The organism is Alloiococcus otitis ATCC 51267 (genome assembly GCF_000315445.1).
Taxonomy (GTDB): domain Bacteria; phylum Bacillota; class Bacilli; order Lactobacillales; family Carnobacteriaceae_A; genus Alloiococcus; species Alloiococcus otitis.
This window is the reverse complement of the sequence record NZ_JH992957.1, coordinates 1-57671: the sequence shown is the minus strand read 5'-3', so window position 1 is coordinate 57671 and position 57671 is coordinate 1. Positions and strand designations below refer to the sequence as shown.

Annotated in this window: 47 protein-coding genes, 16 tRNA genes, 2 rRNA genes and 1 riboswitch (1 of these 66 running past the window's edge); of the genes, 3 read left to right on the top strand and 62 right to left on the bottom strand. The window is 45.6% G+C overall.

Annotated features, from left to right (window positions below; genetic code table 11):
* From polA to pepA, 5 genes are all read right to left on the bottom strand, one after another.
* Positions 1 to 1818, bottom strand: partial view of a DNA polymerase I gene (gene polA, locus HMPREF9698_RS00320; RefSeq protein ID WP_003776124.1) — the 5' portion only. It extends 846 nt beyond the left edge of the window; 1818 of the gene's 2664 nt are visible here — the first part of the coding sequence; the start codon lies at positions 1816 to 1818; its stop codon lies beyond the left edge, outside the window.
* Positions 1819 to 2023: 205 nt separating this feature from the next.
* Entirely contained in the window at positions 2024 to 3355 is a 1332-nt protein-coding gene (murC, locus tag HMPREF9698_RS00315) for a UDP-N-acetylmuramate--L-alanine ligase (protein ID WP_003776122.1), read from the bottom strand.
* A 71-nt stretch (positions 3356 to 3426) separates the two neighbouring features.
* Entirely contained in the window at positions 3427 to 3927 is a 501-nt protein-coding gene (locus HMPREF9698_RS00310; RefSeq protein ID WP_003776120.1) for a hypothetical protein, read from the bottom strand.
* 14 nt (positions 3928 to 3941) lie between these two features.
* Positions 3942 to 4550: a YtpR family tRNA-binding protein gene (gene ytpR / locus HMPREF9698_RS00305; RefSeq protein ID WP_003776118.1), complete on the bottom strand. Its 609-nt coding sequence runs from the start codon at positions 4548 to 4550 to the stop codon at positions 3942 to 3944.
* 11 nt (positions 4551 to 4561) lie between these two features.
* The gene (gene pepA, locus HMPREF9698_RS00300) at positions 4562 to 5635 is read right to left on the bottom strand and encodes a glutamyl aminopeptidase (protein ID WP_003776116.1); all 1074 of its coding nucleotides are present in this window, start codon (positions 5633 to 5635) and stop codon (positions 4562 to 4564) included.
* A gap of 163 nt (positions 5636 to 5798) precedes the next feature.
* Here pepA and HMPREF9698_RS00295 point away from each other — a divergent pair, with 163 nt between their 5' ends.
* On the top strand, positions 5799 to 6131 hold the full coding sequence (locus tag HMPREF9698_RS00295) for a PepSY domain-containing protein (RefSeq protein ID WP_003776114.1): 333 nt from the start codon (positions 5799 to 5801) through the stop codon (positions 6129 to 6131).
* A 107-nt stretch (positions 6132 to 6238) separates the two neighbouring features.
* On the opposite strand, the gene trmB is transcribed toward HMPREF9698_RS00295, so the two are convergent.
* The 4 genes from trmB to HMPREF9698_RS00275 form a co-directional block, all read right to left on the bottom strand.
* The gene (trmB, locus tag HMPREF9698_RS00290) at positions 6239 to 6883 is read right to left on the bottom strand and encodes a tRNA (guanosine(46)-N7)-methyltransferase TrmB (RefSeq protein WP_003776112.1); all 645 of its coding nucleotides are present in this window, start codon (positions 6881 to 6883) and stop codon (positions 6239 to 6241) included.
* A gap of 67 nt (positions 6884 to 6950) precedes the next feature.
* Positions 6951 to 7748 (bottom strand): phosphotransferase family protein, encoded by a 798-nt coding sequence (locus tag HMPREF9698_RS00285; RefSeq protein WP_003776110.1) that lies wholly within the window; start codon positions 7746 to 7748, stop codon positions 6951 to 6953.
* 92 nt (positions 7749 to 7840) lie between these two features.
* Complete coding sequence (locus HMPREF9698_RS00280; protein WP_003776108.1) at positions 7841 to 9049, bottom strand: ABC transporter permease; 1209 nt, start codon at positions 9047 to 9049, stop codon at positions 7841 to 7843.
* A complete protein-coding gene (locus HMPREF9698_RS00275; RefSeq protein ID WP_003776105.1) occupies positions 9036 to 9797 on the bottom strand; it encodes an ABC transporter ATP-binding protein in 762 nt (253 codons plus the stop codon). Before HMPREF9698_RS00275 ends, HMPREF9698_RS00280 begins: the two co-directional genes overlap by 14 nt.
* 148 nt (positions 9798 to 9945) lie before the next feature.
* Between HMPREF9698_RS00275 and HMPREF9698_RS00270 the strand changes: the two genes are divergently transcribed.
* Positions 9946 to 10383: an HIT family protein gene (locus tag HMPREF9698_RS00270; RefSeq protein WP_003776103.1), complete on the top strand. Its 438-nt coding sequence runs from the start codon at positions 9946 to 9948 to the stop codon at positions 10381 to 10383.
* 1 nt (position 10384) lies between these two features.
* On the top strand, positions 10385 to 10717 hold the full coding sequence (locus tag HMPREF9698_RS00265) for a YtxH domain-containing protein (protein ID WP_003776101.1): 333 nt from the start codon (positions 10385 to 10387) through the stop codon (positions 10715 to 10717).
* A 136-nt stretch (positions 10718 to 10853) separates the two neighbouring features.
* Here HMPREF9698_RS00265 and HMPREF9698_RS00260 read toward each other — a convergent pair whose 3' ends face one another.
* The 53 genes from HMPREF9698_RS00260 to HMPREF9698_RS00005 all read right to left on the bottom strand — a co-directional run.
* A complete protein-coding gene (locus HMPREF9698_RS00260; protein WP_003776100.1) occupies positions 10854 to 11969 on the bottom strand; it encodes a peptidylprolyl isomerase in 1116 nt (371 codons plus the stop codon).
* A gap of 119 nt (positions 11970 to 12088) precedes the next feature.
* Positions 12089 to 13060: a 3'-5' exoribonuclease YhaM family protein gene (locus HMPREF9698_RS00255; RefSeq protein WP_003776098.1), complete on the bottom strand. Its 972-nt coding sequence runs from the start codon at positions 13058 to 13060 to the stop codon at positions 12089 to 12091.
* Between the two features lie 14 nt (positions 13061 to 13074).
* Positions 13075 to 15768: an ATP-binding protein gene (locus HMPREF9698_RS00250; RefSeq protein ID WP_003776096.1), complete on the bottom strand. Its 2694-nt coding sequence runs from the start codon at positions 15766 to 15768 to the stop codon at positions 13075 to 13077.
* 10 nt (positions 15769 to 15778) lie between these two features.
* Positions 15779 to 16957, bottom strand: a complete 1179-nt coding sequence (locus HMPREF9698_RS00245; RefSeq protein ID WP_003776095.1) for a metallophosphoesterase family protein — start codon at positions 16955 to 16957, stop codon at positions 15779 to 15781.
* Positions 16958 to 17037: 80 nt separating this feature from the next.
* Positions 17038 to 17412 (bottom strand): YlbF/YmcA family competence regulator, encoded by a 375-nt coding sequence (locus HMPREF9698_RS00240; protein ID WP_003776093.1) that lies wholly within the window; start codon positions 17410 to 17412, stop codon positions 17038 to 17040.
* A gap of 122 nt (positions 17413 to 17534) precedes the next feature.
* The gene (locus tag HMPREF9698_RS00235) at positions 17535 to 18443 is read right to left on the bottom strand and encodes a glycine betaine ABC transporter substrate-binding protein (protein WP_003776091.1); all 909 of its coding nucleotides are present in this window, start codon (positions 18441 to 18443) and stop codon (positions 17535 to 17537) included.
* Between the two features lie 180 nt (positions 18444 to 18623).
* Positions 18624 to 20498 (bottom strand): oligopeptide ABC transporter substrate-binding protein, encoded by a 1875-nt coding sequence (locus HMPREF9698_RS00230; RefSeq protein WP_003776089.1) that lies wholly within the window; start codon positions 20496 to 20498, stop codon positions 18624 to 18626.
* A gap of 375 nt (positions 20499 to 20873) precedes the next feature.
* On the bottom strand, positions 20874 to 22730 hold the full coding sequence (locus HMPREF9698_RS00225) for an oligopeptide ABC transporter substrate-binding protein (protein WP_003776087.1): 1857 nt from the start codon (positions 22728 to 22730) through the stop codon (positions 20874 to 20876).
* Between the two features lie 404 nt (positions 22731 to 23134).
* Positions 23135 to 25285 carry a PBP1A family penicillin-binding protein gene (locus HMPREF9698_RS00220; protein WP_003776085.1) on the bottom strand — a complete coding sequence of 717 codons (2151 nt, stop codon included), beginning with the start codon at positions 25283 to 25285 and terminating at the stop codon, positions 23135 to 23137.
* A gap of 228 nt (positions 25286 to 25513) precedes the next feature.
* A complete protein-coding gene (locus HMPREF9698_RS00215; protein WP_003776083.1) occupies positions 25514 to 26530 on the bottom strand; it encodes a lipid II:glycine glycyltransferase FemX in 1017 nt (338 codons plus the stop codon).
* A gap of 38 nt (positions 26531 to 26568) precedes the next feature.
* The gene (locus HMPREF9698_RS00210; protein WP_003776082.1) at positions 26569 to 27537 is read right to left on the bottom strand and encodes a DHH family phosphoesterase; all 969 of its coding nucleotides are present in this window, start codon (positions 27535 to 27537) and stop codon (positions 26569 to 26571) included.
* Positions 27538 to 27548: 11 nt separating this feature from the next.
* The gene (locus HMPREF9698_RS00205) at positions 27549 to 28850 is read right to left on the bottom strand and encodes a DRTGG domain-containing protein (RefSeq protein ID WP_003776080.1); all 1302 of its coding nucleotides are present in this window, start codon (positions 28848 to 28850) and stop codon (positions 27549 to 27551) included.
* The gene (dinB, locus tag HMPREF9698_RS00200; RefSeq protein WP_003776078.1) at positions 28851 to 29975 is read right to left on the bottom strand and encodes a DNA polymerase IV; all 1125 of its coding nucleotides are present in this window, start codon (positions 29973 to 29975) and stop codon (positions 28851 to 28853) included.
* Positions 29976 to 30069: 94 nt separating this feature from the next.
* Entirely contained in the window at positions 30070 to 30420 is a 351-nt protein-coding gene (gene yajC / locus HMPREF9698_RS00195) for a preprotein translocase subunit YajC (RefSeq protein WP_003776076.1), read from the bottom strand.
* A 100-nt stretch (positions 30421 to 30520) separates the two neighbouring features.
* Positions 30521 to 31534 (bottom strand): Holliday junction branch migration DNA helicase RuvB, encoded by a 1014-nt coding sequence (ruvB, locus tag HMPREF9698_RS00190; protein WP_003776074.1) that lies wholly within the window; start codon positions 31532 to 31534, stop codon positions 30521 to 30523.
* A 26-nt stretch (positions 31535 to 31560) separates the two neighbouring features.
* The gene (ruvA, locus tag HMPREF9698_RS00185) at positions 31561 to 32166 is read right to left on the bottom strand and encodes a Holliday junction branch migration protein RuvA (protein WP_003776073.1); all 606 of its coding nucleotides are present in this window, start codon (positions 32164 to 32166) and stop codon (positions 31561 to 31563) included.
* A gap of 148 nt (positions 32167 to 32314) precedes the next feature.
* Positions 32315 to 33685: a hemolysin family protein gene (locus tag HMPREF9698_RS00180; RefSeq protein WP_003776071.1), complete on the bottom strand. Its 1371-nt coding sequence runs from the start codon at positions 33683 to 33685 to the stop codon at positions 32315 to 32317.
* A gap of 36 nt (positions 33686 to 33721) precedes the next feature.
* Positions 33722 to 34153, bottom strand: a complete 432-nt coding sequence (gene msrB / locus HMPREF9698_RS00175; RefSeq protein ID WP_003776068.1) for a peptide-methionine (R)-S-oxide reductase MsrB — start codon at positions 34151 to 34153, stop codon at positions 33722 to 33724.
* Between the two features lie 11 nt (positions 34154 to 34164).
* Entirely contained in the window at positions 34165 to 36138 is a 1974-nt protein-coding gene (gene mutL / locus HMPREF9698_RS00170; protein ID WP_003776067.1) for a DNA mismatch repair endonuclease MutL, read from the bottom strand.
* 14 nt (positions 36139 to 36152) lie between these two features.
* A complete protein-coding gene (gene mutS, locus HMPREF9698_RS00165; protein ID WP_003776065.1) occupies positions 36153 to 38750 on the bottom strand; it encodes a DNA mismatch repair protein MutS in 2598 nt (865 codons plus the stop codon).
* A gap of 15 nt (positions 38751 to 38765) precedes the next feature.
* On the bottom strand, positions 38766 to 39566 hold the full coding sequence (locus HMPREF9698_RS00160; protein WP_003776063.1) for a TIGR00282 family metallophosphoesterase: 801 nt from the start codon (positions 39564 to 39566) through the stop codon (positions 38766 to 38768).
* A 146-nt stretch (positions 39567 to 39712) separates the two neighbouring features.
* On the bottom strand, positions 39713 to 40411 hold the full coding sequence (locus tag HMPREF9698_RS09260; protein ID WP_420535007.1) for a DUF5633 domain-containing protein: 699 nt from the start codon (positions 40409 to 40411) through the stop codon (positions 39713 to 39715).
* Between the two features lie 457 nt (positions 40412 to 40868).
* Entirely contained in the window at positions 40869 to 42377 is a 1509-nt protein-coding gene (locus HMPREF9698_RS00150; protein ID WP_003776062.1) for a carbon starvation CstA family protein, read from the bottom strand.
* Positions 42378 to 42508: 131 nt separating this feature from the next.
* Positions 42509 to 43246, bottom strand: a complete 738-nt coding sequence (locus HMPREF9698_RS00145; RefSeq protein WP_003776060.1) for a LytR/AlgR family response regulator transcription factor — start codon at positions 43244 to 43246, stop codon at positions 42509 to 42511.
* Between the two features lie 5 nt (positions 43247 to 43251).
* On the bottom strand, positions 43252 to 43803 hold the full coding sequence (locus HMPREF9698_RS09225; protein WP_003776059.1) for a sensor histidine kinase: 552 nt from the start codon (positions 43801 to 43803) through the stop codon (positions 43252 to 43254).
* Positions 43764 to 43955 carry a hypothetical protein gene (locus HMPREF9698_RS09220; protein WP_309544217.1) on the bottom strand — a complete coding sequence of 64 codons (192 nt, stop codon included), beginning with the start codon at positions 43953 to 43955 and terminating at the stop codon, positions 43764 to 43766. The genes HMPREF9698_RS09225 and HMPREF9698_RS09220 overlap by 40 nt, the downstream gene beginning before the upstream one ends.
* Positions 43936 to 45006: a LytS/YhcK type 5TM receptor domain-containing protein gene (locus tag HMPREF9698_RS09215; protein ID WP_309544222.1), complete on the bottom strand. Its 1071-nt coding sequence runs from the start codon at positions 45004 to 45006 to the stop codon at positions 43936 to 43938. Before HMPREF9698_RS09215 ends, HMPREF9698_RS09220 begins: the two co-directional genes overlap by 20 nt.
* Before the next feature lie 248 nt (positions 45007 to 45254).
* Entirely contained in the window at positions 45255 to 46814 is a 1560-nt protein-coding gene (rny, locus tag HMPREF9698_RS00135) for a ribonuclease Y (RefSeq protein WP_003776055.1), read from the bottom strand.
* Between the two features lie 255 nt (positions 46815 to 47069).
* Positions 47070 to 48140, bottom strand: coding sequence for a recombinase RecA (gene recA / locus HMPREF9698_RS00130; protein WP_003776053.1), 1071 nt, complete (start codon positions 48138 to 48140; stop codon positions 47070 to 47072).
* Positions 48141 to 48231: 91 nt separating this feature from the next.
* Positions 48232 to 49431: a CinA family nicotinamide mononucleotide deamidase-related protein gene (locus HMPREF9698_RS00125; protein ID WP_003776051.1), complete on the bottom strand. Its 1200-nt coding sequence runs from the start codon at positions 49429 to 49431 to the stop codon at positions 48232 to 48234.
* Between the two features lie 191 nt (positions 49432 to 49622).
* Positions 49623 to 50204: a CDP-diacylglycerol--glycerol-3-phosphate 3-phosphatidyltransferase gene (pgsA, locus tag HMPREF9698_RS00120; RefSeq protein WP_003776049.1), complete on the bottom strand. Its 582-nt coding sequence runs from the start codon at positions 50202 to 50204 to the stop codon at positions 49623 to 49625.
* Positions 50205 to 50253: 49 nt separating this feature from the next.
* On the bottom strand, positions 50254 to 50865 hold the full coding sequence (locus tag HMPREF9698_RS08340; protein WP_003776047.1) for a helix-turn-helix domain-containing protein: 612 nt from the start codon (positions 50863 to 50865) through the stop codon (positions 50254 to 50256).
* A 72-nt stretch (positions 50866 to 50937) separates the two neighbouring features.
* Complete coding sequence (gene yfmH / locus HMPREF9698_RS00110; protein WP_003776045.1) at positions 50938 to 52224, bottom strand: EF-P 5-aminopentanol modification-associated protein YfmH; 1287 nt, start codon at positions 52222 to 52224, stop codon at positions 50938 to 50940.
* The gene (gene yfmF / locus HMPREF9698_RS00105) at positions 52221 to 53468 is read right to left on the bottom strand and encodes an EF-P 5-aminopentanol modification-associated protein YfmF (protein ID WP_003776042.1); all 1248 of its coding nucleotides are present in this window, start codon (positions 53466 to 53468) and stop codon (positions 52221 to 52223) included. Before yfmF ends, yfmH begins: the two co-directional genes overlap by 4 nt.
* 16 nt (positions 53469 to 53484) lie before the next feature.
* A complete protein-coding gene (gene metK, locus HMPREF9698_RS00100) occupies positions 53485 to 54684 on the bottom strand; it encodes a methionine adenosyltransferase (protein ID WP_003776039.1) in 1200 nt (399 codons plus the stop codon).
* Positions 54682 to 54766, bottom strand: a riboswitch (SMK box riboswitch). Its footprint overlaps the gene before it by 3 nt.
* 924 nt (positions 54767 to 55690) lie before the next feature.
* Positions 55691 to 55763, bottom strand: a tRNA-Phe gene (locus tag HMPREF9698_RS00090).
* A 7-nt stretch (positions 55764 to 55770) separates the two neighbouring features.
* Positions 55771 to 55843, bottom strand: a tRNA-Asp gene (locus tag HMPREF9698_RS00085).
* Between the two features lie 8 nt (positions 55844 to 55851).
* A tRNA-Ser gene (locus tag HMPREF9698_RS00080) sits at positions 55852 to 55941 on the bottom strand.
* A 9-nt stretch (positions 55942 to 55950) separates the two neighbouring features.
* A tRNA-Glu gene (locus HMPREF9698_RS00075) sits at positions 55951 to 56022 on the bottom strand.
* A 17-nt stretch (positions 56023 to 56039) separates the two neighbouring features.
* A tRNA-Ser gene (locus HMPREF9698_RS00070) sits at positions 56040 to 56129 on the bottom strand.
* Between the two features lie 21 nt (positions 56130 to 56150).
* Positions 56151 to 56224, bottom strand: a tRNA-Ile gene (locus HMPREF9698_RS00065).
* 44 nt (positions 56225 to 56268) lie between these two features.
* A tRNA-Gly gene (locus HMPREF9698_RS00060) sits at positions 56269 to 56339 on the bottom strand.
* A gap of 14 nt (positions 56340 to 56353) precedes the next feature.
* Positions 56354 to 56426: transfer RNA gene (locus HMPREF9698_RS00055), tRNA-Asp, on the bottom strand.
* A gap of 14 nt (positions 56427 to 56440) precedes the next feature.
* Positions 56441 to 56513, bottom strand: a tRNA-Met gene (locus HMPREF9698_RS00050).
* Positions 56514 to 56522: 9 nt separating this feature from the next.
* A tRNA-Pro gene (locus HMPREF9698_RS00045) sits at positions 56523 to 56596 on the bottom strand.
* Between the two features lie 22 nt (positions 56597 to 56618).
* Positions 56619 to 56692 (bottom strand) — tRNA-Arg (locus HMPREF9698_RS00040).
* Between the two features lie 78 nt (positions 56693 to 56770).
* Positions 56771 to 56842: transfer RNA gene (locus tag HMPREF9698_RS00035), tRNA-Gly, on the bottom strand.
* 9 nt (positions 56843 to 56851) lie between these two features.
* A tRNA-Thr gene (locus tag HMPREF9698_RS00030) sits at positions 56852 to 56924 on the bottom strand.
* Between the two features lie 15 nt (positions 56925 to 56939).
* Positions 56940 to 57021 (bottom strand) — tRNA-Leu (locus HMPREF9698_RS00025).
* Between the two features lie 10 nt (positions 57022 to 57031).
* Positions 57032 to 57104: transfer RNA gene (locus HMPREF9698_RS00020), tRNA-Lys, on the bottom strand.
* A 7-nt stretch (positions 57105 to 57111) separates the two neighbouring features.
* Positions 57112 to 57184, bottom strand: a tRNA-Val gene (locus HMPREF9698_RS00015).
* Between the two features lie 8 nt (positions 57185 to 57192).
* Positions 57193 to 57308: ribosomal RNA gene (rrf, locus tag HMPREF9698_RS00010) — 5S ribosomal RNA — on the bottom strand.
* 72 nt (positions 57309 to 57380) lie between these two features.
* Positions 57381 to 57671 (bottom strand): 23S ribosomal RNA (locus HMPREF9698_RS00005); the annotation flags it as partial.

The window sequence follows — 57671 nt, the reverse complement described above, 5'->3', positions numbered from 1 at the left end:
GTCCGCATCGTTGATCAAGCCTTGAACATAAGTGGACTGGATTTTAGCAATAGTCCGGTACTGGAGAATGTATTCCACAATTGGGGCCTGGCTTCTAAGTTTTTCTAAAACATCCTGGGCAGTAGAGTAGCCGGTCTTGGTTTTTTTGATAACCGGGTAACCCATCTTTTCAAAAAGGATATGGGAGAGTTGCTTGGGTGAATTAATGTTAAATTCTTCCCCAGCCTCGTCAAAAATTTTAGCCTCAATTTCTTTTAACCGGTCTGAGAATTCTTCCTTCATCGCTTCCAGCCGGTCAATATCCAACTTAATGCCTTGGATCTCCATATCAGCCAGGACCTTGGCCAAGGGAAGTTCAATTTCATAATAAAGCTTGTCTTGGTCTTTGTCGTGGAGCTCTTCGGTCAATTGGTCAGTCAAGTCCATAATAGCTTTGACCTTGCTGGCTAAGTGGGCATACATCTGGTCCAAGTCATCCGGGATCCCCTTGCTTTTACCCTTGCCATAGACCACCACATCAGACAGGACACCGGTGTAGTTGTGCTTGCTGGCAAGATCATAGAGGTTGCCCCCGCTGGCATCTTCAGAGGTTAAGAGGTAGGAGGCTAGCATAATGTCAAAGGCAATATGGCCTACCTGGATGCCCGACCGGTTTAAGAGGGCAATAAGGGCCTTGGCATCATAGGTATTCAAGCTGACATCAGGATTCTCAAGCCAGTCTCTAAACATATCTGACTGGAGGGCCGTGTCTGGGTCTGTCACGTAAATTCCTGCCTCACTCCCCCAGGCAATGGCTTGGAGGTCGGCTCGGAGATAGTCTTCTTCTAAAATCTCCAAGTAAATCGAAGCAGACTGACTAAGCATGTCTTGGTTGATCTCGGTGACATAAGTAAAGTCTACCTGGTCTTCTTGGTCTTTCAGGTCTGGCAAGTCCCCTTCCAAGTTCAGTTTATCCAGCTGGCTATTAAAGTCCATCTCCCTGTAAAAGGGAACCAGCTTTTCCAAGTCCTTGCCGGAATAGGCCAAATCAGCCAGGTCTACTTCGATGGGGGAGTGAACATCAATGGTGGCCAGCTTTTTACTCAAGTAGGCTGTCTCTTTTTCGTCTATTAGGTAGTCTTTCCGCTTGGACTTGTTCATCTCGTCGATCCGGTCGTAAAGTTCTTCAACCGAATGGTATTTTTTTAGTAATTTAATGGCTGTTTTTTCCCCAATCCGGGTGACACCTGGGATATTATCTGAGCTGTCACCAGCCAAGCCCTTCATGTCAATAATTTGTTTGGGTTCAATTCCCAATTCCTCTTGTATGCGTCCAGCGGTATAGTCCTTAACGTCCGATACCCCTTTTTTGGTAAGGGCGATCCGGACCTTGTCAGTAGCTAGTTGCATCAAGTCCCGGTCCCCTGTCAAGACCACTACTTCCAGGTCATCCTGGTCCTCAAGCCGAGTCGTCAGGGTCCCAATAATATCATCAGCTTCGTATTGGTCCAGTTGGTAGGTCTGAATCCCAAAGGCCTGGACCAATTCTTTTAAGTAAGGAACCTGCTCGGAAAACTCACTGGGCATGCCTTCCCGACCACCCTTGTAGTCTTCATAATAGTCGTGTCTGAAGGTGGTCTTGCCGGCATCGAAGGCGACTAGGACATGGCTGGGGTCTTCTTTTTCCATAATACTCTCTAGCATATTGTGGAAGCCAAAAATAGCGTTAGTATGGAGGCCGTTGCGGTTTTTCATGGATTCCAACTGGCCGTGTAAGCCATAAAAGGCTCTAAAGGCAACACTGTAGCCATCGATCAACAGGACTTTCTTTTTAGACATGGTCTCTAATCTCCTTCATCTGCCTAGTTTTATGACTAAGCAATTCTTGCTTTTGCTTCAGAATTTGGTCTTGATTATTACCAATAGTTTATCAAATAAGTAAGGGGAATAAAACAGATTAAACCAGCAAGCCAAGCAAGCAAAAAGGCATGCTAAACCCCTCTGGGAGGTCTGACATGCCTTTTGCACTTTATTTATTTTTAGCTTAGACCTGGGAGTGGTAGGTTGAGCTCAACAAGCTTTCATAGGCTTTTTCAAACTTGCTGATGTCTCCTGCTCCCATGAAAATAATCACTTGCCCATGTTGGTCAAGCAGAGGAGACACATCGTCTTCCTCAATCACCTGGTCGGCCTTGCTGGTTTTAGCCAAAAGATCTTGGATGGAAATATCGCCTGACTTTTCTCTAGCTGAATTAAAGATATCACACAAGTAAACCTGGTCTGCCAAGTCCAAGGCCTGGGCAAATTCATCTAGGAGGGCGACTGTCCGGGTAAAGGTGTGGGGCTGGAAGACCGCCACAATGTCCTTGTCCGGGTATTTTTGCCGGGCCGCATCAATCGTTGCCCTTATTTCAGCAGGGTGGTGAGCATAGTCATCGATAATAGTAGTGTCCCCGACCACCTTCTCGGTAAACCGGCGTTTCACCCCAGCAAAATTAGCCAATCTTTGGGCAACCAAATCTTGGTCTAACCCTTCGTAGTAAGCTACTGCTATAACCGCCAAGGCATTTTGAATATTGTGGTTGCCATAGGTTGGGATGGTGAAGTGTTTGTAAAATTCTCCCTTAATATAAAGGTCGAAGGCAGACCCTTCACGACTTCGGTCGATGTTTTTAGCCACAAAGTCATTGTCTTCATTTAGACCGTAGTAAATGACCGGCACCTGGGCTTTGACCTGCCGAAGACGTTGGTCGTCCCCGCAGGCAAAGAGGTATTTTTTGACCTGGTGGCTGAATTCATCAAAGGCCACTTGGACATCTTCAATAGACTTGTAATAGTCCGGGTGGTCAAAGTCAATATTGGTCATAACCGCATAGTCCGGTCGGTAGGCCAAAAAGTGCCGCTTGTATTCGCAGGCTTCCAAGACAAAATACTTGGCACCTTTTTCCCCATGGCCGGTCCCATCTCCAATTAAGTAGGAGGTGCTATCAATACCGGAGAAAACATGGGCCATCAAACCAGTTGTGGAGGTCTTACCGTGAGACCCGGTAATAGCGATGGAAGTAAAGTGTTCGATAAGGTCACCGATAAAATCATGGTAGCGGATGATTTCTAAACCGAGCTCTCGACCTCGGACCAGCTCGGGATGGTTGTCTCCAAAGGCATTGCCTGCTATCAGGGTCATACCTGGTTTGATGTTATCAGGGTCAAATTCTAAAATGTTTATATTTTTTTCTTCTAAGCTTTTTTGGGTAAAGAAATACTTTTTGACATCAGATCCTTGGACATTTAAGCCCTTGTCAAACAAGATAGTGGCAAGTGAACTCATGCCAGATCCTTTAATGCCAACAAAGTGATAGATGGTGTCTTGGTCCATACCCTACCTCCTTCTTGTTTATCTTTACGACAACTTTACAAGTATATAACATTTATGTTAAAAATGCTAGTCTAAGAGTCAGCTTTTTGGTCTGTCTGCCATTTTTTAAGGATATTGGCATTTAAACAGTCTTCGGTCAGGAGAAAGTCATGGTCTTGTTTTAACATCAAGTCTTTTAAGGCCTTGTAATTCCACTCAATTTCTTCCTGAACCTCTTGCTTATCGTAGCCCATCCGCTCTTTCTGTTCCTTGCTATAGCCAAAAACTGGGGAAGGAACTTCAGTCACCTTAAACCGGGGCCGGTATTTTTGCGACTGCTTGTGTTCGTAAAGCTGGTTGAACTTAGACTTACCCTTGAGGATTTTCTCGGCTTCATTTTCCTGGCTAGGGTCCTTGTGGAGGTCACGAGCTAGGTCCTTGTCTCTCTGGTTAATATTGGCAAAGTTCAGACCTTCTTTTGGGTCTTTTTTGCGACCAGACTTAAAAAAGCCGGTGTCTTGACTAGGTCTAAGGTCTGGACTTTCTACTTGCTTTTTCTTTCGATGGTTGAAGGAGGGGCCGTCGTAATTCATTTTGTCATCCCCTTTTAAAATTCAAAGCTTTCTCCAGTCGGTTTGTCATCAGCTAAGACTAGAATGCCTTGCTTTTGGTTTGATTTAATATTCAATTCTCGGGCTGAGCAAATCATCCCAAAACTGTCAACCCCGCGTAACTTGCCCGGCCAAATCACACTTCCATCCGGCATCATAGCCCCTGGTTTGGCTACAACAACCTTTTGGCCTTGGGCAATATTGCTAGCTCCACAGACAATTTGCAGGCTTTGGCCCTGGTCCACTTCTACTTGGGTGATATGGAGGTGGTCGGAATCTTCATGGTCCTTGCATTCTTTAACGTAACCAACAACAAATTTAGGGTCCAGGTCTGCCTGGAGGGTCTGGTCAAAACCAGCTTCTTTGATCAGTTGGTTCAATTGGTCTACCTGGTCTTGGCTTAAGCTAACTGGGCCGTCTTCGTCCAAGTTTAAGTGGTTGGAAATATTGAAGAAGTTGTAGGCTACCAATTTGCCACTTTTTTGGTTATAGATAGCGGCCAGGTCATTGGACCGTTCATAGCTTTGGTCACTAGCCTTGGATTCTTCCAGCATGACCATTAAGACATCTTTTAAACTCTTATTGTTATAGGCTGTTACTAGCATGCAAATCTCCTTTATTTGTTCATTAGGGTGTTCAAGGTAGTTCGGTCAAAGTTCTTAATCAGTTGGACGAGCAGGTCTTTGGCTGCATAGTAGTCGTCAATGTGGAAGAGGGACTGGTGGGTGTGAGGGTAGCGGACAGGAACGCCTAAGACACCAGACGGGATCCCGTCGTTAAGCTGGTGGGCAGCTACCGCATCTGTTCCCCCTTTAGAGACAAAGTACTGGTAGGGAATGTCATGACTTTCGGCAGTGTCTAGGATAAAATCTTTTATCTCTTTTGGCATGATGTAGCCTGGATCTTGGATACGGATTAATACGCCGTCCCCAAGCCGGCCATTAGCATCCGCTTGACCACTGGTATCCTCGGCTGGAGAAGCATCGACAGCAAAAAAGCAGTCCGGCTTGAATTTCCGGACCGAACCCTTTGTCCCTCTTAAGCCAACTTCTTCCTGAACATTGGCCCCGGCGATCAAGGTATTAGCTAAGGTTTGGTCGCCCACTTCCTCTAGGGCATCGATTATGGCTAAAACACCAAAGCGGTTATCCCATGCCTTGCCAAGAATGGTCTTGCCATTAGCCAAGGGGATAGTTTGGACATCTGGAACGATAGCTTGGCCGGGCCGGACACCGTAACTTTCCGCCTCTTCCTTGGAAGTAAAGCCCCCATCAAATAAGATATCTTCTAAGTTCAAACTCGCTGAACCAGACTTATTTTTTAACAGGTGGGGTGGAATGGAAGCGGATACGATTGGTAGGTCGCCCTGGTCAGTCTGCAGACTAAAGCGCTGGGAAGAGACCACATTGGGATTCCAGCCACCAAGGGGTCGGACTTGTAAGAGGCCGTTTGCTTGGATCTTAGCCAAGATAAAGCCCACTTCGTCCATGTGGGCCGCTAGCATGAGCCGGGGAGCCTGGTCTTCCTGACTCGCCTTAATGCCGAAAACCCCGCCTAAGCCGTCCATCTCAATTCTATCGACTTTATCCTTCAGTTCGTCTTTCAGGTAATCTCTCATCTGATACTCAAAGCCAGCAGTGGCTTGGATTTCAGTTATTTTTTTAATGCGGTTAAATAATTTTTCGTCCATAACAAATGGTTAGTAAATAACCCTACCTCCTCAGTCAGTCATTGATTTAATTATACACGAAAGCGAAGGCAAAGGAAAAGCAAGCCCATTTGTACTTGCTTTAGCCTGTAAAAGCCACTAGAATGGTTATAGATATATTTTATCAAGGATGTGACCCAATTAAATGAATGAAAAAAACCAGTCCTTATTCTGGGTAGTTGTGGCCAGTATTTTAAGCCTAGGCCTCTTCTTATTCCTCTTTTTCCTCTACCAAGACCGCAAAATGATGTCAAGTTCGGCTGTCTTGAAAAATGCCAAAAAATCTTTTAAAAAAGATGGGCCAATCGAAGGTTCCTGGATCCAAATGACCCCATCTACTTACAAAGTTGATACTGAAGAAAGTCCAGTCTACTATGGGGGTATCACCCGCAAGGTAGACCAAAACATCCAGCAATATGAATTTATAGCCGATGCCTACACTGGCCAAATTATTACCACCTATCCTATAGCTTCTTAAAATAAACCAGCTGACTTACGATCAAGGTCAGCTGGTTTTGCTTTATCCTAACTAAAAGGTCAAACCTTCTGATTACATAAGAAGTGGGTCTTAAGCCTTCAAACTTCCTATTCTTTGGGAAAGTGGGCGTGGACCCGGTAGATGGGTTGGCCTTTAGCGGAAAACTTTTCTTCGTATTCAGTCATAATATTGCCCACAAAGTCAGACTGGTGCAAGTCTAAGTAGACTTGGTCTAAGACCATGCCATAGTGGGAAAAACTGACCAGGGAATATTCAAAAAGGCCCCGGTTGTCTGTTTTAAAATGGAGGCTACCTGATTCATCTAAGACCTGGTCATAAATAGCTAGAAAGCTCTTATAGGTCAGCCGGCGTTTTTCGTGCCGGTTTTTTGGCCAAGGATCAGAGAAAGTCAGGTAAATCCGGTCAACTTCTCCCTGGTCAAAAAAATGGGTCAGGTCCTGGCCGTTTTCATTCAAAAATTTTAAATTGGGCAAGTCCAAGTCAACCTGCTTTTCTAAAGCCGAAACTATCACGCTGGTTTGTTGTTCAATCCCAATATAGTTGATGTCTGGGTTTTGCTTGGCCGCTTCTACAATAAACTGTCCCTTGCCCATACCCAGTTCAATATGGATGGGGCCGGCTTGGTCAAAAACGTCCTGCCACTTCCCTTTCAGAGCCATAGGGTTAGGCAGGACATAGTCTGTGTGTTCTTTGATATAGTCAGCTGCCCAAGCTTTGTGTCTGAGTCTCATCATAAGTCCTCCCTTCCATTAGAAAAGGGCTTGTGTCATCCATAAGCCCTTTGACTTTGTATTTAACTTAGTTTCCCTCTGGCCCTATTGTTAACATTTGGGCCAAGGATTTGATTCCATGGTTCATGGCTGGCATCCGCCGTTTTTCATAAAAGACTTTGATATCTAAGAGGGCTGCTATGACCTGGTACCAGTAGATTCTCCTTTTAAAGGACGAACTAAGCTTGGCTTGGTAATGATTAAGCCAGTCCTCCCAGTCTAAATACTGCCAATAGCGGGCACCATACTGGCCTAAGTCATAGGCCGGGTCAGCGAGGATGACCGAGTCCCAATCAACTAGGTAGAGGTCATCAAAATCCGACAAAAGCCAATTTTTATGGGAGGCATCCCCGTGGCAAACCACTAAGTCCTCTTTATCTAGCTGGCTACTTGCCTGGGACTGTAAGTAGGCTAAACCCTCTTGAATAGTTGGATGAGACTCTAAGTCACTGGCTAGCCCCTGTAAAAATTGGTCAAGCAAGTCACCCGGCTTCAAGTAACTGCCATCAACTTGTTGAAGCATCTTCTTCAAGGTTTTGGACTGGTGGACCCGGTGTAATTTATGGGGGACCTCAGCCAATTTCATTTCCTCTTTGGTCAAGGTCCGACCCTTGCACCATTCTTGGGCGGTTAGGACATCGCCATTGCCCATCCGTCGGGTCCATACCAACTTAGGAGCTATCCCTTCCATGGACAGGGCTGCCAGAAAGGGTGAGGTATTCTTCTTAAAGAATAACTTCTGCTCATCCTTGGTTCCCATATAAGCCTTTCCTGTTTCGCCTTTTAAGGGGTGTAAGGTCCACCCCATTTCTCTTTCAATCGCCATTTTAACCCAACCCCTTTTTTCTCATCACAAAAAGCGTAACCCTATTTTATCGATAGGAAGGCATACCGTCAACCGATGAAGTGTTCGCTTGTCTACTCATATTTTCTTTTCAAGTAAACTTGGATAAAGGCCCAAGCCAAGGCAGAAGTCAAGACAAGGATGGCCAAAGCCTGGCTGATAGAAGTGAAAAGCCCCAACAAAGTAAAGATGACAACCACAAAGACAGCTAGCTTGGTTAAGAATTTGCGCAAGGCAGTGGCTAGGTCTGCTTGGGAAAGGGGGAGGAGTTTTAAGTAAGCTGTCTGGTTTAAGTCGTCTAGGATGGGGGTGAGTTGGTAGAGGGCCATGAGGATAAAAAGGCCAGCAAAAATCAAGGCAAAGGCCATATTACTAGACAAAACAATGAGAAGACCGCCAACTAAAATCAAACGAATAAGAAGGTTGCGGTAGCCAGGTTGGCGGACAAAGATACGGGCCAGTAAGAAGGAGGCCTGGTCCCCCTCTTTCCCTTCAAAAAAGGCAACCAAGCGAGGCAAGTGGTACCGTTTTTTTCCGTCATCTTGGACTTGGGGCACATCGGTAACGAGGTTAAAAAAGCGGTAGATAGTCTGAATCCGCTTGTTTTCTTCCCGGATGACCTGCTCGATTAAGATAAAGTCAGGCCCCTTGACCTGGTTGACTAAAAAGTAAAAAAGGATAGCAACAATTAAACTGGCAAGGCTAACCAGGAAGGGGTTAAAGATAAAGTTGGCCAAGATAAGAACAAAGCTTAAGACGGCTAAGGCCCCGGTCAACCGAGCCAGGTAAAGGCCTCTAGCGGTCACTTTCTTCTGCAAGTTTAAGTAGGTCCAATCCAGCTGGAGGACGAGAACCTGGAGGCCAATTACAGCCAGTTCAGGCACTTGGTAGCTCGTTAACCCTGCAATTAAAGGCCCGAATAAAAAGATAGCCAGAATTAAAAACAGAACTTTAAAGAGGAGGGACTGCCAGGCATAGGCCCGCAGACTGGGCTTAAATTCTTCAATTCTGGGCAAAAGAAAGAGGCGGTCAGCATTTTGCGTATAGCTAGCAATCCGGCCCCATGCCAAAAGGAGGGTTAAGATAAGGGCGGTCAAGACCTGTCCCAACAGTAAACCGGGATGGAGGCTGGCCAAGACTTCTCGGTATAAAAAGCCTCCTGCCCCCACCAAAAATAAGAGAAGGATGGTAAACTGGTCATTAAAAAGAAGGCGGAGGTATTTGGCGACTTGGCTGTGAAAATTACTCCGCCGTTTGTCTAAGAGGTCTTTAAGCACCGCCATCAGCCCCCTCTTTTGCCTGGCAAGTTTGCGCCATCATTTTTTCAAAGACCAAGTCAAGCTGGTTAATGTCCAAGTCAAAGAGCTGGGCAATCTCTTGTAAAGTTCCTTGGGCTCTAACCTTACCCTCTTCTAAAATCAGCATTCGGTCACAAACATTTTTGACACTTGTCAAGACATGGGTCGACATTAAAATGCCGGCTCCCCTCGCCTTGGCTTCTTGCATTAATTTGACAAAGTCACGCATAGCCAAGGGGTCGAGACCGATAAAGGGTTCATCAATAATCATCAACTTAGCCCGGGTGATAAAGGCACAAATAATCATTACTTTTTGCTTCATCCCCTTGGAAAAATCCACGGGAAACCAGTCAAGCTGGCGGTTTAACCTAAACAAGTCCAATAGAGGCTGGGCCCGGTCCATGGCCTCATCTTTGGAAATATCATAGGACAGGGCAGTCAACTCAATATGGTCTCTCAGGGTTAAGTCGTCATAAATCATGGGCGTTTCCGGTATATAGGCGATCTGTTTTTGATAGGCCATTCTTTGGTCCGATAGCTTTTGACCATCCAGGCTAATTTCACCCTTAAAAGGCTTCATCAAACCCATGATATGGCGGATGGTTGTACTTTTGCCAGCCCCATTCAAGCCAGCCATGCAGACAATTTCCCCATCATGGATGGTAAAGTTTAAATCCGAAATAATTTCTTTGTGGTAATAACCACCACTTAAGTTGGTCACTTTCAATGTCATTGATATGCATCCTTTATTTACTGTAATTAGATTTGTCGAAGTCCGATCCTTTATAAGTTTTACCCCTAAGCGGTTTCTGTCCATTTAGGTCTCATCCTAAGCCATTATGTGTTAAAATAGGGACAAGAATGATGGAAAGAGGGTTATTATGTCTAATTGTTTATTTTGCGATATCATCGAAGGGAATGTTCCCTCAAGAAAGGTCTATGAAGATAACAAGGTTTATGCCTTCATGGACATTTCACAAACCACCCCTGGCCACACCCTTGTCGTTCCCAAAGAACATGTCAGAAACTTTTTTGAAATGTCCAGTGAAACGGCTGCTGACTTATTCAGCCGAGTGCCTAAGATTACCCAAGCAATCAAGGCCAGTGATGACAAGGTAAAAGGGGCTAATATTTTGGTCAACAATGAGGAAGTGGCCTACCAATCCGTCTTCCATAGCCACGTCCACATTATACCAAGATATTCAAGCCAAGACGACTTTGCCCTTAAATTTACCGATAATTCCGAAAAATTCAGCGATGACCAATTGGATACTATCCAAGCAAGAATCCAGGGTCAGTTGCAAGAAGGAGGACAATAAGATGAGTTTCTTATTGGGAAGCGCTGCTGGGCTAGTTTTGGGAGGATTTTACGGCCTCCGTCACACCCCAAGGTCTGGCAAGGACAACCGGAAATGTATCAAGGACTATGTGGATGGGGTAAAAGGCCAGTCCAAGGTAGTCCAAGATGACTTTAACAAGTTCAACCAAGCCCTAAACCAAGTAAAAAGTGAGATGGACAAGGTCCAAGGTCCGATCAGCCAAGAATTCCAGGACATTGCCCACCAATACCAACTGGAATTAGAACCCAGATTGGGGCGTATCCAAACCCGGACCAACAAGTTAAACGAAACATTGAATAATTTAAATGTCTAAGAATCGTAAATCTACCAAGCCTAGTTTCGCTAGGCTTTTTTGTTTGCCTTGGAATAATTCATGCTAAGAAAAAGGCCCCGTCCAGCAAGTTGATCTTAGCCTGGACGGAGTCGGAATCTTGGCTTAGGACTAAAACCTAGCCTTCATTGTTGTCTTGGTCGTCTGCTTCATTTTCTGCTTGGTCGTCATTTTCCTGGTCGCCATCGTCTTGGTCGCTATCATCTTGACCATCGTCATCCTGGTCATCGTCTTGGCCATCATCACCATTGTCTTGGTCATCTTCCTGGTCTTGACCTTCTTCTTGGTCCTCGTCTTCTCCATCACTTTCCTCTTGGTCAGGGTCTTCTTCTTCCACCTGAGGTTCTGATAGGAATGGGGCCATGGCATTTTGCAAGTCAGAATCAGCTATATTAACATTAGCTTCTTGGACCAGTTCAGTCATAATGCTGTTGACCACTTGTGGGTTTCTTAGCAATTCATCTTCGACATAATTGTTGGTCGCTTCTTCTTTGGCATCTTCAAAGTCTTCTTTTTCCCCTTTTTCTAGGAGTTTGATGACATGGTAGCCAAAGGATGATTCAACCGGCTCCTCAGTAATTTCCCCTTCATCCAAGGACATAGCAGCCTCTTCAACCTCAGGAACAAAGCGACCGGTTTCAAGTTCATACTCCCCACCGTTAGAAGCGGAACCAGGGTCTTGTGACCGTTCTTCAGCTAACTCGGCAAAGTCTGCCCCATCATTGAGTTCTTCGATGATGTCTTTAGCTTCCTGCTCTTCATCAACTAAGATGTGGGCCATCCGGGTTCCTTCTGGCACTTGGGAATCGTAGTGTTCTCTGACATCTTCTTCAGAAAAGTCTGCCCGGTCGGCTACAGCTGCTCGGATCATCAAGTTCATTTTAATCGATTGTTCCAAGTCAGCCATATCAGTTGGCGAATTAGCCAAGGTCTCTTCTAAGGCTTCCCGGCCCCCTTGAGCTTCCGCCACATCGTCTATTTCTGCCTGGACTTCTTCATCCGATACTTGGTCACCGTAAGCTTGCTCCAAAATATCTTCTAGAAGCATTTGCTGCAAGACGATTTCCCCGTAGGTACCCCCACTAGGTGAGGGGTTGGTTTTGAGTCTTTCGTAAAATTCATCTTGGCGGATTCGGCCAGCAGTAGTTGAAGCAATTTCTTGGTTTTGGCCACAAGCCCCTAAAAAGAGGAGGGACCCAATAGCTAAGCCAGTCATGGCTTTTTTAAATTTCATTATGATAACACTTCCTAATCATGATTCTAATTTCCAATACTTCAATAATATAGCATATTTCAGGCCACTTTTAAAACCATGTATTAAATTATCAATCTTTTTTCATGACTTAGGCAAATTCAAGAATCCTTGCTCTGGCTTGACCCCTCTTCTAGTCCTGGATGGTAGAAAGACCGGTTGTCCATAGCCCAAATTTTAGGAGTAAACTGACCTGGGTCGGTCTTGTCCAATTCAGAACTGACCATATTTATCTTGGCATCAATCAAGTCAATTTGGTGGAGGACTTCCGCCTCTAAGAGTTGGGGCCGGACGGGAGAGCCAAATTCCAATTGACCATGGTGGGAGAGGACCATATGCTTCAAGAGGACGACTTCCTCTAAAGACTCATCAATTTTCAAATCTTGACAGGCCTGGGCGATTTGGTCATTGACTAAGACGATATGACCCATTAACTTCCCTTCAAAGGTATATTGGGTGGCAGTCGGCCCAGAAAGTTCCATGGTCTTACCCAGGTCGTGAAGGATCAAGCCCCCATAAAGGAGGGACTTGTTAAGGTTTGGGTAGATTTCAGCTAAGGCCTGGGCGATTTTTAGCATGGTGACCGTGTGGTAGGCTAAACCGGCATAAAAGGCATGGTGGTTAGACTTGGCTGCTGGGTATTCAAAGAAAGATTTGTGGTGCTTGTTTAAAATATAGCGGACAATCCGGTTAATGCTAGGGTTGGTAATGGAGAGAATGGCCTGGTTTAAGTCTTCCACCATTTCCTCTTTTTTCATAGGAGCCCTTTTAACAAAGAGTTCTGGCCGGTTGGGTTCCCCTGACTTTGCTAAGCGGATAGAGGAGATGTTAATCTGGGGAATCCCCTTGTACTCCGTCCGCTTACCTTCTAAGTAAACAACCCGACCTTCTTGAAAGGCTTGGACTTGGTCAGGCCTGGCATCCCATAAATTCGCCGAAATTTCTCCACTAGTATCTTGGAAGACAAAGGCAATATAGGGCTTGCCATTTCTGGCTTCTTTTTCTGTAGCACTCTTAATTAAGAGGTAAAGTTCGAGCTTGTCATTCACTTGGTAGTCATAAATCTTGGCCATTTTTGTCACTTCCTTTAAAGCTTGGATAAATTGGTCACTTGGTCTGGCTTAAACCGGCTTAAAACACTGGGGTCAAATGTAAAGAGGATAACCTGGTTGTCTTGACTGATTTCTTCCAATATATCATAAATAACTTTCTTACGGTCAGGGTCTAAGTTAACAAAGGAGTCGTCCACAATAATAGGAAATTGAAGCTTGCTTGACTGAAATTGGATGACGGCCAAGCGAAGGGCCGCATAGAGGGGCTCAGCAGTCCCCCGTGATAGGTCCTTGACTCCAAAGATTTGCCCGTCTTGCCTTTGGACCTGAATTTTATCGGCCTTAAATTGGATAGATTGGTAGTTGCCCAGGCTCAGCCGGTTAAAATAGTCACTAGCCTGGTCTAAGATGGTAGGCACTTGGTCTCTCACTCCCGCCTTGATAGTCTCTTGGATTAGGTCAGAGGCTAACTTGTAGGTCAACCATTCTTGGGCTAGGTCTTGGACATAGGCTTTTTGGTTTTCCAAAATCTGGGCTCGTTCTTCATATTCCCCGCCCATTTCAATCTTTTGGGCCTGGAGTTTAAGGCTGGACTTCTCTTCAATCAAATGGTCCTTCTTGCTAGCTTGCTCCTTCAATCTAGCCTGAATTTCCTGGTCTTTCCGGTTTAAGCTTTGGTAGTTAACTTTACCTAAGTCGGTCTGGTCACCAGTTTTTTTATTTTCTTGGAAAAAGGCCTCAAGCCTATCCCTCTCTTCTGCCTGGTTTTGGGCTTGGCGGGACCAGGCAATTTGCTTTTTAAAGCGAGCAATGGAGGTCTCATGGTACTTGGCCATGACCTGGTTCATTTTGCGGTCAAGCTGGTCAGCCTCCTGGTTTAAGTCCCCCAATTCTTGGCTAAGCCGGTTAAGCTCTTGCTGGTCTTGTCGGTCTTCTTTTAAGGCCTGGTCGACCAGGGTCTTAAACTGGTTTAAAGCCGCTATCTTATAATGGGGGTCTTGGTAAGTCGCAAAATCATCCGTCTGCTGGTCAATCCAGTCCGCCTGTCTTTGGACTTTTTGGCCGAGGTCAGTCCTCTCTGCCTGGAGGTCCAAGATAGTATGTGCCTGGTCGACATACTGGTTAAAAAAGTTAACCCGGCTGATAAGGTCTCTCAAGTTTAGGTCCTGGCTTAAATTTTTGGCCCGCAAAAAGTCCTGGTAACGGTCCTCCAATTGCTTACGCCTACCTTCTTCTTTTGCTTTTAGGTCTTGGAGATGGTCTATGTCTTCGGCCTGGTCCAATCGGCCTTGGCCTAGGGAAACCTGGCTTGCCTGGTTCTCTCCCCTTGCCTGGCTTAAAAAGTAGACTCCTCCAGCCGCCAACAAGGCTAAGATCACTGACAGGGCAAAGGAAAAGTCAAACAAGAAGGCCAGGAGAAAGGCTACGATAAAAGCAAGGCCCGGCCAAAGCCAACCTGGCGAGTCTTCGTCTTGACTGTTTTCTTCCTGTAAAACTTGTCTGATCCGGGCCTGGGTTTCTGCCTTGTAAATAGCGTCATCCAAGTCGGCCAGCTTGGACTGGGTCTGCCGCCACTCCTCTAACCAAGACGATAGCTTACTCCTATCCTCCTGGTCAATTTTTTGCACTTCTTGGTCTGGATCTAGGTCCAAGTCTTGGCCCAGGTCTTGGTGGTTTCGTTTCAAGTTAGATAAGTCTTGGTCAAGTTCCTGACAGGCCTGGGACAAGTCAACTAACCTGGAAGTTTGGTCAAACAACTTGTCATAGGACGCCCGATTGCGGTAGTAATCTTCTAAGCTCACAGCACCGGCGTCCAAGCCTTCTTGGCTAGCCTGTAAATCTTCCAACTCTTTATTCAAATGGTCAATTTGATTGTTTTTTTCTTGAGACTGACTCAACCAGTCTTCAAAGGCTAGCCAGTCATCCTCTTTAATCCGGTCTCCTGACTGGTCAAGGGCCTGGTTCAAAAACTGGAGACGGTCAATTTTCGACCAATTTTTTAAGTAAAACTGAACTTGGTCCCTATCCTGTCTTTCTTGGTCTAATCTTTGCTTGACTAGGTCGATTTGTTGGTCGATAGCTTTCAGTTCTTCAAGCAAGCTGAGGTAACTTGCATTATGTCTGTCAGCTTCATGAAAGTTCTCTTCAGCCTCTTTCAGGTCAGCCAAGGCCTGGTTAAGCAGGGGCATCCGGCCAGACGGTTTGAAAATTTCTTGAGCCTTTTTGTCAAAATCTGCCGCCAGTTCCAAATAATTAGCTGCCCCCGACACGCTTAAGTTCAGAAAATTTTCTTCTAATTGGCTGGGCTTGACTTGGTTGATTTTTTCCAGGTCATCCAGGCTGAATAAGTAAAATTGCCGAAAGACTTGGAGGTTGATATTGGACAAGAGACTCTGAAAAAAGTTTTCATCTAGAATAGTCTGGTCGGGTAAAATAATCCGACCTTGGCCTGACACTTTTTTATCCGGCAGGCGTTCAACCGTCACATCACCCAATTTGGAATCAACGACCTCCAAGCTTCCCCCATACTGGCTACTAGTCTTGGGTTCATAGCGGTTGTCGTTTTGCACCCGGGTGGGGAAGCCAAATAAAATAGCCTGGATAAAGGCAACCAAGGTAGACTTACCCGCTTCATTGCCACCGTAAAAGACATCCAAGTCCCCCTGGAGGTCAAAAGCTTGGTCTAACCACTTGCCAAAGCCCAGAATCCGTATCGCTTTAATTCGCATGACTGCCTCCTTATCCTTTATCCTCTTGGTCCAATAATTGCTTGGCTTGGTCGACTAGGTCAGCCTGGCGGGAGCTCGACTCCAAGTCTTTGAGGTAAGATTCATCTATCTTTTGCTTAAGTATGTTTAGGTAGCCGTCAAGGCCGGTCCTCTTGAGAGAGGTCACGGCTTCTTGCCAGGCCCTAGGATAAAGGCTAGCCAACTTGTCTTGTTTAGCCTGCCAGATAATTTTCCGGTCCTTGAGCCAAAGGTCTTGGTCCAAGACAAGTTCATTTAACTTGTCGGCACTGAGCTGGTCGGCTAGGTCTTTTCCTGCTTGGTCATGGACCAAGAAATTGACCCGGATAATTTGATAAGTCTTTTTCCCTGCCAAGCGGTCTAGCAAGGCCTGGTGGACAGAGTTAATCGTGTCCTGGTCCGTTACTGGCAAGTCCCATTCATCCCACTCTAAACTGGCAGTTGGGAAAAAGCTGACCTGGTGGTTGGGTCCTTGCAAAGTAACTAAAAGGGCGCCCTTCTGCCCTTTCTCATTGATATGACGGCCTTGGGTATTGCCTGGATAATAAGCCGGCAGGTCGGGGAAAACTTGGTGGAAGAAGTGGATATGACCCAAGGCTAGGTAGTGGTAGTGGAGTCTGGCTATATCTTCTTTCTGGAAAGGGGCATAGTCCTGGGACTGGCTGGCCAAGTCCCCGTGGTAAAGACCCAAGTGGTAGTCCACCTGCTTGTCCCTGGCTGGAAAGCTGGCCAGCATGTTTTTTGCGATATGTTGCTGGTGGTAGCTAAAGCCCGTAATGGCAACTTTTTCCCCAGCTTTGCTTTCTAGGTAATGGGTTGTCACTTGGTCGGGGAAAATAGTGACATTGTCAGGAAAGTCTAGGTAAAAGCGTTGGTCTGCAACATAATCATGGTTCCCAAAGCCGATAACAACCGGGATGCCCGCCTCCTGCAAGCGGGTAAACTGGTCTTTCAAGAAGACCTGGGCGTAGATACTCCGGCTGGCTAGGTCAAATAGGTCGCCAGCAATTAGGACAAAGTCTACCTCCTGGTCTAAGGCCTGGTCGACTACTCGAGCAAAAGCATCAAAGGTCGAAGCCTTGACTTGGTTTAAAAGGTCCCGGTCCATATGGGCTAAACCCTTAAAGGGACTATTTAAATGTAGGTCTGCTGTATGTATAAATTTTACCATAGAACCTCCAATAATGGGAACATATATTCTTGTTTTTGGTAAGAAAAGAGCCCTGAGCTAGGGCCCTTGTTAGTATTTGATTATTGTTCTTCCTGGCCAGTTTTGGGTTGGTGTTTTTGGTAAAGCTCTTGAATCGGTCGCAAGGCAATTTGGTTGATCTCATCAATAACCTGGCTTACCTTTTGCTCGGCTTGAATGAGCTGGGCTAGGGTCTTGTTTTCCCCTACCTTAGCCGATAATTCTTGGGCTTGTTTGGCATCTTCTTCGGTGATTTCTTGGCCTGTCATTTGTTTTTGCTGGATGCCTTGTTGGACCTGTCTGAAGTCATCAAAGAGCTTACTAGCTATTTCATCTTTTTCGACTGCTTCAAAAGCTTGGACCAGGTCTTTGAATTCGTCCGTTTGACGTAAGTCACTTTCTAACTGGTTGGCTGCGTCGTAAATATTAACGGGCATTTCTCTTACCACTCCTTCGTCATGATACCCTATGAGTATACCAGAAATGACTTAGTGGCTCAAATGTAAGCGGAAATATAGGATAAGAAGCTAAATTTAACCAACCACTACTGGCGACAACTTTAATTGCTTTCACTAGCCAGTTCTTGAGCCTCCGAAATCCATTCTTGGACTTTTTCCTGGTTTTCACTTATCCAATTTTCAGCTGCTAGCTCTGGATCATCGGTTTCTGCCAATTCCAAAACGACTGCTTCCAGGTCATCCATTTCCCACTCGAAATTATCCAAAACAGAAAAGGCAATTGGATGATCATCCTCAAAACCTTGTCGAACATGAGTATAGATCGACTCATCATCACCGTAAACATTTTCAGGATCATCCAGGTATTTCAAGTCAAATTCTTGGAACATCCAATGAGGATTCCAGCCTGTTACCACAATTTCTTCTTGGTTTTCATATCTGGTTCTTAATTCTGTTGTCATTGCGCCTGTAGAAGCATTCTGTAATTCCCAGTCTGCCAGGTTATCATATACTTCCATAGCTTCTTCGGAGGAATCCATTATCCCAGCACCAGGCTCAATACCTGTAATCGTTTTATCGGCCTGGTCGTCCAAGTCTTCAATGGAGTTAAGGTCTTCCATATAGGTAGGGACTGCTAGACCAATTTTAGCCCCGTGAGTATGGGGACCGAGATTTTCAATCTGATCGCCATATTCCTCTTCTTGAGCCCCATGTGTAATAGGAAGCCAGGCAGTAACTGAGGCATCAGTTTCCCCCTCAGCTAGGGCCTGCCACATGACAGAAACATCTACACTAGTCAAAGTGACATCATAACCAATTTCTTCTAATACTTGGGCAATAACATTTGTTGAAGCTAAAGATTCTTCCCAATCATTATGGGCAAGTTCTATTTGGTCTCCGTCCACAAGTTTTTCGTCAACAGCTTTATCGTTGCCCTCGCAAGCCAGTAAAAAACTAGAAACTAGGGCTAAGCTGACTGTTAATTTTAGATTCTTGACAAAATGTGCCATAAATTCAGCTCCTTTAAAATACGTCTTCTATTATAAAGGAAATGCTGTATCTAGACAATTTTTGCTTGTTAGCTAGGGGATATTTTGAACAATATTAATAATCTAGGCCCAAAATGACACCCCCTTACAAGTCGCAACTTGTAAGGGGGTATCTATCCGTCTGCTTCATTCAAACGGATTTTATTCAGTTATGGGTTCTTCTGCCAAGAGTTCAATTTGGTGAAGACCATAAACATCCGGGTCTTGGCCAGGAATTGCGTCGTGGGCATAGACAGATACCCGGTCATTAACCAATTGAAGTTCTGTACGCCAGAAGGTAGGGAGGGTCGGGATCTCGTCTATGAAGAATTCCTGCCAGTCGTAGAAGACTTGCTGGCGGTATTCGTCATCAAAGGCTTCTTCGGAGACAAAATCTTGCAAGTACTCATTGTTTTCCTCAGACTCATAGCGGGCCAAGTTAAATGGTTCATTTGGACCGTACAAGCCAATTGGTGTTGGGTCAGACCCTACCCCAAAGCCTAATTCAAATACGTCAATATCTGGGTCATCTGCTTGAACCCGGTCGATGTGGGCATTATTCTCGTGGAGTCGGCCATCTAGTAAGGAAACATTAAGGCCAACTTCTTCCCAGGCCTGGAGATAGTATTGGGCAACCGTTTCTGCGACCTCAGAACCTGCTCGGGAAGCATAGGTGATTTCTAGCGGTTCACCGTCAGGATCTTCCCGGTAGCCGTCTCCGTCTACATCTTCGTAGCCAGCTTCGTCTAGCAATTGGTTAGCCCGGTCAGGGTCATAAGGGTAACCTTCCAAGTCATCTCGGTGGAAGTCAGTAAAGTTGGGAATAATGTGGGTGGTTGCCCGCTGGCGGAGACCAGAATAGAAGGATTCGCTAACCTGGTCAATGTCCAAGGCGTAAGCCATAGCCTGGCGTAAGTTTTTATCAGCCATTTTAGCATCTGGATCGACTTGAACCTTACCGGCTTCTTGATCCCACTCACCTAATTTAAAGCCGATAAAGTCATAACTTTGACCGGTGTAGCCGAGGGTAGTGTAACCCGGGATACCGTCTTGGAAGGTATCGTATTGATCAGTAGGAACTGTGTCAACCCAGTCAAATTCACCCGCACGAAGGGCTTCAATAGCACCGGATGATGGAACACGTTCCACAGTAATGCCGTCTAGCTTTGGAGCCCCTAAATAATAGTCTTCAAAGGCAGAAAATTCTACCGATTCACCCGGAACAACATTATCGACCTTGAAAGGTCCAAAGCCAACTGGATTTTCTCGGACATTCGGGTGAGATTCCAGTTCTTCAGCTGGGATATCGCCTAAGTGGTGGCGAGGAGCAGCATAAGACCAAACTCCCCCACCTGCTTGGGTCATGGTAGGGTCAAATTCCTTGTAATGGATAGTCACAGACATTTCATCGTCTGACAACTCTAGACCTGAAATGGAGTCAGCTTCACCATTTTTAAACTCTTCCATCCCTTCAACATTAGCGATGTCTTCACCGTAACGGATACCGGTGTAGTTAGGGTCCCCTAGAATTTCGTGGGCAAAGACCACATCATCAGCTGTCACCTGCTCGCCATCATGCCAGTACACATCATCGCGAACAGTAATGGTGACACTTGAATTTTCTTCGTCAAATTCAATATCGGCAGCTGTACCCCATTCTTCGCCCCCAACTAGTTCAAAGTTCTCATCTTGGGTCAATAATTCGCCCAAGGTGAAGCCATTCAAGGTTGAGTCCGTACTCACTTCGTATAGTTGCCAGTCAAAGATACCAGTCCAAGCAGAGTCAGCTACAATCCCAACTTGAGCCACCCCACCATCAATGGGCTCGCCTTCGTTTTCGACCGTAGACTCAAAGTCATCAACGGAAACAGCACTGGACTCTTCACCATTGCTTTCTTCGTTAGTCTCTTCCGTTTGTTCACCTGAATCAGCAGGTGCTCCGCCTTCTTCCTGGCCACTTTCGCCGCCACAAGCTGCTAGGGTCAAGGCCACTAGGGTTGAGCTGGCGAGTAGCGCGTATTTTCTCTTCAAATGCATATTCTTCCCCCTGTTTCTTTTTACTAGCGGCCCTCCCTGGTTAGACCAGAATTAGCCGACTATGATGTTGGTCCCCAGTCTAAGACTTAGGGTTGGAATAGCAAATAGTTAACCCCTTTTCAAATATGACCACCATCCCCTTTTAGCACAAATAGGACTAAGTATTTAATGAGTAACTATTGTATTCCTTTAACTTTAATAAATATTGTAAGTGAAGGAATGAGGAAAATCAAGGCTTAAATCAGATCTTTTTTAATTTTATTTAATAAATACTGTGGTTATCAGCTTTTCGTTCACTTCATTTTTTTACAAAAAAACTGTCAGGCCCAAATATGGGCCTGACAGGGCAGTTATAATCGCGATCAATTGAGTCAATTATTCAGTCAAGGGCTCTTCAGCTAGGAGTTCAATTTCATGGAGTCCATAGGTGTCTTGGTCAACTTGTGGAACAGAACTGTGGGCGTAGGCAGAGACCCGGTCGTTAACGATCTCTAGCTGTGTAAACCAGAAGGTCGGTAGGGTCGGAATTTCATCCATAAAGAATTCTTGCCAGTCATGGAAAAGTTGCTGGCGGTAGTCGTCATCAAAGGCTTCATCTGCCTCAAAGGCTTGGAGGTATTCATTGTTTTCATCCGTTTCATAGCGAGTGAAGTTAATGGGTTCGTTTGGCCCGTAGATGACAGATGGGGTTGGGTCAGATAGGGCACCAAAACCTGCTTCAAAGACATCAATTTCAGGGTCGTCCCCTTGGATTCGGTCATAGTGGGAGTTAGATTCGTGGAGTCGGCCTTCAAGCAAGGAAACATTTAAGCCCACTTCCGCCCAAGCTTGGAGGTAGTATTGGGAAATTGGTTCAGCAGTGTCACCCCCGGTCATAGCAGCATAGGTAATTTCAAGAGGCTGGCCGTCTGGATCTTCCCGGAAGCCGTCGCCATCTACATCTTCATAACCAGCTTCATCCAAGAGTTGGTTGGCCTTGTCTGGATCATAAGGGTAGCCTTCCAAGTCATCTCTATAGAAACTTGCAAAGTTAGAAGGAATATGGGAAGTGGCTCGTTGACTTAAACCGTTGGAGAAGGTAATAGCCACCTGGTCCAAGTCAAGGGCATAAGCCATGGCTTGGCGGAGGTTTTTGTCAGCCATTTTGGCATCCGGATTCATTTTAACCTTGCCTTCGTCTGCATCCCACTCACCGAGTTTAAAGCCGAGGAAGTCATAGCCACGGTCAGGATAGCCTAGGATGGTGTAGCCTGGAAGACCCTCTTCGATAATATCAAACTGGTCTGTCGGTACAGAGTCTACCCAGTCAAATTCACCTGCCCGCAAGGCTTCAATGGCTCCAGCCGGTTGCAAACGTTCCAGGGTAATCCCATCTAGCTTGGGTTCACCTAAGTGGTAGTCTTCGTAAGCAGAGTATTCAACAGACTCTCCCGGAACAACATTATCGACCTTAAAGGGACCAAAGCCAATGGGGTTTTCACGGACATTGGGGTGGGACACTAATTCGTCAGCTGGGATGTCTTCTAAGTAGTGCCGTGGTGCAGCATATGCCCAAACGCCCCGGCCCGCTTGTTTCATGGATGGGACAACTTGTTGGTAGTGGATGGTGACGGTCATTTCATCATCAGACAATTCTAAACCAGAAATGGAATCAGCTTCTCCTGCTTTATATTCTTCCATTCCTTGAACATTGGTAAAGTTATCCCCATATCGGATTCCAGTGTAGTCTGGGTTTCCCACAATTTCATGGGCAAAGACAATGTCGTCAGCAGTTACCTGTTCCCCGTCATGCCAGTAAACGTCATCATGGACTGTGATAGTGACGGTGTCGTTATCCTCATCGAATTCGATATCAGCCGCAGCCCCGTTTTCCTTGCCACCCACCAGTTCATAGTTCTCGTTCATGGCCAAAAGGTCACCTAGGGTATAGTTCATCAGAGAAGCATCAGCTTCATTTTCATAGTGTTGCCAGTCAAAAATCCCGGTCCAAGCCGTGTCAGACAAGACACCAACTTGGGCAATCCCACCATCGATGGCTTCTCCTTCATTTTGAACCGTCTCATCAAAATCTTCAGGCGACCGTTCTTGTGTGGCCTGGTCTTCTGTTGTCTCTTGGCTGCTTTCTCCTTCCTGGCCTGGATCAACCGGCTCGCCTTCGCCGCCACAAGCCGCTAGGGTGAGACTTAGGGCAGCAGAACTAGCTAAGATGGCATATTTCTTTTTAAGAGACATGATTTTTCCTCCTATGTTTTTCAATCTGTCCTATTTGACCTTGTATAAAATAGGGTCATTTACAAACTCAATCAATACAGGACCCCACTATCTTTGGAATGGACCAAGTAGTGGCTTTTTAGGCCTCTCTTTACTAATCATCTGGCAAAAGTGAGGTATTTACTTATTATTTGTTAGTATTATTGTAAATAGAAGCAGTTACTTTATCAAGTTTAAAGTTTATGTAAATGAAAAAATCTGCTTGGAAATAAATATTGCCCCTGGTCAGTCATTGGCAAGTCAAAATCGACTCAAACAAAAAACCAGCTGTTTTTACCAACAGCTGGCTGTAATGAATGAGTTCTTGTTTTACCTTTACAATAGTCTTGCTAAGGTTAGAGGGTCCAATACTATCGACTCGTTTTTTATTGACCAAATTCCCGTAGCCACTCGACAAGGTCCTTGCCAACTTCCTTGGCACCACGTTTGAACTGGTCATAACCTTCCGCCAAACCTTCCTTGGTGGATTCGATAGCCGAATCGACCTTCTCCTTGAGCTCAGGCGACTGGAGGAAGTCTAAGAAGCTACCACCATCGTCCTCTTGATCTTCTTCGTTGATCTTGTCAACATTAAAGTCGGTTTGATTGGTATAAGGCAGGATGTGTTCCATTTGATATTTAAAGGCTACACCCACCCCTTGGTTAGCATAATTAGACAGGTAGTGGGTCTCAGAGCTTTCATCAAAGCCCATCCAGGAGGCTAAAACCAGGTCTGGTGTGTAGCCCACAATCCATTGGTCGGTTGCCCCGGGCCCATTTTCCCTCTGGGTTGTCCCTGTCTTACCAGCCACCTGGTAGCCGTCCGGTTCATTGACTGCGGCCGTCCCCGTATCAAAGACATCCAGCAAGAGCTGGTTCATCTCATCGTTAACCTGCTGGTTCAAGACCCGGTGAGGCTTGGACTGGCTGTTGTCAACTAGGACATTGCCTGTTGCATCCACAATTTGGGTGATAAAGTGGGGTTCAATCCGAACCCCATCATTAGCAAAGGTGGAGTAGGCACTGGCTAGATTAAGCGGAGATATCCCGTGGCTCATCCCACCTAAGGCAATACTGCCTAGGTGTCTGTCTTGGTCATCCACCTGCCAACCAAACTCTTTAAGCTTGGCCATACCCTTGTCAATTCCTATCTCATTTAAAAGCCAAACGGTAGGGGCATTTAAACTCTGAGAAAGGGCATAGTGGAGAGGTACCTGGCCTTGGTAGGTACCGGACAGGTTGGTTGGGGTGTAGTCTGTTTCCCCATAAGAGGTTAATTCATCTTGTAAGAGGGAATCAGGATGGTAGCCATTTTCAAGAGCTGGGGCATAAACACCTAATGGTTTAATGACCGATCCTGGCTGCCGTCTCATCTGGGTGGCCCGGTTAAAGCCACGCAAGGTGTAGTCCCCTCGACCACCTACAACAGCCATGACTCCACCCGTTTGGGGGTCTAAGGCCACTGAAGCAGCCTGGGCAGGAGTCCCATCTTGAGCACTGGCAAAGAGACTATCATTACGGTAGCTTGCATCCAATTCTTGTTGGGTGGCCTGGTTCAGGCTAGTGTAAATCGTGTAACCCCGGTTCATTAACTCTTCTTCATCCATCCCGTATTTGTAGATGGCTTCACTAATCACGGCATCAAAATAATAGGGATAGCGGTAGTCGTCAATGGGATCATAGTTGTCTACTAAGTTTAACCCATACTGGCTAATCTCATCATACTGGTCTTCTGTCAAGTAATCATTGTTAACCATGAGTTGTAAGACGGTATTGCGCCGGTCGATAGCCCGGTCATAATTGTCAATAGGATTGTAGGCTGAAGGCCCCTTGAGCATGCCGACCAAGGTAGCAGCTTCTGCTACAGTCAAGTCACTGGCCGGTTTGCCGAAATATTTATGCGACCCATCTTCAACTCCCCAGACACCATGGCCTAGGTAGACATTGTTTAAGTACATGGTTAAAATCTGGTCTTTACTATAATTCTTCTCGATTTCGATAGCTAAAAATAACTCCCGCAACTTCCGAATGATGGTCTGGTCTGCGGACAGGTAGGCATTTTTAGCCAGCTGCTGAGTGATGGTAGACCCACCCCCAACGACACGACCTGTCGTTAAGTAGCCCAAACTAGCCCGGCCGATTCCGATCAAGTCAAAACCCCGGTGCCGGTAAAAGCGCTTGTCCTCCGTTGCAATAACGGCCTGGACTAAATTATCTGAAATTTCTTCTATTTCAACCTGGCTTCCCTGCTGAGAGTTGAGGCTGCCGGCCTCTTGGCCACTGACATCTATAATTTGTGTTTTTTCTTCTAAACCAGCCTCCAAGGTCTCCACATTGGCAGTTCGGGATAAGTAATTTAAGTAAATCCCAAAGCCCAAGGCAATGGTTAAAACAGTCAGGAGGGAGACCTTGGTTAGGTGAAATTTCCGCCACCACCTTCTAAAATTCTGCCAAAAACGGACAAGGTAGGGGGCCAACCAATTCCAAAAAGCTTTAACTTGGCGCTTGGCCTGCTCCAGAAAACTATTATTTTCCATGAAGACACCTCTTTAACGTGGTCTAAGTAACTGATCTAATCTTAACTATCATACACTGAATCGAACCATCCGACATAGGTCCCTAGTATGATATCATTTTCACCTATCCAGCGGGCCATAATGAGTGCTATTTAAAGAAATTTTAAAATGACCAGACACTCTTAAGATAGGAAAACCTCCCTGGCAACTTGAGCCAGGAAGGTCCCTTCCAACTTTAGCGAGGCAGGATTAAGAAATAAAATCGTCGTATAGGTCTTGGTCATAGACCACATCCAATTCACCCATAAATTCTTTCAGCCCTTCATGACCGGTAAAGATTTTTTTAAACCGGTAGAGGCCGTCCGACTTGTCAAAGCCAAAGACCCCACCCATATCATATTCTTCGCTTCCTCGGGCCAAGGCATACTTCATGGCTTCGTAATTTTCTTGCAAAGACCCATTTAAATTTCGTTTTTTGTTGGAAGAAGCTGCATACATGTAGAAGGATTTTTTATTATAGCTCACCAAGATACAAGTAGCTAGGAGGTCATCTTCGTGGTAGGTCTGGAACAATTTAGCATCCTCAAAGCTGTGCATTAACCGGTCAAAGTAGTCTTTGGGCCGGTGAGTAATCCCTTGCCGTTCTGCCATTATTTGGGTCAATTCATAAAAGTCATCCAAGGCCTGGTCATAACCCTCATCATCCACGGTCAGATAGTGGGTCTGGAGGTTATTTTTGTAAGTTTTGCGGATCTTGCGCCGGTTATTGCTGGTGAAGGCCATCAGCAAGCTTTCTTCATCATGACCCCTTAAGTCCGTCATCATGTGGAAGCGGGGGTTGGAGAAGACGTGTTCATCTTCTTGCTCAGCTGACCGGAAAGTATAGCCTAAATCGCGGTATTTTTCGACCAGGTCAGGATCATGAAGGGTTTCCGGGTCCATCCGCAACAAAAAGGCCTTGTGCTTGTCCGCTACGACTTGGGCTTCCTTAATTAAGTCGGTCACCAAGTCTGTATCATGAAAGTCACAAACCGGCCCTCTTGGCGCATATAAGAAGGCATGTTCTCCGTCATTTTTGACTGATAGAATGGACAAGCATGCCTTGATCCGGTCTTGGTCATCGGTAAGGTAAACATAGTCACCGTCCCAGCCTTCCTTAACCTGGATCCATTTGGTAGACTGCATCAGGTGGCCCTGGGGGTGGTTTTGGACAAAGTCCTCATATTCCTGAACGCGGTCATGGTCATTTAAGTCTAATAATGGCACTATTAATTCCTCCATACACGTAAATAATTTTGTTTAGCTTAGGACTGAAAGTCTTTAACAGCTTGTTTAAATTGATCAATAATAGCTTGAATTTCTTCATGACTGTAGGCATAGGCCCCACTAGCCATGGGGTGCCCCCCTCCACCATGGTCTTTAGCAATTTGGTTAATAGCTGGTCCTTTTGACCGTAAACGGCAACGGTAGGACCCGTCTGTTTGCTCGACAAATATGCCCCAACACAAGACTCCCGCAATGGGACGAGGAACATTGACAATGGCATTAGTGTCTGCATCCCTTAAACCTAATTCCTGTAGTTTGGCTTGGTCGATCACTACTGCTCCCACACCATCTTCCACCTTGACCTGGTCTAAGACATAGCCGTTTAGACTAGCCACTTGGGGGCTGACTTCGTAGAGTTGGTTGAGGAGGTCAGTATGGTCAAAGTTAGATTCCATTAAACGACCTGCCACCTGCATAGTGTGGGGAGTAGTGGCTGGGAATTCAAAGCGACCGGTATCCCCTACAATCCCTCCATATAAAAGTCTGGCAGCATTGTCAGGCAGGGTCAAGCTATCCTCAAAGGCAAAGTAAAAGTCTGCAATCATTTCTGAACAAGACGAAGCAGAAGGCTTGACCCAAGCCAAGTTACCATAAGGGTCATCCAAAGGGTGGTGGTCAATTTTGATGACTTGGTTTTGGTCAAAATCAATATTTTCCCTGCCATCGATCCGGTCAATATTGGCTGTATCAGTGACAATCACTAGGGCGTCATCGTATTCATTAGCCTGGACTCCAGAAAAGTCTGCTAAAAATTTCAAGTGGTCGCTCCCAGACCCGGCTGTCAAAACAGTCTTATCGGGGAAATTTGCCCGGATAATTTCAGCTAGGCCAACCTGGGACCCGATGGCATCCGGGTCAGGCCGGACGTGGCGGTGGATAATTATCTTATCGGCTTTTTTGATACTTTTCAATATAGCTTGAAGTTGATTTTGCTCATCTTGAGTCATGGTATGCTCCTTTAATTCATTATCAAGCGCCCGGTCAAGATAGCCTTGGCGACTAGGCCTTCTTCCGAAAAAACATTGATTTCAGCACGGGCGTTCTTACGAGACTTGTCAAAAATATCCACCTTAATTAATATTTCAGCTTCTAAGGGGATATACTTAAAGTAGTGGAGTTGGATTTGGTCTAAGGTGATATTATGGTTTGTTTCCTTGTAGACCACCATGGAAGAAACATGGGAAAGGATCTCCGTTAAAACTCCAAAAGAGATGGATCCCAAATTATCCGTCATCTGTGGACTCACACTGACCACAAACTCATTGTTGCCCACATCGGAGATCAAGTCTTTGACCTGGTCGGAAATGGTGTCTTTTAAATGGGGCTGGTGGGCCTGGCTTTGCATGACTTTCATAATATCCTGGCGGGAGATAATCCCAATCAAGGTTAAGTCATCAGCTACTACCGGAAGTAGGTCAAATCCCTCCCAAATCATGGCATGGGCCACGCTTGCAACGCTGTCGTACTCCTTGGCCAGCTTGGGGTTTTTGGTCATCAAGCTATTAATAGCCATACTATCATCCTTGCCAATCACATCCCGGGCCGTGACAATCCCTACCAAGCGGTTATGGTCGTTGACCACAGGTAGGCGGGAGTGGTCATGTTGTTGGGCTACAAACTTATAATCGTAAACCGTTGACCCTGACTTTAAGTAATCGGTGTCCTCCAGTTGGGTGTAGACATTCTTGATCAATAAGATTTCTTTCCGGATAACTTGGTCACTGAGAGACCGATTAATCATGGAAGCAACCGTAAAAGTGTCATAAGAAGTCGATAATACAGGCAAGGCCAATTGGTTGGCCAAATCAATCACCGCTTTTTCGGGAATAAAGCCCCCAGTAATCAGAATAGCGGCCCCATTTTTAAGGGAAAGTTCCTGGACTTCTTGGCGGTTCCCGACGATCATCAAAGAGTCTTTAGAGATATAGCGGAGCATGGCTTCTTTTTCCATCGCTCCAATAAAAAACCGGTTCAAGGATTTATTGAGGCCTTCCTGACCACCCAACACTTCGCCGTCAATCACATTAACGACTTCCTGGTAAGTTAATTTTTTCACCTGGTCCCGACCCGTCTGCTTGGTCCGGATGGTGCCAACTCGTTCAATGGCTTGAACCAAGCCCTTTTCTTCGGCATCTTTGATGGCCCGGTAGGCTGTCCCGTCCGAAACACTCATTTCTTTGGCAATGTTCCGTACAGATAATTTATTGCCTACCGGGATCGTCTTGATATAGTTAATAATCTTCTCATGCTTGGTTACCATCTAGTCTTCCTCCCAAAGTTGTAAGGGGATATTTTCGTATAAACTGGACTGAATATTGGTAACGGTGACTCCGAGGAGGCGGACACCTCGGTCGACCTGGCCAAATTCAGTCCACAAGTCATAAGCCAGGTTGAAGAGGTCATCTGCTGATTGAAGGTATTGCAGGCTGGTCTTACGTTTGGTGTGGGTGGTAAAGTCCTCGTACCGCACCTTGATCACCAGGGTCTTGCCATGGAGGTGGTGGTTGGCTAGGGCCTGTGACACTTTTTGCGACAGGGACCGGAGAGACTGGATAACCTGGTCTTCATCGTAAATCTCAGTCTGGTAGGTCCGCTCCTTGCCCACTGATTTCCGATCCCGGATTGGGTTGACCGGGCTGTCGTCAATCCCCCTGACTTTTCGGTAGAGGGAATGACCCATTTTACCAAAAATCTGGGCCAGGTCATAATCCGATATTTGGTAGAGGTCCGAGCCAGAATAGATACCCAAATCATGCATCTTTTGTACGGTCTTCTCGCCTACGCCAAAAAACTTGTCAATGGGTAGGGCCATCAAGAAGTCATGGGCGGCATCCGGGTCTACCACGGTGAGGCCACCAGGCTTGCGGTAGTCGGAAGCAATTTTGGCAATGAATTTATTATAGGAAACACCGGCTGATGCGGTCAGCTGAGTGGCCTGGACGATCTCTGCTTGAATCTTTTGCGCAATCCGGGTAGCAGACTTCATGCCATGCTTATTTTTCGTCACATCTAGGAAGGCTTCATCCAGGGAAATGGCCTGGACGAGGTCGGTGTACTGGTGGAAGATTTGGTGGATCTGGTCCGACATTGTCCGATAGAGGTCAAAGTGAGGCGGGACAAAAGTCGCTTGGGGGCACAATTGATAGGCCTTAGCCGAGGACATAGCAGAGTGGATACCGTACTGGCGGGCAATATAATTGGCTGTGGTCACTACCCCCCTCCCCTCTGTTTCCTGTGGGTGGCGGGCAATGACAACCGGCTTATCCTTCAGGTCTGGCTGTTCCCTAATTTCAACTGATGCATAAAAGGCATCCATGTCAATATGGATGATTTTCCGAGAGGTATCCCGTTTCGGTTCTTCAAAGGTTAGGATGCCATACTTCATACTACTACACCTCTTTGAAAACTGTACCTTTATTATACAACAGATTCCCAGATTAAACACATAATAAAAAAGACAGTTGCCTGTCTTTTTTAGTTTATTCTGTAGCTTCTTCTGATTCCTCTGTTTGACTGGGTTGGTTGGTCCCTAAGTCTTCAGCTTGGGCGCCGCTTCTTGGGCTATCTGCTTTCGATAAGACTTGGGCAATGGCTCTTTTCTCAAAGGTGAGGTAGATGCCTTCACAGTCTAAGACGACCGTTCGCTCAGAATCATTTTGTTCGTCCACTACCCCGTGCAAGCCACCAATAGTCACAACTGTGTCACCCTTTTGCATCCGGTCAATCATGGCCTTGTGTTCTTCTTGGCGTTTTTTCTGGGGCCGGATAGTTAAGAAGTAAATTAATACCATAAAAAGTATTAAAGGTAAAATACTTATAATAAATTCCATTACCTGCATTCCTCCACAAATTTTCTTATTATAATCCTAACAAAAAAGCGAAGATAAATCTAGTTTTTATCGGGCTTGGCTGGCTGGACTTGAAACAAGATTACTTCTCTTGGTCAGGACTGGGAAGTTGAAAGTGGTCATAGGCCTTTTGGGTTGCCACCCGACCCCGGGCCGTCCGGTTGAGTAGGCCAGTCTTCAAAAGGAAGGGTTCTACCATATCTTCAATGGTCTCCATCTCTTCTCCAATGTTAGCTGCTAAAGTGTTTAAGCCAATGGGGCCACCCTGGTAGAGGGTGATGATCATCTTGAGTAATTTTTGGTCTAGCTGGTCCAAACCCATGTCATCAACTCCCAAGAGGTCCAAAGACTGGCGGGCAAGGTCTTGGGTGATGGTCCCATCGCCTTGGACCTGGGCAAAGTCCCTGACCCGTTTTAGGAGGCGGTTGGCAATCCGGGGGGTGCCCCGGGACCGTCCGGCAATTTCTAAACTGCCTTTCGGATGGACTTCAGTGGCAATGACCTGGGCTGACCGTCGCACAACCTGGTCTAAGTCTTCCTGACTGTAATATTCCATATGGGCTAAGATCCCAAACCGGTCTCTCAAAGGAGCTGACAAGGAACCAGCCCGGGTGGTAGCCCCAATCAAGGTAAAAGGCGGGAGGGGGAAGTGAACCGGGTGGGCTGACTCCCCTTCCCCGATAATGATATCAATGTAAAAGTCTTCCATGGCTGAATAGAGCATCTCTTCAATCACCCGGGGCAGGCGGTGGATTTCATCGATAAATAAAATCCCCCCTGGGTCCAGGTCATTTAAGAGAGCAACCAGGTCTCCAGGCTTGTCAATGGCTGGGCCAGATGTGGTCCGGATGCTGGTTTCCATTTCGTTGGCAATCACCATGGCTAGGGTGGTCTTACCCAAGCCAGGTGGGCCGTAGAGTAGGACATGGTCTAAGGCCTCTTGTCGATCTTTTGCCGCTTGAATATAGACTGATAATTCTTTTTTGACATTATCCTGGCCAATATATTGGGATAAGAAACGGGGTCTTAGGGATTTTTCGAATGTTTCTTCCGCTTGGTCTAGTTGGCTGGAAACAAGCCGGTTCTCTTCTTCCATAACTGCTTACCTCCTCACTGGTTCACTTACTGGTGCAAGAGCATGTCAAGTCCTTGCCGGATATAGGCATCACTGGTCTGGTCATCTTGGTCCTCTAAGGCCTTTTTGACTTTTTTTACTTCTCTTTTGCTGTAACCCAGTGCTTCTAGGGCCAAGAGGGCTTCTTCTAAGGCTGGATTGGTCGCAGCTTCTTTGGCCTCGGCTGACGACTGGGGGAAAGAAGCGGAAGTCAAGTCTTGCAAGTTCCCTTTGAGGTCCAGAACAATCTGAGAGGCTGTTTTTTTTCCTACCCCGGGAAAGCGTTGCAAAAACTGTCGGTCTTCATTTTCAATCGCCTGGATTAAGCCAGCATGGTCTTCATTGGCCAGGATAGCCAAAGCACTTTTGGGCCCAATACCTGAGACATTGATTAATTTTAGAAACAAGCTTTTTTCATCCTGGCGGGGAAAACCAAAGAGGCTAAGCTGGTCTTGACTAACATTCAGGTAAAGGTAAATCTTCACTTCTTGGCCCAGCCGGTCGTTCAGGCGGAAGGGGTTAGCCATTAAAAGGTGGTAGCCCACTCCCCCCACTTGTAAAACCAAGTAGCTGGGTTGGACATCAACGACTGTCCCTACCATGTATTCATACATACTTTCACCACTTTTTCCAATAGTCATTTTATTATACCACAGATAAACCTAGCCTTTTAGGTCTACTTGGTTCAAACCACCCCTTTTAAGTCTGCTCATAATAAAAACTGTAATAGCAGAAGTAAATCCGCCATTACAGCTTTCTTCTCTAGACCTCTTGACTGTCCCCACTTTCGGCAATCACATAATCGGTAATGATTGACCGGGCTGGGTCAGCTGTCACCTTGACCGTATAGATCCGGCCCGATTCAGCTCTCAAGGTCTGGATAACATAGTTGCCCACCCTTAACTTAAACCGGTCCGTACTAGATGGGACAAAACCAATTTCCCTGGTGATGGCACCAGCCAAGGTTTCGATATCCTCATGGGGGATATTGACCTTGTAGTAGTCATTAAATTCTTCAATATCGATCCCAGCATTGATAAAGGCATTGTTTTTGTCTACTTGACGAATGTCGGTTAAGTGTTGGACATCGTTTTCGTCATCAATTTCGCCGACAATTTCTTCCAGAAGGTCTTCCATGGTCACAATGCCCTCAACCCCGCCGTATTCATCCATTAAGATGGCCATGTGCTGCTGTTGTCGTTTAAAGTCGATCAGCAAGTCATCGATATACATGGTTGCTGGAACAAACAAGGGGTCATAGGACAAGGCTAAGAGGTCAATCTCTCTTTCATCCTTAACCCGGATAGATTTTAGGAGGGACTTGGTGTGCAAGATGCCAACGACATTGTCCCGGTCACCTTGGTAGATGGGAATCCGGGAAAAGGGACTTTCTAAAATTTCATCGATATTCTCCTTGGGATCGTCGTCAATATTAACCATCTGGATATCAGTTCTTGGCACCATGACAGCCCGGGCAATTTTATCATTCAGCGATAAAACGCCCTCTAGCATAGTAAATTCTTCCATGTCAATGGACCCCTCATTGTGGCTTTCAACCAAAATGGACTGCATCTCATCCCGGGTAAAACGTTCGGTATTGTAGTCAAAGTCATAGGGCAATACCTTCTGCAAGCCCTTGGTAGAGACACTAACCAACCACACAAAGGGGGTCATCAAGCTATCGATAAAGGCAACCCCATGCACCAAACGCAAGGCAGCCTGGTCAGGATCTTGGGCTGCTAGGCGTTTAGGAATTTTTTCGCCAAGGACGATAAATATAAGGGTCAGCAAAAAGACAACCAAGGCAAAGGGCAAGAGCCAATCAAGTGGACCCGGTAAAAAGTCTAAGGGCTGGATCAAGTCATAGACAAAAACAGAAAAATAAACACTAGCTAAGACTTCAGTCAGAGTGATAGCTGACTGAAGCGAGCTAATGAGCTGGTCTGATTCACTGATTAATTTTAAAAGCTTTTTCGCCCTCTTATTGTCTTCCAAGGCCAAATCGTTCATGTTTTGCTGGCTCAAGGAAATATAAGCTATCTCACCAGCCGAAACAAAGGCATTAATGGCGAGTAAAACCAATAAGACGATGAGGTGTATGGCAAGGGACCTCCCGGAAACTTCCACGGGCATTCGCTCCATTCCTTTTCAACAAGTTAGCTATAATGCTTAGTTTTCAAAATGGTCAACATACTCTTCATAGCCCTGTTCAGCTAATTCATCTTTGGGAACAAAGCGGAGGGCTGCTGAGTTAATACAGTAGCGTAAACCACCCTTGTCGCGAGGACCATCAGTGAAAACGTGACCCAAGTGGGAGTCGGCTTCTTTACTTCTAACTTCTGTTCTTTCCATGCCAAATTTCCGGTCTCTTTTTTCTTGTAAAATACGTTTTTCGATCGGTTGGGTAAAGGATGGCCAGCCGCAACCAGCATCATACTTGTCTTTGGAAGAAAAGAGGGGTTCGCCACTGACCACATCGACATAGATGCCTTCTTCATAAAAGTCGTCGTATTCCCCAGTATAAGCACGTTCAGTTGCTTCATTTTGGGTTACTTCGTATTGTTCTTTAGTTAAACGGTCTTTTAAGTCTTTTTTATCCATAAAATATCATCCTATCTATCTTGTATCCGTTTAAACATTTTCTCCATATCCCGGTTAGTCAATTTTACCATGACTGGTCTGCCATGTGGGCAATTATAGGGATTTTGGCAAGATTTTAAATCCTGGATCAAGGCCCGGGCTTCTAAGTCGCTCAAGTAGTGGTTAGCCTTGATGGACCGCTTGCAACTCATCATGATAGCCGTTGCTTCCCGAAATTCCTTAGTCGAAATGTGCTGGTGGGTTAAGACAAAGTCTATCATTTCTTTTATTGTAGCTTCTTCTTGGCCATTAATAAACCAAGAAGGATGACTTTTTACAATAAAAGTTCGCTGACCAAAGTCTTCCAAGTCAATTCCGGCCCGGCTCAGGTCATCTTTGTGCTGGCAGATGGTCAGGTAATCATCAGTCGGGTAGTCTAAGACAATTGGCTCCAGGAGGGTTTGCTGGGCAGTTCCCGAGCTAGCAATCTCTTCACGGTAGTACTCATACTTAATCCGCTCCTGGGCCGCGTGTTGGTCAATGATATAAAGGCCGACTTCATTTTGGGCAAAGAGATAGGTTCCGTGCATCTGGCCAATATAGTCCAGGTCGGGAAAACCTTCTTGGTCCTGGGTCAAACCCTCCCCTTCTCCAGCGCCATCCTTCCGTAACTGGTCTTGGGCTTGCTTGACAAAGTCCCCACTTTCATGGCCCAAGATTGTCTGAGTCTCTCCCCTGCCATGACCTGGCCCAAGAGAGTCAGTCGGCTGGTCTTGCTGGCTAGAAGCTAAATCTTTTCTTACTTGGTTTTGGTAGGGTTGGAAGGAATCGGACAAATGACCAACTTGACTGGATTCATGACTTGCCTGACTAAAAGTCGGGCTTGGTTTTGGATTTTCCTGATGGGGGGCATGATAGTCACTTTGATTAAAGTCCAAGCGACCCTGGACAACATTTTCCTGTCTATCCCTTGCTGTGACCTGGTTTTGGTTGATATTTTCCAAGCCATCTGGAATCCGGACTGTTTGGTCTAGGGTCTTTCGAATTGCCCCTGTGAGTAAGTCAGCAAGGTCTTTTTCGTCACTAATTCGCACCTGGTCCTTGGTTGGGTGGACATTGACGTCCACTAGTTGGGGGTCCATGTCAATTTTAATGACAGCTAGGGGAAAACGGCCCACCATTAGCTTGGACCCATATCCTTGGACGATGGCCCGGGCCAGGGCATAGTTTTTGATATAGCGGTCATTGACGATAATGGTCATGTAAGACCGGTTGGACCGGGATACTTCCGGTAAGGACACATAGCCTGTCAGGTCAAAGTTAAAGTTGGACGCCTCAACCTTGAGCATTTTCTTGGCTATCTGAACCCCGTAAATACCAGCAATGGCTTGCTGGAGCTTGCCACTACCACTTGTATTCATCAGGGTCATGCCGTCATGTATCAGCTTAAAGGAGACGCCTGGGTGAGTCAAAGCAAAGCGGTTGAGGGTAGAAGTGATATGAGTTAATTCTGTCTGCATGGACTTCAAGTGTTTAAGCCGGGCTGGGGTGTTAAAAAAGAGGTCTTCCACTTGGATCATGGTGCCAGACCGAGCAGAAGCCGATTGAGAGGAGATAATCTCACCTCCAGAAAGGTGGAGGGCCCGACCTTTGTGGCCTTCCTGGGCTGATTCAATGTGGACTTCCGACACTGAAGCAATACTCGGGAGGGCCTCTCCCCGAAAGCCTAGCGTTTTGATCCGGAATAGGGATTCAGGACTAAGGAGTTTACTGGTGGCGTGACGCTGAAAGGCCTGGTCGACCTCGTCATAGGCTATTCCTTTGCCATTATCCGTCACCCGGATTAATTTTAAGCCTGACTCTTCAATAGCTACATCGATTTGGTCTGCACCTGCATCGATAGCGTTTTCCACCAATTCTTTGACAACTGAAGCAGGCCGTTCCACCACTTCACCGGCCGCAATCTGGTCTGCCAAACTAGCTGGCATTATCTGAATTTGACTCATACAATCCTCCTAGTCTAATGAAGCTTTTGGTTCAGGTCATTTAGAAAATTAAGGGCCTGGATAGGGGTCATATTCATAATCTGGGCCTCTTGCAATTGCTTGATAACCTCAGCATGCTTGTTAGTCATCGAAAGCTCTTCTTCTGGGGCAAAGAGGTCTAACTGCTGGGCCTCAGACTTGGACTGGTCTTCAGCTGACTCTGCTGGTTGGCTAGTCACTTGCTTGCTTTTGCCTGCTTCTAGCTGGTTTAGGACCTGGCCAGCCCGGTCAATTACCGGCTGGGGCAGGCCTGCCAGTTGAGCTACCTGGACCCCATAACTCTTGTCAGATGGTCCAGACAAGACCTTGTGTAAGAAAACCAGAGACCCCTCTTCTTCTTCGGCCCCAACATGAACATTCGTCAAACGGTCTAGGCGGTCTTCTAGTTCAGTCAGTTCATGATAGTGGGTAGAAAAGAGGGTCTTGGCTCCAATTTCATCGTGTACATACTCAATGATGGCTTCAGCTAGGGCCATGCCGTCATAGGTAGCCGTCCCCCGACCAATCTCGTCAAACAAGAGCAAGCTGTGACTGCTAGCATTTTGTAGGGCATGGTTGGTTTCGTTCATTTCCACCATAAAGGTACTTTGACCCCCGAAGAGATCATCCATGGCCCCAATCCGGGTAAATACTTTGTCGAAAATGGGGAGGTCAGCTGACTTAGCTGGGACATAACAGCCCATTTGACCCATGATCAAGGTAAGGGCCAACTGACGCATATAGGTACTCTTACCAGACATATTGGGTCCAGTAATCAATAAGATATCTTGGCCATCATTTAAATCAACATCATTGGGCACATATTGCTGCTCTTGCATGACCTTCTCTACAACGGGGTGACGACCTTCTTTAATCGAGACACTTTGACTTTCAGTATGGTAACTAGGTCTCACGTAATTATATTTTTCACTAACCTTGGCAAAGGCTTGGAGGACATCAATTTCAGCCACAGCCTTGGCTAGGTCTTGGATGGCCTTGATGTGGGCCTTGACTTTCTCCCTGATGTCAAGAAAAAGCTCATAAGACAAGGCCTTAGACTTGTCTTCAGCCTCAAGAATCAGTTTTTCTTTTTCTTTGAGTTCCTGGGTCACAAAACGCTCTGCATTGGCCAGGGTTTGCTTGCGGTCGTATCGGTCGTCTTCTAGGAGGTCTAAGTTGGCTTTGGTAATTTCAATATAGTAGCCAAAGACCTTGTTATAACCCACCTTCAAGTTCTTAATGCCCGTTTTTTCTCTTTCCTTGGCTTGAAGTTTGGCAATCCACTGCTTGCCATTTACCATGGCGTCCAAGTATTGGTCCAATTCCTCATTGTAGCCAGACTTAATCATATCACCCTCCGTGATAGAAAGGGGTGGGTCATCCACAATTGCTTCTTGGATCAATTGAGCCACTTGGGGAACCGGGTCTAGCCGGTCTAATAAATCTGCCCAAACATCTTGGTCTTCCATCAGGGTCAAGAGGTCTTTCACTTGGGGGATAACCTGGAGGGATTCTTTTAATTGAACCAGGTCCTTGGCATTAACCGTTCCATAAGCCACTCGACCAGCTAAGCGTTCCAAGTCATAGACTTCTCTTAAGCGGTCTTCCAAGTCACTACGTTCAATAAAGTGGTCCAGCAAGTTGGCAACAATGTCCTGGCGTTTTGCAATTTGCTGGGGGTTAATTAAGGGCTTATCTAGCCAATGCTTGAGCATCCGCCCCCCCATAGCAGTCTGGCTTTCGTCTAAAAGCCAAAGCAAGGTCCCTTTCTTACTGCCATCTTTGAGCGATTGGGTCAACTCCAAGTTCCGTCTTGCTTCTTGACCGTATATTAGGTAGTGGGAAGTCTCATATTCTTGGGCTACTTGAAGGTGGTCCAAACTCCTTTTTTGGGTCTGTCTGAGATAGTCCAGCAATAGACTTAAACAACTTTTGTTTAAGGGGTGCTGGATGGCTTTGTAGAGGTCTTTGCTTTCTTGGTCCTGGTTAAAATCAGACAGGTGGGAGATGACTAGACCGAAACGCTTGGTTAAATCTTCCTGCAATCCCACTAGTTTCCCTTGCAAAAAAACCAGTTCTTTTATTTGCAAGGCGCCAACTTCGGTGATGACTTCTTGGTAATCGTCTAAGCAAGTGACCTGAATTTCTCCAGTCGATAAATCGGCATAGGCTAAGGAGTATTGCCCATCTTGGTCTAAAATGGCCCCGATATAAGTATTAGTCTTGTCCCCCATGGCACTTTCTTCCATTACAGTTCCAGGTGTGACCACCTGGACAACTTCCCGTTTAACCATGCCCTTAGTCGTCTTAGGGTCCTCCACCTGTTCACAAATAGCTACCTTGTAGCCCAGATCAATTAACTTATTGATGTACCTTTGAGCTGAATGGTAGGGAACGCCACACATGGGGACTTGGACATCCGAGTTCTTATTCCGGCTAGTTAGGGTTAATTCCAAGATTTGGGCCACCCGGTTGGCATCTTCAAAAAATAATTCGTAAAAGTCCCCCAAACGATAGAATAAAAAACAATCAGGATAGTCCTCCTTAATCGATAGGTATTGTTTCATCATGGGGGTGTGTTCTGTTTTGGCCATTCATCAGTCACCTTTCTAAATATAAAAGGGATTTTCCTTATCAATCCGGATCATCTCAATCGACCCTGCCCGACCGAACTTATCTATGTTGACTAAACTGGCATTGAGACGGGCCTCCCCTACTTCTGGAGCTTTGATCCGGGCCGGCAATTGGGTTAAAAACTTATTGAGGATGGCTTGTCGTTCCATGCCTAAAATGCCATCAGCAAAGCCCGTCATGCCCACATCGCTCACATAAGCAGTTCCATTGGGCAAAATCCGGTTGTCATTGGTCTGGACATGGGTGTGGGTGCCGACTAGGGCTGATGCCTTGCCGTCCAAAAACCATCCCATGGCTTCTTTTTCACTTGTTGTCTCAGCATGAAAATCAACAAAAATATGGGGTGTCCGTTTGTTGGCTTGGTCAACTAAGTCTAAGCCAACACGAAAGGGATCTTCCAAGTCACCCATTAAGGCCCGGCCATGAAGGTTGATAATAGCCAATTCTTGGTCGTTGACCTGGACATAAGTTATCCCCTTACCCGGAACCTGGTCGGAATTAGGGTAATTAGCGGGGCGGATGATCTTGTCCTCTTGGTCGATAAACTGGTAGACTTCCCTCTTGTCCCAGGTATGGTTGCCCATGGTGACCACATCAATGCCTACCTGCATCAGTTCTTTAAAGATGGGCCGGGTAATTCCTTTCCCACCAGCCGCATTCTCTCCGTTGGCGATGGTCAAGTTCACCTTATGCTTCTTTTTTAGGGCGGGCAGGTAGTGCTTAACCGCCTGACGTCCGACACGTCCGACGATATCACCGATAAATAAAATTTTCATGACTGACACCTTCACTCTCTTACCCTTCATTTTACCAAGATTTGGCTCACGAAACAAAAAACCTACCCAAGTCTCTTGGGTAGATTTCTTGAAGACTTTTGCCACTAGATGGCTAATCTTATCTTTTGGATATTTGCTTAAAGACCTTAATCTTTTTTATGTTTGTAAGCGAATAGGCCACCAGCCAAGCTTGTCAGACCAAATAGTCCTAAAGCCCATGTGCCTGTAGCGGTGTTTGGTAGTCGTTGACCCGGTTTTTTGCTAACCGCTTGAACGGTTTTACCTGGTTTTTTGACCTCTGGTTTTTTAGTTTCTGGTTTTTGGTCGATCGGTTTTTTGGTTTCTGGTTTTTTGACTTCCGGGTTTTTATCGCCCGGTTTTTGCTCGCCCGGTTTTTGCTCACCTGGTTTTTGTTCACCCGGTTTTTGCTCGCCCGGTTTTTGCTCACCCGGTTTTTGCTCGCCTGGCTTGCCTGGCTCTTCTACTGGATTTGGTGAGAGGAGGTAGAACCAACGACCATTTGTCCCTTGTTTAACTGAGTAGGACTTGTTGACGGTATCTTTTTCTAAAGCTTTTTTGGCTGCTGCTTCCGCTGCTTCTTTAGTGGTGTAGCCAGTTTCGTTGTCTTCGACTGGTTTTTGGTCATTAGCAGTAAAGGTTAGGGTCTTGTCGTTGTAAGACCAGTAAAGATTGCCTAGGCCGCTATCGTTTGCATATTTACGGAAGAATTTTTCTGCTTCTTCATCACTTTTTGCCTTAACGGTAGTCGAACCCTTAGTAGTCTTGTTTTGGAATTCAAATCTATATAGCTTTTCTTCAAGTTCTTTACTCCCTGACTCCTGGATCTCTTCATCTTTGCTTTCTTGTATACTGACTTCAGCCTTATCCTTCTCCGAAGCTGAGCTTTTTCAGTGTAAAGCGGTGTTTCACTTTAGCCTCTTGTCCTAGACCCTTTGCAAGTTTATTTTTGCCAACCATAATTAACACTCCACTATATATAAATTTGCTTTCGCTTTAGTAAGGTATGGAAAACCCACAATTGTTCATAGCTTAATTGTAAGTCCTCTATAACCATTCCTTAGTGCTAAGCCGGTTGTTTTACTTAGAAAATAGGCTACTAGCTTAGTAAAGTCAATCGAATATTATGAACATTTATGGCCGAAATTGTTAAGAATTTCTGTAAATTGAAACGCATTCATATACGCACATATAAAAATTGACAGATTTAAACTAGTTATAACCGAACAAAAAAAGCCCAAGCCAGTTGATATCTATCTTTGGGCTTAAGTCATTTTGCTATGATTAAGAACTTTGTGCTAATTTTCTACGTTGGATTTCCTTGATTGGAAGTTGGTCATTAATCAGCAAACTATCAGGATTTAATTCTTGTTTGAGTTTATAGCCGGTTGACCAGAATAGGTAAACGATGGCTAAAGACAAGACGAGGGCTAAGAGGTAGGACAAAAGACCATAACCAAGGTTAAAGCCAATAGGTTGAGCTAGGATGTAAATTACAGTCGCATAGAGCATAAAGGCACCTGGCAAGAAGGTGATCAAATAGTTGCGTCCCTTGAGGTAGAGATAACGGGTAGAAACAAAGAGGGAAATAACGGCTGTGACTTGGTTAGCCCAACTAAAGTAACGCCACAAGATATCAAAGTCTATCGTGGTCAAGATAAAAGAAACAACAAAGAGAGGGATCGTAACCGCCAAGACTTTACGCAAGGAGTCTTGTTTCATGCCGATATAATCTGCCAGGATATTTCGCAAACTTCTAAAGCCTGACAAGCCAGAAGAAATAGGAAGGACAATGACACCCAAGATGGCCAAGGTACCAAAGACATTGCCCAGCAACAAGAAGGAAACTTCATTGACAACTACAGAAGGAGTACCGGCTGCAATCATATCTGCGAGACTTTGACCGTCAAACAAGGCCATAGCTGCAGTAGCCCAAATCATGGCAATAACACCTTCAGCGATCATCATGCCATAAAAAGTATACCGGCCTTCTCTTTCATTGGTTGTGGTCCGGGAGACCATGGGCGCCTGAGTAGCATGAAAGCCTGACAAGGCCCCGCAAGAAATGGTAAAGAAGATAATTGGAAAGACTGGTGTCCCGTCTGGGTGAGGGTTGTTGGTCAAGCTGGCCAAGCTTAAATTAGGCAAGGTGTAAGTACCGGTAAAGCCGTGGTAGATTAGCATGCCACCAATTGCCAGGGTGGTTAAAATTAAAACTGCCCCGAATATGGGATAGACTTTCCCCATAGCCTTGTCAATTGGGATAACGGTCGATACCAAGTAATAAGCAAAAATCAGGAGGGTAATCAAACCAACTGTTATCCCTGCCGGGGTCAAGTCAGCAATCAGTTCGGCTGGTGTGACCACAAAAACTGTGGAAACCAAGATTAACAAGAGCATAGCAAAGATGTTGACCACATGTTTAACCGGTCTACCTAAATACTTCTCAGCTAGTTCTGGTAGGTGGGCCCCATTGTTACGGAGGGAAATCATCCCAATCATGTAGTCATGCACACCACCAGCAAAGATACAGCCCAAAACAATCCAAACATAGGCCATTGGTCCATACAAGGCCCCCATAATGGGTCCAAAAATAGGGCCGGTCCCTGCAATGTTAAGGAGTTCAATCAAGGCATTGGTCTGCTTCTTCATAGGGACAAAGTCCATATTATCCCGCAAGACCTCAGCTGGCGTGGACCTGCCCGGTTCAATTTGGAAATTTCGATCCACAAACTTTCCATATGTAAAATAGCCCAGGACTAATAGTAAGATACCGCCAATAAAGGTTAACATGTTCTTTCCTCCTAAAGTTATTGCTTTAGTTTCATTATAAACCTATTTCCCAGGAATTGGCGCTTTTAGCCCCCAATGTCATTAAAAAAGATTATAAGTTACAGCTTTAGCCCCCTGAGTTACTATCAGATTTAATTTAAACCCAGAGCTTCCTTGAAGTCTTGGAGATAAGACCGAGAAACAGGTATTTTCATCCCATTTTCAAGAGTAACTTGGTAGGTTTGGTTAAACCAAGCTTGGATCTCCTTGATGGCATCCAGTTGGATCAAGTAAGACCGGTGGACCCGGATAAAGGATTCTTGGCTTAATTTTTCTTCCCATTTAACCAAAGACTGCCGGTCATAATACTTGCCATCCCGGGTATAGAGGGTGGTCTGCCCTTTCAGGACTTCCACTGCCAGAATATCTTCGCTGTCGACGACCACCAATTTGTCCCCTGCTTCTAAAGGAAAGCGTTTGGTCCGACCAGTTTCTTTCGTGGAGACTGGCCTTTTAACCTTGAGCTTCTGTTCCACCTGGCTAGACAACTTGTTAATGGAATGCTGGATCCGATCTAAACTAAAGGGCTTCAAGACATAATCTAGGGCATCCCGCTCAAAGGCCGCAACCGCGTAAGCATCATAGGCTGTGGCAAAAATGATAGCAGGAGGATTGGGTAAGGCATTAATATCATCGGCAATGGACATGCCATTTTCGACTGATAGCTGGATATCCAAGAAAACCCCATCAACCTCCTCGTCTGAAATAATGTCAAGGGCTTCTTGACCAGTCTCAGCCTGGCTCACTTGGATATCTTTTGAAATTTGATGGATTAGATAGGTCAGTTCGTCACGGGCTAGGGGTTCATCATCAACAATCAATAGGTGCATCTGGCTTACTCCTCCCTCCTAGTCTTGGGCAAGTGACAGCTAACAGTGGTTCCGGATTCTGACGAGTCAACTTTGAGCTGACTGTCGAGACCAAAAAGGTTGGTCAAGCGCTTGTTTAAATTCAGCAAAGCGGTCCCAGTCCCTTTACTCTGACTCGACTTGACCTCTTTTTGGCCCAGATCTTTTAAAATGGACGGCTCCATTCCGAACCCATTATCTTGGACAGTAATCAGGATATCGTCAACTTCTTCCTTAACTTCTAGTTTAATTTCATTGCCTGCTTTCCTCCCTTTAAAAGCATGTTTAAAAGCGTTCTCAACCAAGACTTGTAGGATAAAGGGTGGGACTAAGACAGGTAAAAGCCCCTCGTCTACCTGGAAGTCTAGCTGGTAGCGACCAGGAAAGCGGGCTTGTTCTAAAGATTGGTAAGCCTTGACATGGTCTAACTCCTGGCCTAAAGTGACCAGGTTAGACCGTGCTCCTACCAAGTTGGCCCGGAAGAAATCGCTTAACTGACTCAAAAGTTGCCGGGCCTTTTCACTATCCAGCCTAACCATGGCCGAGATGGTATTAATGGCATTAAAGAAAAATGGGGGTTGACTTGGGCTTGCAAGGACTTAATCTCAGCATCTTGCAAGAGTCTAGCCTGGAATTCACTCTTGCCCAGGTCAATCTGGGAAGAGAAGATATTACCTAGACCTTCTGCCACTTTTTTTCTCCACAAAGGTCAAATCCTGGCTAGACTCAAAGTATAGTTTCAAGGTCCCGACCACCCCTTCCTTGGTCTTTAAGGGGACGACAATGGCCGCTTGGAGTGGACAGTCGGGATGGCCACAGGCAATCTCTGCCTTAGACCGGGCGATGACGACTTCCTTGCCTTCGAGCACCTGCTTGGACAGACGAGTCATGATGGGGCTGCCAGGCTTGTGGTGGTCATCAGCCAAGCCAACATGGGCTAGGATTTTCTCCTTGTCGGTAATGCTGACAGCAGCTAACTTGATGTAATTCATGATTTCTTGGGCTGCCTTGCTGCAAGACTCAATGGCCAAACCTTGCCGGAAATGAGGCAGGGTGGCATTGGCCATAGCCAGGACATCCTGGGTCTGGACGGCCCGGTCCATAAGCTGCCGCTCTTGGCTTGACCGGATAAAGGCTAAGAAAATCCCCATGCCCAAGCTATTAATCGCCGTCATCGGCAAAATGATAAACTGGACCAAGGATAAAGCCTGGTCTAGCCTTGAGCTGGCAATTAAGATAACTGCCATTTGAACCAGCTCAAAAGCTCCTGCAACCAGGCCACCGAATAGAATGGTAGGTATCTGCCGCTTCTGGATATAGACCTGGCCCAGCAGACCTGACACCAGACCAATCAAGAGAGAAGAGATGAGGTAGACATGGGGATCCAAGCCCCCTTGGAGGTAGCGGACAATACCGGAAATACCTCCCACTGAAACGCCCACCAAGGGGCCACCAATGATGCCTGAGATCCCAATAGTCAAGGCTCTGGTGTTAGCCATGGAAGAAGCCGGTGCTAGTTTGGTTAAGATGGGACGGTAAACCACCGATCCGGCTTGCACTTCCACCCCATTGAGGTTGGATATTAGTGCAAAGACCGTAAAAATAGCCACCAAAATCAATTGGGTAGACAGGTCTCTCCGGCGATATAAGACCCCTTTAAACAAGCGGGTCTGGACCAAGATGTAAGCCATTAAAATGATCAAGCCCAAACGTTCTACCATCATGATGAATAAATCGACCATGTCAGCCACTCATTTCTCCTCCCTTACCCTTATTTTACCACAATGATAAGTATTGAACATAAGTCCTTTTTTGAAATTTCCCCCAAGCTATACTTGAGTACAATCGGTTAAGGGCTCGACTAATAATAAACTAGTCCAGTCAAGAAGACCATTAGCCTATCTAGCTTGAAAAAGCCTGGCGTCAAGCTTCAGACCTACAAGGCATAGTAAAAAGCCGAGTACAAATAGCTGCACTCGGCTTAAAGTCTTTATTTGGCATAATCTATTGACCGTGTTTCGCGTATTACCGTTACTTTAATATGGCCTGGGTAATCCATGGTATCTTCAATTTTCTTACGAACATTTCTTGAAAGATTAGCCGCTTCCGTATCATCGACTTGGTCAGGCTTAACAATAATTCTAAGTTCTCGTCCTGCTTGAATGGCATAACTTTCTTTTACCCCGTCGAATGATTTGGCAATGGCTTCAAGGTCTTCCAAGCGTTGAATGTAGTTTTCAAAGGATTCACTTCTTGCTCCTGGTCGGGCTGCCGAAATGGTGTCAGCTGCTTCAACCAGAGAAGCAATCACTGAACTAGCTTCGACATCCCCATGGTGGGAAGCGATGGTATTGACCACGACATCCTGTTCATTGTATTTCATAGCAACTTGGGCACCGACTTCAACGTGGGTACCGTCTACTTCGGCATCTAAGGCTTTTCCAATATCATGTAATAAGCCAGCTCTTTTCGCTAACTGGACATCTTCACCTAATTTACCAGCTAAAATACCGGCAAGTTTGGCTACTTCAATCGAGTGTTGCAGTACATTTTGGCCATAAGAGGTGCGGAAGTGGAGTCGGCCGACAATTTTCATCAAATCAGGGTGGATGGAGTGGATTCCAAGTTCAAACATGGTTTCCTCTCCAATTTCTCTAATTCGTTCATCCATATCCTTGCGGGCTTTCTCAACTGCTTCTTCGATCCGACCAGGATGGATCCGGCCATCTGCAATCAATTTTTCAAGGGCCATCTTGGCAATTTCTCGTCTAATTGGGTCATAACCACTTAAAACGACAGCTTCCGGTGTATCATCAATGATCAAGTCCATACCGGTTAGACTTTCAATCGTCCGGATGTTCCGGCCTTCTCGACCGATAATCCGGCCCTTCATGTCGTCATTTGGTAGGTTAATCACACTGACAGTGTTTTCAGCAACTTGGTCAGCTGCACACCGCTGGATAGCTTCTGTTACGATGGTCTTAGCTCTTCGGTTAGCTTCTGATTTAGCCTTATCCTCATATTGTTTGACCATAACGGCCATTTCCCGAGTCAACTCAGCTTCGGTTTGGCTCAAGACCTGGTCCTTGGCTTCTTCTGGGCTAAGGGCTGCAAGCTCATGTAATTTTGCTTCTTGTTTAGATACTAATGCTTGTGCTTCTTCTTTAAGTGAATCTATTTCTTCTTTTTCTTGACTGACACGTGTTTCCCGGTCCTGGAGTGAAATTTCTTTATCGTCCAAGGATAAAGACCGTCTTTCTAAATTATCTTCTCTTTGGTCTAGTCGATTTTCAGATTTAGAAATTTCAGCCCGTCTCTCTTTTAACTCTTCTTCAACGTCTGACCGGTACTTTTGTATCTCTTCTTTAGCCTCCAGCAACGCTTCTTTTCTTACTGATTTAGCTTCACGATTGGCTTCTTCAATAATGTCATTAGCTGTTTGGTGAGCTTCAGAAAGTTTTTTATCACTGTTCTTTTGCGCTAAGAAAGCACCAAGACCTAAACCGATAATTAAAGCAACGATAGCGAAGGCAAATGTTAGGTAGTTCACTTAATCACCTCCGTATCATTATTTAGCTGTATCTATTCCATTCAGATCTATACAAGAGTGTATAGGGTATAATTGCACTTACCTGCAAACAACTTTTATAGCTAGTCCACAGATAGTTTAATTTTAAATTGATTTTCTTAGCTTGTCAACTTTTAATGATAAAAATTTAAGCTATATCTATTCAAAATTAAAAAAGCCCATGTTAAGATGAGCTTTTTTAATGATACATTTAAAGATTAGGCCTAGTTAAACTGTTTATAGGTCTAAGGCTGTGCTTTCTTCAGAGACATCCTCTGAACCTGTTTCCTCGCCATTTTCTCCATGGTCTTGATCATCTTCAATCCCGTAGGCTTGACGGACCTTGGCTTCAATTTCTTTTCGGATGTCTGGGTTTTCTTCTAAGAATTCTTTGGCATTTTCCCGTCCTTGGCCTAGACGTTCACCGTCGTAAGAATACCAGGCACCTGCCTTGTCGATAATATCGACTTCTGCTCCCATATCAACAATTTCACCCACTTGGGAAATACCCTTACCATACATAATGTCCACAATGGCGACCTTGAAGGGTGGCGCTACCTTATTTTTAACTACCTTGATCTTGGTACGATTCCCGGTTAGGTCTTTACCATCTTTAATGGATTCGCTGCGGCGAACTTCTAAGCGTACAGAAGAGTAGAACTTAAGGGCTCGGCCACCTGGGGTTGTTTCAGGGTTACCAAACATAACACCAACTTTTTCCCGGATTTGGTTAATAAACATGGCAATGGTTTTGGTTTTGTTAATTGACCCCGATAACTTACGAAGGGCTTGAGACATAAGACGGGCTTGGAGGCCGACATGGGAGTCCCCCATCTCCCCGTCAATTTCTGCTCGTGGCACCAAGGCAGCAACCGAGTCGACTACTATCATGTCGATGGCTCCAGAAGAAACCAGGGCATCTGCAATCTCCAAGGCCTGTTCCCCGGTATCCGGCTGTGACAGCAAGAGCTCATCTATATCAACACCTAATGCCCTTGCATATTTAGGGTCTAGGGCGTGTTCAGCATCGATAAAGGCAGCAGTCCCTCCTTCTGCCTGAACGGCTGCGATGGCATGGAGGGCAACTGTTGTTTTACCTGAACTTTCTGGGCCATATACTTCAACAATCCGGCCTCTAGGGTAGCCCCCAATTCCCAAGGCAACATCTAAGCCAAGAGAGCCACTTGGCACTGACTTAACCTGGGTGTCGGCTTGTTCTCCCATTTTCATAATGGATCCTTTACCGAAGTTTTTTTCTATTTTTTTCATTGCTTGGTCTAGTGCTTTTTGTTTTTCATCCGATACCATTCTGCAATCCTCCAAACTGATACTTATTTCATGGTTTATTTTAATTCATTTGAGTTTAAATAGCAAGAATAAAGCGAACGTTTGTTCAAAGTTATTTGATCAGGTCATAAAGCTTGGTCATTAGGGCAACTTGGATTTGTTTGTCAGAGACAGTCTTGCGGTTAGATAAGTCTAGGTCAAAGTGGTGAGTCTGACCTTGAACGGCAAAGTAGAGAGAGACTTGCTTGAGCAACTTGTTGGCTTCACCAGCCCTGCCCAAAACCAGTAAGGCTCCGTTGCCTGCTAAAGCTGTAGCCTGGTCTTGCACTAGTGACTGTAGTTGGTCTGAACTTAGTTCTGAATGGCCGAAGTACTTGCCTAGCTTAGCGTTGTCATTAAAACTCAAGACCGACTCCACCAGGCCATGAGGTGCTTTGGGGGCCAGCAAGGCAGAAGAGAGAATACTGTGGACACCACTTTCAATAATATTGAGCCGGATACCTTCCTGGTCCAAGAGCGACAAGACCTTGTCGGTGATGGTGGTAGCCCCCTCCCCGTAAATTTTGTCCCCGACTAAGTCCCTGATCTGGTCTTCCACTTCCTGGATCAAGGTTTGGGCATGGGCTGAGCTATCCGCCTTGGCTGAAATCCGAATGGTGGGCTCGGAATCCGTAATGTAGATAGCTATGGTCGGATTAGTCTGGCCTTCGATTACCGGGTCGATGGATTGGGCTAGTTGGGACTCCGTAATATTATAGAGGCGGAGGATTTTAGATTCCAAAACAGCCTTGTCATCCAGTTCATTTTGCAAGAGGTCTAACAAGTGATAAGTGACCATCTGCTTCATTTCAGCTGGGACACCTGGAACCATGGCAATGATTTTGCCTTGGTGTTTCAAGAAGGATCCCGGTGCCATCCCCACCTCATTTGGAATCTTCTGGCTGTTTTCAATTATCAAGGCTTGGTTGACATTACTAGCTGGCATAGGCCGGTTGGACCTTTGGTAGATTTCTTTAATTTCAGCTAGTGTTTCCTGGTCTTCCCATACCTCTAAACCTAAGGTATCAGCGACAATAGACTTGGAAATATCATCTTTGGTGGGCCCCAACCCCCCTGAGAAAATAATCAAGTCTGACCGGTCCAAGGCAATTTGAAAAACTTTTTTGATCCGGTCCGGGTTGTCCCCCACAACAGTATGGTAATAAAGATCAATGCCAAGTTCAGACAAGCTTTGGGAAATAAAGGCTGCATTGGTATTGACCACCTGCCCCATCAAGACTTCTGTTCCAATGGCTATGATTTCAGCTTTCATCCATTCGACCTCCTAGTATAATATACGCAAAAAATCCTTGTATTCATTTTTTTATTTCAACTTTTAATCCTAGTTTATCAAAAGACGAGTCCTAGGTCATTTAATCCACTAGCCTAATGAAGCCCTAGCCCCAAAAGAAGACAAAAAAGCCCGCGGTTAGCCACGAGCTTTCTAGGTCTAGTTATCCGTTTTTACATGGACCCCTTAAAGATATGTCTGGCATTCCAGAAGTAGTCAATACCGGAGTATATGGTAAAGAAGAGGCAGGTGTAAAGTAAGATTTGGCCCAAGGGGAGGGATATTGCTTGCAAGGGGAAGTTGTCAATCAATAAAAAGATGATGGCAAACATTTGGGTCACTGTCTTAATCTTTCCTGGCAAGGCTGCCGCTAAAACAGTCCCGCCCTGCTCGACCAAAATCAAGCGAAGACCCGTAACAGCCAGCTCCCGGCAGACAATAATAGCAACCACCCAGGCTGGGGCCATGCCAAGTTCAACTAAGATAATAAAAGCTGTCATAACCAACATCTTGTCAGCCAAGGGATCGGCAAATTTACCAAAGTTAGTGGTTAAGTTGTTCTTCCGGGCCAAGTAGCCGTCCAGGTAGTCGGTCAAACTAGCCACAGCAAAAACCAACATGGCCAAAAACATCCGGCTATCAACTTGGGACCCCCAGCCTTGGATAGAGCCTAGGTCAAAAGGAACTAAGGCTAAGACCATAAAGACCGGAATCATTAGGATGCGAAAGACAGTCAGTTTATTTGGTAAGTTCATCTATTCCCTCTCTTCCTTCCAGTGAAGTAGTCGGGGCTTAGCTAGTATCTTAGCCATTGCCAGCCTCAATTCCCTCTGGGTCATCCTGGTCTTGCTGGTCAGCTTCTAGCTCATCCTGGCCTTGGTCGTCTGCTGGCTCTGGATCCTCGGCTTCCGCTTCTGGGTCTAAATCCTCATTTTGGTCACCAGAATCTTCTGGCATAATTTGAGCCGGTTGATCGCCTGAAGACTGGATAAAGGCCTGGTCTGGTTCAGATGTAACAGAAGAAGCCGCTACGTAAACTCCGACAATAATGGCAATCACTAAAATGACGACGATAATCATGGGCATGGACGAAACAATGGTATCCAAACTCCCATTACTTTCTTGGTAAAAAGGCTTTTTACCAGACTTGCCTCGTTTCTTTTTTGTCTGCTGGGCGAAGTAACGATGATTGGCTTCCTCGAAATCTTGGGCAGTCTGGTCGCCATCAAACCCCAGCTCTTCAGCATAGAGTTTGACAAAAGTCTTCCCATAAGACTCCCCCGGCAGGATATCCAAGTTGTCTTCTTCAATTGCCTTAATATACCGTGCCTTAATCTTGGTCTTTTCTTGAATATCTTCAATAGTATAGCCCTTAGACATGCGGGCATCTTTCAGTCGGTCTCCAATTGAGTACATGAAAAAGCTCCTAAAACTTAAAGTATTCGTCAATACAGTTTATTATAGCACAGACCGAGCTTGGATTTTAGTCTATTTAGGCAATACTTTAAAGACAGATAGGTAGTCAGGGTCTAGGTAGTCCTTAACGATTTGGCCAAGGTCATCCAATTGAATGCCTTGGACAAGCTCTTGGAGGTCAAAGACGTTGAGGTCCCCTTCTATTTTTTCTGTTAATTGGTTGGCAATATATTCCAGTGAGTTTAAGGACTGGAGGTTCTTACCAATCAAGTCACGTTTGACCTCGTCGAATTGTTCTTGGTTAAAGTCTTCTTGATCCGTCTGCTTCAAGAGGATGGTCTTGATGCGGTCTTCAAATCTTTGAGGGTGCTTGGTGTCACTGGTAATGGAAATAAAGTTAAAGGACCGGTCAAAGTTGACGTCACAATAAAAACTGTCGTCAATAATTTCCTCATTATACAAGTTGAGGTAGTGTTGGGATGAAGGGCCTAAGATCATGTTAAAGAAGATTTTTAAGCTAATTTCTTGCTTGAGCCTTTCTAGGCCTGCTAAGTCAGCCTGCTTGCCTCGAATTCCGACTGCCACTTTGGGTCTGGAAACATCCATTTTGACTTGTGCTTCTTTTTTAAAATGGCTAAGGTCTGCATCTGGCTTATGTCGCTTGATAACTTCTGCTGGGGCAAATGTCTTGGCATTTTGGTTGTCTTCAATTAAGGCCATCAAGTCCTCTGGGTCAAACTGGCCAACTACCACCAAAGTCATATTACTTGGATGGTAGAAGGTATGGTAGTTTTCGTATAATTGGTCACTGGTGATCTTGTCGATACTTTCGACAGTCCCAGCAATGTCGATGCTTACCGGATGGTCCGGGTAGATATTTTCTAAGAGGCCAAACATTAACCGCCAGTTGGGGTCATCATCATACATTTGGATTTCTTGACCAATAATCCCTTTCTCTTTGTTGACCGTTTCTGGTGTGAAGTAGGGGTCTTGGACAAAGTCCAGGAGGGTGGTTAAGTTCTCTTTGACATAGTCACTGGTTGAGAAAAGGTAGGCTGTTTTGGTAAAGCTTGTAAAAGCATTAGCAGCCGCCCCGTAATTTGAAAACTGGTGGAAAACATCGCCATCTTCTTTTTCAAAAAGCTTGTGTTCCAAAAAATGGGCGATGCCGTCCGGAACCTCCTTCATTTCCTCTTGGCCGAGAGGGACAAAACAATTATCAATGGACCCAAAGTCAGTGGCAAAGATAGCATAAGTTTTGTTGTAATCTTTTTTGGGTAGGAGTTTAACGGTCAAGCCATTTGCTAGTGTATCCGTATAGAGGGTTTCACCGATTTGGTCATAAACTATTTCCTTCATCTGTCTGCTCCTCTCAAGATAAAGATAGACTGGAGTTTAATGTCTTGCGCTAGGTTCTTAACATCCTGGGCCGAAACTTGGTTGATCTTTTCAATCCATTCTTCTACTGTGATGGACTTGGCCAATAACTGTTTCAAATAGGAAAAGTTGAGCAAGCCAGCTGGTGAATCTTCCGACTGCTTCAAGCCATTTTTCAGCATGGCCTTGGCTTGGTTCAAACTGGATTGGCTAAAGTCTCCTTCAATAAGGGCCTGGTGTTGATCCTTGATCAGGTCAATCACCCGGTCTGCTTCTTTCTGATCAATCCCCGCCTGAACATATAAGCCTCCGCAAAAGGGGTCTAGGTTACTGGAAGCATAGTAGGCTAAACTCTCTTTTTCCCGGACATTTAAGAAGAGTTTAGATCCCGGGAAACCACCAAAGAGGGCATTAAAGACTTGGAGGGTAAAATATTGATCATCCAAGTAACGAACATCAGTCTGGTAGGCCAGGTTCAACTTGGCCTGGATGAGGTCTTGAACTTCTTCCTGGCGCTGGAAGCTTGGTAGGTCCTGGTGGTAGTAGAAGTCTAAGTCCAAGCGAGACCGGTCTTGAAATTTGAAGTCAGAAAATAGCTTAGCCAAGAATTCTTCATTAGTATCGCCTAAAACCACAATATCGATTTCATCTTGGGCTAACATTCCCTGATAGGCTTGGTACAAACTAGCATTATCTAGCTGGTCCAAATCCTCTAACCGACCATCAAGGGAGGAAGACTGGGCCGGATCGGTAAAAAATTGGTCCAATAATTTCAGCTTGGCATACAGCCTTTTGTCGTCATAAATGGATTCCAAGTCGTCTTTTAAATTGGCTTTTTCTCGCTCAAAGGTTTGCCGATCAAATCCCTCTGGGCCCAAGTTGGGTCTTAAAATAACGGCTTTCAAAAACTGAAGCGCTTTTTCAAATAAGTCTGGGTCTTGAACAAATTGTTCGTTGACAATCCTCATGTTGAAATACAAGCTGTGGACCTGGCCTCTTCGTCCGACACTTGTACCAAAACTAGCCCCATAAAGTTTGGCTAAGGCCTTTTGTAGGTCAACCTGGCTAGGATAGTCCCGGCTGTTGCGTTCTAAAATCCGAGCCAATAGAGAACGTTCTGTTAATTTTTTCAGACTTAGATTACTTTTAAAGGAAATTTTAATAGAAAGGGTCTTAAATTTCTTGCTTGGGATTAGGGTTAAGTTTACCCCCTTGGCTAATTGCATGGCCATCCTCCTCTGATTAGTTATTTTTGTCATTCAGTAGTGTTTTCAAATCCTCCACCTTGTCCAACCGCTCCCAAGGCAGATCAAGATCGTCCCGACCGAAGTGACCGTAAGTAGCTGTTTGCTTGTAGATAGGTCGTTGCAAGTCCAGCATTTGAATAATGCCGGCTGGTCGCAAGTCAAATAATTCTCGAACCTTGGCCGTTAATCGGTCATGATCAACCCGGCCGGTGCCAAAGGTATTAATATGAATGGAAACGGGTTGGGCTACGCCAATGGCATAAGCTAATTGAATTTCCACTTCATCCGCCAGGTCAGCTGCTACAATATTCTTGGCGATGTAGCGAGCCGCATAAGAGGCTGAACGATCAACCTTGGTGGCATCCTTACCCGAAAAAGCTCCGCCACCATGTCTGGCATAACCCCCGTAAGTATCGACAATAATTTTACGTCCCGTTAGGCCTGCATCTCCCTTTGGCCCTCCAATCACAAAACGGCCAGTCGGATTAATGAAGTACTTGGTCTTGTCATCCAATAAGTCTTGAGGAATGACAGCTTGAATGACCTGCTTTTTAATATCAGAAGACAGCTGGTCTAAAGACACATCAGGGTGGTGCTGGCTTGAGATGACAATTGTGTCGATCCGCTTAGGCTTTTGGTCTTGGTCATACTCGACCGTGACTTGGGCCTTGGCATCGGGTCGGAGGTAGGGTAAACTGTCATTTTTGCGTAATTCAGCTAGGCGGCGGACCAGCTTGTGGCTAAGGGAAATAGGCAAGGGCATATATTCTGACGTTTCTTTCGTTGCATAGCCAAACATCAAACCCTGGTCACCCGCCCCAATTTTGTCTAAAATATCTTGGCTTTGACCCTTGAATTCGCTCGATTCGTCTACTCCCATAGATATGTCTTGTGACTGCTCGTCTATGGATACTAAAACAGCTACATTGTCGGCATCGAAGCCGTACTTAGCCCGGGTGTAGCCAATATCTTTTAATGTTTCCCGAACAACTTGGGCCATGTCAACATAGGCAGTGGTCCGAATTTCACCTGTGATTAAAACAAGACCAGTATTGACTGTGACTTCACAAGCAACCCGGGATTGACTGTCTTGGGCTAAAAGGGCATCCAAGATAGCATCGGAAATTTGGTCTGCTACCTTATCAGGGTGACCTTCAGAGACGGATTCGGATGTAAATAATTTTCTTTCTTTCATTTAAGATTCCCCCAATATTCTATTCGGTTACAAGGCTTCCGGCTTAGACTGCCGTCTTATCAGGAATTCAATGTAAACCATTGTTAATTATAGCACACTAATGGCCTTTTAACACTAAAGGCCCCTTTGTACTAGACGCATTCAACTTATTCAAAAGCCAGAAACAAGACTAATATTTTTATGGTACAATATGTGGTGAATACGCAGAAAGAGGTGGCTTTATTGAATAATCTTGATGGTAAGCGACTTGCCAAGTCCTTACTCCTTGTCTTTTTACCCTTGCTCAGTATCTTCCCAGGCATGGCCCTCAGCCTCCATTACGGCAACTTCAATGCCTTTTCCAGCTTTTTATTTTTACTTTTTGTCCTTTTTAATGCTTTTATCCAGGGTCTAATCAAATCTAGCCCAGATAAACAAATCCCCCATCTGGCTATTGGCTTATCTATCATAAACATAGTAATAGTCTTGGTGCTATCCTTAAACCACTCCTTTTTTTTAGGATTTAACTTAGTCCTCTACATGGTGCTCATTCATATAAGACCTATATTTTACTATTATCATTTAAATATCTTTTATTCCATCTTACTCTTGGTTTTCCAAACCATTTTTTTAAACCTAGCAAGTTTTTTTATTAATATGAACTTTATTTCCCTAAACTTGCTTCTCTTTATAGCTCCCTTAATCTTACCCTACCTACTCTACCAGGAAGCTAAATTTTTTAAAAAAAGAATTTACTTAAGCAATATTCTTATTTTTATGTCAATAGCTACAACAATCCTTGCCATGGTCTTTGCTGTCCAGTTCTGGTCTCTCCTTGCTTTATTTGCTGTCCCCATGATTTATTACTTGAGCAAATTTTTAAGTCTCCATGCCGTTTATACCTGTCTTTTTACTATAACTTTATTCCAGCTTATTTTTATTACGCTCTATTAAGTAATAAGTAAAAGCAAAAGAGTCCAAGATCTCTAAATGAGATCTTGGACTCTTTCTGTCTTCAGAATAAAAATGGCGCAGGACAGAGTCGAACTGCCGACACACGGAGCTTCAATCCGTTGCTCTACCAACTGAGCTACTGCGCCATTTGAACGACCCTGACCGGATTTGAACCGGCGATCTCCTCCGTGACAGGGAGGCGTGTTAACCGCTACACTACAGGGCCATATAACAAGGAGGATAAGGGATTCGAACCCTTGCGTGCTTTGACACACCTGACGGTTTTCAAGACCGTTCCCTTCAGCCGGACTTGGGTAATCCTCCACATTTGGATGACCCCTACGGGATTCGAACCCGTGATACCGCCGTGAAAGGGCGATGTCTTAACCACTTGACCAAGGGGCCTTAACAAAAAAATAAAACGGAGAAGGAGGGATTTGAACCCTCGCGCCGGTAAAAACCGACCTACAGCCTTAGCAGGGCCGCCTCTTCAGCCACTTGAGTACTTCCCCATTAATAATAATTAATATTAATGGGCCTGAGTGGACTCGAACCACCGACCTCACCCTTATCAGGGGTGCGCTCTAACCAGCTGAGCTACAGGCCCGTTGTCAAAAATAAGCCATGTCCTACGAAACAAAAGCTATAAAAAGCGGGTGACGAGAATCGAACTCGCGACAACAGCTTGGAAGGCTGTGGTTTTACCACTAAACTACACCCGCAACTTGCTAGTTGACGACCCCGACCGGATTTGAACCGGCGATCTCCTCCGTGACAGGGAGGCGTGTTAACCGCTACACTACGGGGCCTCTATGTAGTGCAATTGCGGGGGAAGGATTCGAACCTACGACCTCCGGGTTATGAGCCCGACGAGCTACCAACTGCTCTACCCCGCGATAATAAAATCGGGAAGACAGGATTCGAACCTACGACCCCTTGGTCCCAAACCAAGTGCTCTACCAAGCTGAGCTACTTCCCGCAGTTATGATGCTTTTGTTCAACGCACCCAAGAGGAGTCGAACCTCTAACCGCTTGATTCGTAGTCAAGTACTCTATCCAATTGAGCTATGGGTGCTTCATCGCCTGGCTAGCTAAATACTTTGAATCCAATAAAGGAAAACACTTAGCTAAGCAAGCAGGAACAAGATATATAAGCGGAAGACGGGATTCGAACCCGCGACCCCCACCATGGCAAGGTGATGTTCTACCACTGAACTACTTCCGCATTAGTTAATGCCGGCTGAAAGACTTGAACTCTCGACCTACTGATTACAAATCAGCCGCTCTACCAACTGAGCTAAGCCGGCTTTATTATTTAAAAGTGCGGGTGGAGGGACTTGAACCCCCACGCCGTGAAGCGCTAGATCCTAAATCTAGTGCGTCTGCCAATTCCGCCACACCCGCATTAGGTTAATGAGCCATGCTGGATTCGAACCAGCGACCCTTTGATTAAAAGTCAAATGCTCTGCCAACTGAGCTAATGGCCCATGTAAGTGGAGGTTATAGGACTTGAACCTATGACCCTCTGCTTGTAAGGCAGATGCTCTCCCAACTGAGCTAAACCTCCATTATTGTGCGTGGCAACGTCCGGCTTTCACACAGGGAAACCCTGCATTATCCTCGGCGCTCAGAAGCTTAACGACTGTGTTCGGCATGGGAACAGGTGGGTCCTTCTGGCTATCATCACCACACATTCGGCCTTGTTCCTTCAAAACTGACTAGTTGAACCGCTAACGCCACCGAAATCTCACTTACTCACTTGCGTGGTTAAGTCCTCGACCGATTAGTACTTGTCCGCTCCATGTATCGCTACACTTCCACTTCAAGCCTATCGACCTGATCATCTCTCAGGGGTCTTACTTCCTTCTTGGAATGGGAGATCTCATCTTAAAGGGGGCTTCACGCTTAGATGCTTTCAGCGCTTATCCTTCCCGCACATAGCTACCCAGCTCTGCCATAGGCATGACAACTGGTGCACCAGCGGTGCGTCCATCCCGGTCCTCTCGTACTAAGGATAGCTCTCTTCAAATCTCCAACGCCCGCGACGGATAGGG

Coding starts and splice junctions, on each gene's coding strand:
- metK (WP_003776039.1), bottom strand. CDS start 54,684: ATGAAAGAAAGAAAATTATTTACATCCGAATCCGTCTCTGAAGGTCAC.
- HMPREF9698_RS00310 (WP_003776120.1), bottom strand. CDS start 3,927: ATGAATTACGACGGCCCCTCCTTCAACCATCGAAAGAAAAAGCAAGTA.
- HMPREF9698_RS00180 (WP_003776071.1), bottom strand. CDS start 33,685: ATGCCCGTGGAAGTTTCCGGGAGGTCCCTTGCCATACACCTCATCGTC.
- mutL (WP_003776067.1), bottom strand. CDS start 36,138: ATGAGTCAAATTCAGATAATGCCAGCTAGTTTGGCAGACCAGATTGCG.
- HMPREF9698_RS00230 (WP_003776089.1), bottom strand. CDS start 20,498: ATGCATTTGAAGAGAAAATACGCGCTACTCGCCAGCTCAACCCTAGTG.
- HMPREF9698_RS00150 (WP_003776062.1), bottom strand. CDS start 42,377: ATGTTAACCTTTATTGGCGGTATCTTACTATTAGTCCTGGGCTATTTT.
- HMPREF9698_RS00235 (WP_003776091.1), bottom strand. CDS start 18,443: ATGGCACATTTTGTCAAGAATCTAAAATTAACAGTCAGCTTAGCCCTA.
- trmB (WP_003776112.1), bottom strand. CDS start 6,883: ATGAGACTCAGACACAAAGCTTGGGCAGCTGACTATATCAAAGAACAC.
- ruvB (WP_003776074.1), bottom strand. CDS start 31,534: ATGGAAGAAGAGAACCGGCTTGTTTCCAGCCAACTAGACCAAGCGGAA.
- dinB (WP_003776078.1), bottom strand. CDS start 29,975: ATGAAGTATGGCATCCTAACCTTTGAAGAACCGAAACGGGATACCTCT.
- murC (WP_003776122.1), bottom strand. CDS start 3,355: ATGGACCAAGACACCATCTATCACTTTGTTGGCATTAAAGGATCTGGC.
- mutS (WP_003776065.1), bottom strand. CDS start 38,750: ATGGCCAAAACAGAACACACCCCCATGATGAAACAATACCTATCGATT.
- yfmH (WP_003776045.1), bottom strand. CDS start 52,224: ATGAAGGAAATAGTTTATGACCAAATCGGTGAAACCCTCTATACGGAT.
- yajC (WP_003776076.1), bottom strand. CDS start 30,420: ATGGAATTTATTATAAGTATTTTACCTTTAATACTTTTTATGGTATTA.
- HMPREF9698_RS00275 (WP_003776105.1), bottom strand. CDS start 9,797: ATGACATTGAAAGTGACCAACTTAAGTGGTGGTTATTACCACAAAGAA.
- HMPREF9698_RS00160 (WP_003776063.1), bottom strand. CDS start 39,566: ATGAAAATTTTATTTATCGGTGATATCGTCGGACGTGTCGGACGTCAG.
- msrB (WP_003776068.1), bottom strand. CDS start 34,153: ATGGATAAAAAAGACTTAAAAGACCGTTTAACTAAAGAACAATACGAA.
- HMPREF9698_RS00205 (WP_003776080.1), bottom strand. CDS start 28,850: ATGGTAACCAAGCATGAGAAGATTATTAACTATATCAAGACGATCCCG.
- HMPREF9698_RS00220 (WP_003776085.1), bottom strand. CDS start 25,285: ATGGAAAATAATAGTTTTCTGGAGCAGGCCAAGCGCCAAGTTAAAGCT.
- HMPREF9698_RS00245 (WP_003776095.1), bottom strand. CDS start 16,957: ATGGTAAAATTTATACATACAGCAGACCTACATTTAAATAGTCCCTTT.
- HMPREF9698_RS00280 (WP_003776108.1), bottom strand. CDS start 9,049: ATGGCGGTGCTTAAAGACCTCTTAGACAAACGGCGGAGTAATTTTCAC.
- HMPREF9698_RS00225 (WP_003776087.1), bottom strand. CDS start 22,730: ATGTCTCTTAAAAAGAAATATGCCATCTTAGCTAGTTCTGCTGCCCTA.
- ruvA (WP_003776073.1), bottom strand. CDS start 32,166: ATGTATGAATACATGGTAGGGACAGTCGTTGATGTCCAACCCAGCTAC.
- HMPREF9698_RS09225 (WP_003776059.1), bottom strand. CDS start 43,803: ATGGTTAGGCTGGATAGTGAAAAGGCCCGGCAACTTTTGAGTCAGTTA.
- yfmF (WP_003776042.1), bottom strand. CDS start 53,468: ATGCAATTAGCCAAGGGGGTAAACTTAACCCTAATCCCAAGCAAGAAA.
- HMPREF9698_RS08340 (WP_003776047.1), bottom strand. CDS start 50,865: ATGTACTCAATTGGAGACCGACTGAAAGATGCCCGCATGTCTAAGGGC.
- HMPREF9698_RS00210 (WP_003776082.1), bottom strand. CDS start 27,537: ATGACTCAAGATGAGCAAAATCAACTTCAAGCTATATTGAAAAGTATC.
- HMPREF9698_RS09215 (WP_309544222.1), bottom strand. CDS start 45,006: ATGGTCGATTTATTCATCATGATGGTAGAACGTTTGGGCTTGATCATT.
- HMPREF9698_RS00255 (WP_003776098.1), bottom strand. CDS start 13,060: ATGGCCAAGATTTATGACTACCAAGTGAATGACAAGCTCGAACTTTAC.
- HMPREF9698_RS00145 (WP_003776060.1), bottom strand. CDS start 43,246: ATGCACCTATTGATTGTTGATGATGAACCCCTAGCCCGTGACGAACTG.
- HMPREF9698_RS00285 (WP_003776110.1), bottom strand. CDS start 7,748: ATGGCGATTGAAAGAGAAATGGGGTGGACCTTACACCCCTTAAAAGGC.
- HMPREF9698_RS00260 (WP_003776100.1), bottom strand. CDS start 11,969: ATGAAATTTAAAAAAGCCATGACTGGCTTAGCTATTGGGTCCCTCCTC.
- pepA (WP_003776116.1), bottom strand. CDS start 5,635: ATGGACGAAAAATTATTTAACCGCATTAAAAAAATAACTGAAATCCAA.
- HMPREF9698_RS00125 (WP_003776051.1), bottom strand. CDS start 49,431: ATGAAAGCTGAAATCATAGCCATTGGAACAGAAGTCTTGATGGGGCAG.
- HMPREF9698_RS00240 (WP_003776093.1), bottom strand. CDS start 17,412: ATGCCCGTTAATATTTACGACGCAGCCAACCAGTTAGAAAGTGACTTA.
- HMPREF9698_RS00270 (WP_003776103.1), top strand. CDS start 9,946: ATGTCTAATTGTTTATTTTGCGATATCATCGAAGGGAATGTTCCCTCA.
- recA (WP_003776053.1), bottom strand. CDS start 48,140: ATGGTATCGGATGAAAAACAAAAAGCACTAGACCAAGCAATGAAAAAA.
- HMPREF9698_RS00250 (WP_003776096.1), bottom strand. CDS start 15,768: ATGCGAATTAAAGCGATACGGATTCTGGGCTTTGGCAAGTGGTTAGAC.
- HMPREF9698_RS00295 (WP_003776114.1), top strand. CDS start 5,799: ATGAATGAAAAAAACCAGTCCTTATTCTGGGTAGTTGTGGCCAGTATT.
- HMPREF9698_RS00265 (WP_003776101.1), top strand. CDS start 10,385: ATGAGTTTCTTATTGGGAAGCGCTGCTGGGCTAGTTTTGGGAGGATTT.
- pgsA (WP_003776049.1), bottom strand. CDS start 50,204: ATGAACTTACCAAATAAACTGACTGTCTTTCGCATCCTAATGATTCCG.
- ytpR (WP_003776118.1), bottom strand. CDS start 4,550: ATGCTAGTAACAGCCTATAACAATAAGAGTTTAAAAGATGTCTTAATG.